This window comes from Gottschalkia acidurici 9a (genome assembly GCF_000299355.1).
Classification (GTDB): Bacteria; Bacillota; Clostridia; order Tissierellales; family Gottschalkiaceae; genus Gottschalkia; species Gottschalkia acidurici.
This window is the reverse complement of record NC_018664.1, coordinates 173,015-230,685: the sequence shown is the minus strand read 5'-3', so window position 1 is coordinate 230,685 and position 57,671 is coordinate 173,015. Positions and strand designations below refer to the sequence as shown.

At 31.7% G+C, this 57,671-nt stretch carries 55 protein-coding genes and 2 pseudogenes (2 of these 57 running past the window's edge); 2 read left to right on the top strand and 55 right to left on the bottom strand.

The annotated features are described in order from the left end of the window. A pseudogene (locus CURI_RS15995) lies at positions 1-109 on the bottom strand (IS200/IS605 family transposase); its annotated part reaches 21 nt to the left of the window's first position; the annotation flags it as partial. A gap of 232 nt (positions 110-341) precedes the next feature. Between CURI_RS15995 and CURI_RS01105 the strand changes: the two are divergent. Next, a complete protein-coding gene (locus CURI_RS01105) occupies positions 342-3,104 on the top strand; it encodes a phosphodiester glycosidase family protein (protein WP_014966439.1) in 2,763 nt (920 codons plus the stop codon). A 254-nt stretch (positions 3,105-3,358) separates the two neighbouring features. On the opposite strand, the gene CURI_RS01100 is transcribed toward CURI_RS01105, so the two are convergent. The 33 genes and pseudogenes from CURI_RS01100 to CURI_RS00940 form a co-directional block, all read right to left on the bottom strand. After that, positions 3,359-5,080, bottom strand: a complete 1,722-nt coding sequence (locus tag CURI_RS01100) for a phospho-sugar mutase (protein WP_014966438.1) — start codon at positions 5,078-5,080, stop codon at positions 3,359-3,361. Continuing rightward, a complete protein-coding gene (locus CURI_RS01095; protein ID WP_014966437.1) occupies positions 5,077-5,928 on the bottom strand; it encodes a sugar phosphate isomerase/epimerase family protein in 852 nt (283 codons plus the stop codon). The genes CURI_RS01100 and CURI_RS01095 overlap by 4 nt, the downstream gene beginning before the upstream one ends. A gap of 60 nt (positions 5,929-5,988) precedes the next feature. Further along, complete coding sequence (locus tag CURI_RS01090; protein ID WP_014966436.1) at positions 5,989-7,284, bottom strand: S-layer homology domain-containing protein; 1,296 nt, start codon at positions 7,282-7,284, stop codon at positions 5,989-5,991. 109 nt (positions 7,285-7,393) lie between these two features. After that, entirely contained in the window at positions 7,394-8,554 is a 1,161-nt protein-coding gene (locus CURI_RS01085; RefSeq protein ID WP_014966435.1) for a YibE/F family protein, read from the bottom strand. A gap of 71 nt (positions 8,555-8,625) precedes the next feature. Beyond that, on the bottom strand, positions 8,626-10,152 hold the full coding sequence (locus CURI_RS01080; protein ID WP_014966434.1) for an alkaline phosphatase: 1,527 nt from the start codon (positions 10,150-10,152) through the stop codon (positions 8,626-8,628). Positions 10,153-10,386: 234 nt separating this feature from the next. Beyond that, positions 10,387-10,815, bottom strand: a complete 429-nt coding sequence (gene fabZ, locus CURI_RS01075) for a 3-hydroxyacyl-ACP dehydratase FabZ (protein WP_014966433.1) — start codon at positions 10,813-10,815, stop codon at positions 10,387-10,389. A gap of 16 nt (positions 10,816-10,831) precedes the next feature. Continuing rightward, a complete protein-coding gene (locus CURI_RS01070; protein WP_014966432.1) occupies positions 10,832-11,191 on the bottom strand; it encodes a rod-binding protein in 360 nt (119 codons plus the stop codon). Between the two features lie 15 nt (positions 11,192-11,206). Next, complete coding sequence (gene flgG / locus CURI_RS01065; RefSeq protein ID WP_144275980.1) at positions 11,207-12,004, bottom strand: flagellar basal-body rod protein FlgG; 798 nt, start codon at positions 12,002-12,004, stop codon at positions 11,207-11,209. Between the two features lie 35 nt (positions 12,005-12,039). Continuing rightward, positions 12,040-13,122, bottom strand: coding sequence for a flagellar hook-basal body protein (locus CURI_RS01060; RefSeq protein ID WP_041701344.1), 1,083 nt, complete (start codon positions 13,120-13,122; stop codon positions 12,040-12,042). Positions 13,123-13,216: 94 nt separating this feature from the next. Then, complete coding sequence (gene mreB / locus CURI_RS01055; protein WP_014966429.1) at positions 13,217-14,215, bottom strand: rod shape-determining protein MreB; 999 nt, start codon at positions 14,213-14,215, stop codon at positions 13,217-13,219. Between the two features lie 218 nt (positions 14,216-14,433). Next, positions 14,434-14,691, bottom strand: coding sequence for a sporulation transcriptional regulator SpoIIID (gene spoIIID / locus CURI_RS01050; protein WP_014966428.1), 258 nt, complete (start codon positions 14,689-14,691; stop codon positions 14,434-14,436). A 313-nt stretch (positions 14,692-15,004) separates the two neighbouring features. Beyond that, the gene (locus tag CURI_RS14850; protein WP_014966427.1) at positions 15,005-15,679 is read right to left on the bottom strand and encodes a peptidoglycan DD-metalloendopeptidase family protein; all 675 of its coding nucleotides are present in this window, start codon (positions 15,677-15,679) and stop codon (positions 15,005-15,007) included. Between the two features lie 282 nt (positions 15,680-15,961). Further along, positions 15,962-16,966 (bottom strand): stage II sporulation protein D, encoded by a 1,005-nt coding sequence (gene spoIID / locus CURI_RS01040; protein ID WP_014966426.1) that lies wholly within the window; start codon positions 16,964-16,966, stop codon positions 15,962-15,964. Positions 16,967-17,111: 145 nt separating this feature from the next. Continuing rightward, entirely contained in the window at positions 17,112-18,365 is a 1,254-nt protein-coding gene (murA, locus tag CURI_RS01035; RefSeq protein ID WP_014966425.1) for a UDP-N-acetylglucosamine 1-carboxyvinyltransferase, read from the bottom strand. Positions 18,366-18,380: 15 nt separating this feature from the next. After that, positions 18,381-19,130: a YwmB family TATA-box binding protein gene (locus tag CURI_RS01030; RefSeq protein WP_014966424.1), complete on the bottom strand. Its 750-nt coding sequence runs from the start codon at positions 19,128-19,130 to the stop codon at positions 18,381-18,383. A 367-nt stretch (positions 19,131-19,497) separates the two neighbouring features. Next, positions 19,498-19,905, bottom strand: a complete 408-nt coding sequence (locus tag CURI_RS01025; protein WP_420805138.1) for a F0F1 ATP synthase subunit epsilon — start codon at positions 19,903-19,905, stop codon at positions 19,498-19,500. A gap of 25 nt (positions 19,906-19,930) precedes the next feature. After that, a complete protein-coding gene (gene atpD, locus CURI_RS01020) occupies positions 19,931-21,328 on the bottom strand; it encodes a F0F1 ATP synthase subunit beta (protein ID WP_041701342.1) in 1,398 nt (465 codons plus the stop codon). A 33-nt stretch (positions 21,329-21,361) separates the two neighbouring features. Further along, entirely contained in the window at positions 21,362-22,219 is an 858-nt protein-coding gene (gene atpG / locus CURI_RS01015) for an ATP synthase F1 subunit gamma (protein WP_014966421.1), read from the bottom strand. A 45-nt stretch (positions 22,220-22,264) separates the two neighbouring features. Then, positions 22,265-23,770, bottom strand: coding sequence for a F0F1 ATP synthase subunit alpha (atpA, locus tag CURI_RS01010; RefSeq protein ID WP_014966420.1), 1,506 nt, complete (start codon positions 23,768-23,770; stop codon positions 22,265-22,267). 13 nt (positions 23,771-23,783) lie between these two features. Further along, a pseudogene (locus CURI_RS01005) lies at positions 23,784-24,334 on the bottom strand (F0F1 ATP synthase subunit delta). After that, positions 24,322-24,828 (bottom strand): F0F1 ATP synthase subunit B, encoded by a 507-nt coding sequence (locus tag CURI_RS01000; RefSeq protein WP_041701339.1) that lies wholly within the window; start codon positions 24,826-24,828, stop codon positions 24,322-24,324. The pseudogene CURI_RS01005 and the gene CURI_RS01000 overlap by 13 nt, the downstream one beginning before the upstream one ends. A gap of 91 nt (positions 24,829-24,919) precedes the next feature. Then, positions 24,920-25,189, bottom strand: coding sequence for an ATP synthase F0 subunit C (gene atpE, locus CURI_RS00995; protein WP_014966417.1), 270 nt, complete (start codon positions 25,187-25,189; stop codon positions 24,920-24,922). An 83-nt stretch (positions 25,190-25,272) separates the two neighbouring features. Continuing rightward, positions 25,273-25,968 (bottom strand): F0F1 ATP synthase subunit A, encoded by a 696-nt coding sequence (gene atpB / locus CURI_RS00990; RefSeq protein ID WP_014966416.1) that lies wholly within the window; start codon positions 25,966-25,968, stop codon positions 25,273-25,275. A gap of 166 nt (positions 25,969-26,134) precedes the next feature. Beyond that, complete coding sequence (locus tag CURI_RS00985) at positions 26,135-26,518, bottom strand: ATP synthase subunit I (RefSeq protein WP_014966415.1); 384 nt, start codon at positions 26,516-26,518, stop codon at positions 26,135-26,137. 4 nt (positions 26,519-26,522) lie between these two features. After that, on the bottom strand, positions 26,523-26,756 hold the full coding sequence (locus tag CURI_RS00980) for an AtpZ/AtpI family protein (RefSeq protein WP_014966414.1): 234 nt from the start codon (positions 26,754-26,756) through the stop codon (positions 26,523-26,525). Positions 26,757-26,992: 236 nt separating this feature from the next. Next, positions 26,993-28,111, bottom strand: a complete 1,119-nt coding sequence (gene wecB, locus CURI_RS00975) for a non-hydrolyzing UDP-N-acetylglucosamine 2-epimerase (RefSeq protein WP_187287410.1) — start codon at positions 28,109-28,111, stop codon at positions 26,993-26,995. An 11-nt stretch (positions 28,112-28,122) separates the two neighbouring features. Next, complete coding sequence (locus CURI_RS00970) at positions 28,123-29,199, bottom strand: glycosyltransferase family 4 protein (protein ID WP_014966412.1); 1,077 nt, start codon at positions 29,197-29,199, stop codon at positions 28,123-28,125. A gap of 168 nt (positions 29,200-29,367) precedes the next feature. Next, positions 29,368-29,805: a deoxycytidylate deaminase gene (locus CURI_RS00965; protein ID WP_014966411.1), complete on the bottom strand. Its 438-nt coding sequence runs from the start codon at positions 29,803-29,805 to the stop codon at positions 29,368-29,370. 140 nt (positions 29,806-29,945) lie between these two features. Continuing rightward, a complete protein-coding gene (gene upp, locus CURI_RS00960) occupies positions 29,946-30,575 on the bottom strand; it encodes a uracil phosphoribosyltransferase (protein WP_041701337.1) in 630 nt (209 codons plus the stop codon). Between the two features lie 96 nt (positions 30,576-30,671). Continuing rightward, on the bottom strand, positions 30,672-31,121 hold the full coding sequence (gene rpiB, locus CURI_RS00955; RefSeq protein WP_014966409.1) for a ribose 5-phosphate isomerase B: 450 nt from the start codon (positions 31,119-31,121) through the stop codon (positions 30,672-30,674). After that, a complete protein-coding gene (locus CURI_RS00950) occupies positions 31,121-31,579 on the bottom strand; it encodes a low molecular weight protein arginine phosphatase (RefSeq protein WP_041701335.1) in 459 nt (152 codons plus the stop codon). Before CURI_RS00950 ends, rpiB begins: the two co-directional genes overlap by 1 nt. A 38-nt stretch (positions 31,580-31,617) precedes the next feature. Beyond that, positions 31,618-32,637 carry an L-threonylcarbamoyladenylate synthase gene (locus tag CURI_RS00945; RefSeq protein WP_228370468.1) on the bottom strand — a complete coding sequence of 340 codons (1,020 nt, stop codon included), beginning with the start codon at positions 32,635-32,637 and terminating at the stop codon, positions 31,618-31,620. Between the two features lie 114 nt (positions 32,638-32,751). Continuing rightward, complete coding sequence (locus CURI_RS00940) at positions 32,752-33,033, bottom strand: hypothetical protein (protein WP_014966406.1); 282 nt, start codon at positions 33,031-33,033, stop codon at positions 32,752-32,754. A 113-nt stretch (positions 33,034-33,146) separates the two neighbouring features. On the opposite strand from CURI_RS00940, the gene CURI_RS00935 reads away from it, so the two are divergent. Then, the gene (locus CURI_RS00935; RefSeq protein WP_014966405.1) at positions 33,147-33,893 is read left to right on the top strand and encodes a ZIP family metal transporter; all 747 of its coding nucleotides are present in this window, start codon (positions 33,147-33,149) and stop codon (positions 33,891-33,893) included. On the opposite strand, the gene prfA is transcribed toward CURI_RS00935, so the two are convergent. The 21 genes from prfA to CURI_RS00830 all read right to left on the bottom strand — a co-directional run. After that, positions 33,894-34,961, bottom strand: a complete 1,068-nt coding sequence (gene prfA / locus CURI_RS00930) for a peptide chain release factor 1 (protein WP_014966404.1) — start codon at positions 34,959-34,961, stop codon at positions 33,894-33,896. A 94-nt stretch (positions 34,962-35,055) separates the two neighbouring features. Further along, positions 35,056-35,571 (bottom strand): chromate transporter, encoded by a 516-nt coding sequence (locus tag CURI_RS00925; RefSeq protein WP_014966403.1) that lies wholly within the window; start codon positions 35,569-35,571, stop codon positions 35,056-35,058. After that, on the bottom strand, positions 35,568-36,128 hold the full coding sequence (locus CURI_RS00920; RefSeq protein ID WP_014966402.1) for a chromate transporter: 561 nt from the start codon (positions 36,126-36,128) through the stop codon (positions 35,568-35,570). The genes CURI_RS00925 and CURI_RS00920 overlap by 4 nt, the downstream gene beginning before the upstream one ends. Before the next feature lie 68 nt (positions 36,129-36,196). After that, complete coding sequence (gene prmC, locus CURI_RS15990; protein WP_014966401.1) at positions 36,197-37,090, bottom strand: peptide chain release factor N(5)-glutamine methyltransferase; 894 nt, start codon at positions 37,088-37,090, stop codon at positions 36,197-36,199. Further along, the gene (locus CURI_RS15985) at positions 37,084-38,043 is read right to left on the bottom strand and encodes a DUF1385 domain-containing protein (protein WP_014966400.1); all 960 of its coding nucleotides are present in this window, start codon (positions 38,041-38,043) and stop codon (positions 37,084-37,086) included. Before CURI_RS15985 ends, prmC begins: the two co-directional genes overlap by 7 nt. 51 nt (positions 38,044-38,094) lie before the next feature. Continuing rightward, complete coding sequence (rpmE, locus tag CURI_RS00905; protein ID WP_041701332.1) at positions 38,095-38,295, bottom strand: 50S ribosomal protein L31; 201 nt, start codon at positions 38,293-38,295, stop codon at positions 38,095-38,097. A 115-nt stretch (positions 38,296-38,410) separates the two neighbouring features. Next, positions 38,411-39,757, bottom strand: coding sequence for a transcription termination factor Rho (gene rho, locus CURI_RS00900; protein WP_014966398.1), 1,347 nt, complete (start codon positions 39,755-39,757; stop codon positions 38,411-38,413). A 160-nt stretch (positions 39,758-39,917) separates the two neighbouring features. Next, positions 39,918-40,889 carry a class II fructose-bisphosphatase gene (gene glpX / locus CURI_RS00895; RefSeq protein WP_014966397.1) on the bottom strand — a complete coding sequence of 324 codons (972 nt, stop codon included), beginning with the start codon at positions 40,887-40,889 and terminating at the stop codon, positions 39,918-39,920. A gap of 111 nt (positions 40,890-41,000) precedes the next feature. After that, positions 41,001-41,642 carry a fructose-6-phosphate aldolase gene (gene fsa / locus CURI_RS00890; RefSeq protein WP_014966396.1) on the bottom strand — a complete coding sequence of 214 codons (642 nt, stop codon included), beginning with the start codon at positions 41,640-41,642 and terminating at the stop codon, positions 41,001-41,003. A gap of 112 nt (positions 41,643-41,754) precedes the next feature. After that, a complete protein-coding gene (locus CURI_RS00885; protein ID WP_014966395.1) occupies positions 41,755-42,606 on the bottom strand; it encodes a class II fructose-1,6-bisphosphate aldolase in 852 nt (283 codons plus the stop codon). A gap of 25 nt (positions 42,607-42,631) precedes the next feature. Continuing rightward, positions 42,632-43,282 (bottom strand): hypothetical protein, encoded by a 651-nt coding sequence (locus tag CURI_RS00880; RefSeq protein ID WP_041701330.1) that lies wholly within the window; start codon positions 43,280-43,282, stop codon positions 42,632-42,634. A gap of 118 nt (positions 43,283-43,400) precedes the next feature. Then, positions 43,401-43,784, bottom strand: a complete 384-nt coding sequence (locus CURI_RS00875; protein ID WP_014966393.1) for a response regulator — start codon at positions 43,782-43,784, stop codon at positions 43,401-43,403. A 219-nt stretch (positions 43,785-44,003) separates the two neighbouring features. Continuing rightward, complete coding sequence (locus CURI_RS00870) at positions 44,004-45,869, bottom strand: S-layer homology domain-containing protein (protein ID WP_014966392.1); 1,866 nt, start codon at positions 45,867-45,869, stop codon at positions 44,004-44,006. A gap of 61 nt (positions 45,870-45,930) precedes the next feature. Then, the gene (locus CURI_RS00865; RefSeq protein WP_014966391.1) at positions 45,931-46,356 is read right to left on the bottom strand and encodes a copper amine oxidase N-terminal domain-containing protein; all 426 of its coding nucleotides are present in this window, start codon (positions 46,354-46,356) and stop codon (positions 45,931-45,933) included. A 688-nt stretch (positions 46,357-47,044) separates the two neighbouring features. Then, positions 47,045-47,647: a DUF6042 family protein gene (locus CURI_RS00860; protein WP_014966390.1), complete on the bottom strand. Its 603-nt coding sequence runs from the start codon at positions 47,645-47,647 to the stop codon at positions 47,045-47,047. Between the two features lie 203 nt (positions 47,648-47,850). Further along, positions 47,851-49,359 (bottom strand): DUF1846 domain-containing protein, encoded by a 1,509-nt coding sequence (locus tag CURI_RS00855; protein WP_014966389.1) that lies wholly within the window; start codon positions 49,357-49,359, stop codon positions 47,851-47,853. A 150-nt stretch (positions 49,360-49,509) separates the two neighbouring features. Further along, on the bottom strand, positions 49,510-50,322 hold the full coding sequence (locus CURI_RS00850) for a glycerophosphodiester phosphodiesterase family protein (RefSeq protein WP_014966388.1): 813 nt from the start codon (positions 50,320-50,322) through the stop codon (positions 49,510-49,512). A 565-nt stretch (positions 50,323-50,887) separates the two neighbouring features. Next, the gene (locus CURI_RS00845; protein WP_014966387.1) at positions 50,888-53,878 is read right to left on the bottom strand and encodes an S-layer homology domain-containing protein; all 2,991 of its coding nucleotides are present in this window, start codon (positions 53,876-53,878) and stop codon (positions 50,888-50,890) included. Between the two features lie 357 nt (positions 53,879-54,235). Continuing rightward, complete coding sequence (locus tag CURI_RS00840) at positions 54,236-55,342, bottom strand: S41 family peptidase (protein ID WP_014966386.1); 1,107 nt, start codon at positions 55,340-55,342, stop codon at positions 54,236-54,238. A 30-nt stretch (positions 55,343-55,372) separates the two neighbouring features. Then, positions 55,373-56,866: an S-layer homology domain-containing protein gene (locus CURI_RS00835; RefSeq protein WP_014966385.1), complete on the bottom strand. Its 1,494-nt coding sequence runs from the start codon at positions 56,864-56,866 to the stop codon at positions 55,373-55,375. Between the two features lie 24 nt (positions 56,867-56,890). Beyond that, positions 56,891-57,671 carry the 3' end of an S-layer homology domain-containing protein gene (locus CURI_RS00830; RefSeq protein ID WP_014966384.1) on the bottom strand. 1,904 nt of this gene lie beyond the right edge of the window, so only the last 781 of its 2,685 coding nucleotides appear in the window; the start codon falls outside the window, past its right edge; the stop codon is at positions 56,891-56,893.

The following is a 57,671-nucleotide window of genomic DNA, read 5'->3' as shown; positions in this document are numbered from 1 at the left end:
AATTTCTACACTTTGTACATCAAATACTTTCCTTCTATAATCTAGGACAGAATACAAAATGGCAGTTTATTAATGATACTGTTGTTTTAGCTCTTCTATAGTTTTTCATAATTAAACTATATAATTATATGTGTATGTTGTTAATTTATTTATAGATATTTTTAAAATCACCCATGTATTTAAAAGACTAAAAAAGGCTATTCATTTCATTAGTAAAGTGGTGAGCTTTCCGCCGACTTATTGTAATACACTTGTAAAGTAAACTAAACCTTTTTTGTTATATAATAGATATACGTTAATAATAAGAGATTTATATTCTAATCTATGAAAGGATGATTTCATTGAATAAATTTGTTAAGAAAGTAATGATAGGGCTTACTTCTATTACTATTACTTTTTCTAGTTTTAGTTCGGCACTAGCTATGCCCCTATTGTTACATGAGGATAAAACTAGTAAGAATCTATCTAGCGGTGTAGTACATGAGAGTATAAAGCAATTTCATGCTAATGGCTGGTGGAATATTAATGTACTTAGAGTAAATTTAAATGATCAATATACTAATATAGGAACTCTTTTTAGTAATAAAGGGATTTCTCAAAAAGATACTTTAACTAATATGATGAAAGATGATCCTAATGTTATAGGAGCTATAAATGGTGACTTTTTCTCTATGTCAAATCCAGGATTTCCTATAGGTCCTACTGTATCTAACGGTAAGATAATTTCTTCTCCAAAGTTTAATGAAGGTAAAGGAATGTCTCCTGTATTTACTGTTGACAATGCTAAGAATCCATCTATATCGTATTGGGATTGGAGTATCAATGTGGTAGCTGAAAATGGAAACACTCTACCTGTTATTACTATAAACAAAGATTCTGGTAGTCAACACCAAGCTATTGTATTTAATGATAGCTGGGGAGGTCTTTCTCATAATGGAAAAACAAGTGATGTAGTAGACTTAGTAGTTCAAAATGGTGTTGTAACAGAGGTGAGAGTTGGACAAGCTCCAATATATGTTCCTTATCAAGGTTATGTTGTGTCCGGAAAAGGTCCTGCTAAAGAGTTTCTTTTAAACAATTTTGCAGTTGGAAGTAAACTTACATTCCAAACTAGTGGTAATGTTAATTTTGATAATATAACTGCTGCTATAGGTGGTGGTAGCTGGCTTCTAAAAGATGGTGCTAAAACTGGCTTCGACATGAATGTAACAGGTAATCGTTCTAGAACTGCAGTTGGTATAACTCAAGATAGAAAACAACTTATAATGATGACTATAGATCAAGATGGAAGAAATAAAGTTTACAGTGGTGTGTCTCAAGAAGTAGTTGCTGATATAATGAAACACTTAGGTGCTTATGATGCTATCAACCTTGACGGTGGTGGATCTACTACTATGGCTGTAAGAGAGAGGGAAGATACAGGTGTTAAGCTTGTAAACATTCCTTCTGATGGAAATCAAAGAAGAATAACTAATGGTCTTGGAGTATTTGATAATGCCCCTATGGGTAATTTAAAATATCTAGAATTATCTACTGATGATACTAATATGTTTGCTAATACTTCTAGAAGCTTTTCTATAAAAGGATACGATGAGTTCTTTCATCCTATGAATGTAAATATAAATGATGTTAAGTTTACTGTTGAAGGTGTAGAAGGAACTTTTGAAGGAAACAAATTAATTGCAAGTTCTACTGGTATGGGTAAAGTTAAAGCTGAACTAAACGGAGCTACTGGTGAGATTCCAATAAATGTATTAAGTGGCGTGAAAGAAATCAAAACTGACTTTGATAAAATAGGTATAGGTACTTCTGCTAGCGTACCTTTAGGGGACATGTACGGTATAGATAATAAAGGCGTTAAGTCTAAGTTTAATCCTGGTGATATAAATTGGGAAGTTATAGGAAACGTTGGTAGCGTAAAAGATGGTGTTTTCTATGCTTCTGATAACTCTGCATCGGGTGCTATAGTAGCTAGATTAGGAGATGCTGTTAAAACTATCTTAGTTTCTGTAGGATTAGATAGTAGACCTATAAATGATCTTGAGTCTGTAGATGGAATAGGTGTTTCTTCTTATCCACAAAATTTAGTTACTGGTGGAGTAGAATTAAGTGGAGACAGCAAAGTTGGTAATGCTTCTATTAAGCTTAACTATGATTTTACTAAAACTGATCAAACTAGAGCATTTTATGCTTCACTAGGACAAGGAATTTCTTTAAGTAATGAAATCAGTGGACTAGGGCTATGGATAAATGGTAATGCTGACAACACTTGGGTTAGAGGTGATATAGTAGATTCTACTGGAAAGACTTTCAAAGTAGACTTTGCAAAGGAAGTAGACTGGAACGGTTGGAAGTGGACTAATGCTCAAATGCCAACTGGTATGAGTTATCCTGTAACTCTAAAAACAGTATATGTAGCTCAAACAGATCCTAATAATAAAGCTGCAAATAGTATAATGATAGACGGACTTTCTGGATTATACGCTAAGGATGTAAATGAAGAAGATAAATCTAAGCTTCCTACCTCTACTGTATTTGTAGATGAATATAACAAAAAAGCTGAAATGACAGAGGGTGGATATAAATTCTTAGCTTCTTTCGTATCTAATACTGATCCTTTTAGAAATATATTAGGTGATAATAAACATGCGTTTTTACTTGGAGGATTAAACCCAGCTATATCTAATGGATTAAATACTAGCATAGTGTCTTTAGATAATGGTTTTGAAGTTAAGAATGATAAGGACACTGCATTTATAAAAGTGAACAATGCTAACGGAGGTATAAGAGCTTCTAATTCTGAGCAATGGTTATGGCTAAAATCTGCATTAAGTAATGCTACCGAAAAAAATATAGTATTATTCTTACCTAGATCTATATATGGATTCAACGATAAGATGGAAGAAGAGTTATTCCATAATCTTATTAAAGAGTACAAATCTAAAGGTAAAAATATGTATATAGTATATGGTGGAAATAAAACCGCTATAGAGTTAAAAGATGGTGTAAAGTATTTTGAAATTAATCTTAACCAATCTGGAAATTATATTCAGTTTGCTGTAAATAACGGAGATATAACTTATGAAATACTACCTATAAAATAAGAAGTAGATACGAGGGGGATATCCCCCTCTGAATAATCTACTTCTATCTTTAATGTAGATATAAACATCATAGTAATAATTGTTAATATAATGGCTATAATTGAATAATAAACTTTACTTGTGTCCATTTTTATCCCCTTTCATATTTCATTTCTTTATATCCTTATTGTGCTCAAAAAATAAAATGCTAAACTCCAATATAACTTGAAATCTAGCATTTTTACATTTTATGAAACTTTATTATATAAAGCCATTTATATTAAGTTTTCCATCTTGTTATTTATTACTTCTCTTATAGCTTCTACCTTTAATTTTGACTCTTCCATACTTGTTCCCATAGCTGATATATATACCTTTAGTTTTGGTTCTGTCCCTGAAGGTCTTAGCGCATACCATGACTCATTATCAAATACATACTTCATTACGTTCTCTCTATGCAAATTAGTATCTTCTATTTTTCCTGTAGCAAGGGTTGTAACTGTTCCCTCTTTATAGTCACTTACTTGTAAAAGGTTGGAATCTTTTATCTTCTTACTATATTCATTCCTAAATGAATCCATGATCTTTTCTATTTTAGCTTTACCTTCTACTCCTTCTAATACTATTGAATATGAATCATCTGTAAAATATCCTACCTTCTTATATATCTCCTCGAGTGCCTCTAATAAAGTCTTTCCTTGTTTTTTATGGTATGCAGCCATTTCACATGCCAACATAGTTGAAAGCACACCATCTTTATCTCTAGCTTCTGTCCATGGTAGATATCCGAAGCTTTCTTCATATCCAAATTCATAAGTAAAGTTACCTTCTCTCTCAAAGTCCCTTATCTTTCCTGCTATGAATTTAAATCCTGTAAGGGTATCTATAGTCTCTAGTTCATAGTATTCAGCTACTTTCCTTCCTATTTCACTAGTAACTATAGTTTTTACTACTATTCCATTCTTAGACAATATACCTTTTTCTTTTTTCCCACTTAGTACATAATCCAGTAGTAGTGCACCTGTGTCATTTCCACTTATAAGGGTATAATCACCATCGTTATTTTTACTTACAATACCTATTCTATCACTATCCGGATCTGTTGCTACTAGAATATCTGCATCTACTTTTTTTCCAAGTTCTATAGACAATTCAAAAGACTTTGGATCTTCTGGGTTAGGATATGAAACTGTTGAAAAGTCAGGATCTGGTTTTGATTGTTCTTCTACTACATGTACGTTCTTAAATCCTACTTCTCTTAATACCCTTCTCACAGGTACATTACCTGCACCATGTAAAGGTGTATATACTATATTTATATCTTTATCTATATCTTCTCTTAGACTCTGTTTTTTAACTTTATCAATATATACATCGTCTATTTCACTTCCTATTATACTTAAAAGATTTTTTATTCTGGCTTCTTGTTCATCTATCATTTTTACATTTTCAATACTTCCAACTTGCTTCGCCTTTTCTACTACTATGTCTGCTTCTTTAGGTGGTAGTTGTGCACCATCGCTACCATATGCTTTATATCCATTATATTTAGGTGGATTATGGCTTGCAGTTATTACTATGCCTGTATCAGCTTTTAAGTGTCTTATAGCAAAAGAAAGTTCAGGAGTAGGTCTTAAACTTTCAAATAAATAAGTTTTTATATTGTTTCCACCTAGAACCAATGCAGATATCTTAGCAAATTCATCTGACTTATTTCTACAGTCGTAAGCTATAACTGCACTAAGTGGCTTCCCTTTAGAATTTTCTTTTAAGTAATCTGCAAGTCCTTGTGTCGCTCTTGCCACTGTATACCTATTCATTCTATTAGTTCCTGCTCCTACAATTCCCCTTAATCCTCCAGTTCCAAATTCTAAATCTTTATAAAATCTATCTTCTATTTCCGCCTGATCATTTTTAATAGTTTCTAACTCTTTTCTAGTTTCCTCGTCAATACTTTCATCTTTAATCCATTGATTGTACTTCTCTAAAAAACTCATAAAGCTTCCCCCTTGCATAACTTACTCTTACCTATTATTTCATTTACCCAATTTATACCCTCTTCAAAATATTTTTCACCTTTATATTCAAAGTTAGGCTCAAATATTATATATATGTCCTTATTATAATTTAATGCCAAATTTAAAGTTTCTTCAATATCTATCCATCCGTCTTCGCTCTTTTGACTTGGATGAACAGGTATATATCCGTATTCTTGCATACATTCTTTAGAAGTTACATTCCACAAATACATAACCTTCGTATATGGTAATAGTTTTTCTAGCTCCGTAAAATAGTCTAGACCATAAGTCTGACATACCATGTATAAATGTCCTATGTCTAAACATATTCCTAAATTATCGTAATCTTTAACCACTTCTACAAAGTCTTCTGGTTTATCGAATCTATTATTATAACTTGTATATTCTAAATAAATAGGCAATTCATATTGTCTACTTAACATATCTATTCTTTCTGCACTTTTGTTAGCAAAATGTCTAAGTTCATGATCAGTTATATTTTCATTCATGCTATTAGAAGTGAAATGTATTATTACATAGTCTGTAGGTAAAGATTGAGCCATCTTTAAATTTATTTCTAATATTTCAAATGTAGCTTCTCTTAGTCTGAAGTTGCTATTTAAGTAGTACGTAAGCGTAGGGTCTACTTGATGAAAAACAGGTGCATGATAACTCACTCTTATAGGATGATTTTTATTCATTCTAAGTAGTGAAGTTATATCACCTGCTCCTGAAAACTTATGACAAAGTTGTATTCTCTTATATTCATGTTTTTGAATGTACTCTACTCCAACTCCATGTATGCATATACCTAGCTGCGGATTCATTCATATCCCCCTTACAGTTTTAACAATTATTTAATATATATTATAGCATACGTCAGAGTATTAATTAAATAGTCTATATATTGCAGCTTTTGCTTCCCCTTTAGTCACTTTTCCCTTAGGATCAAACTCGTTTTCAGACTTACCTTCTAATATATCAAGTTTTATAAGTCTTGCTACATGTGGCTTAGCCCAGTCTTCTATATCTTCCTTATCCTTAAATACCTCTAGTGTCTTTTCTATATCTTGTTCGCTCATATTTATAATACTATCTTTATACTTAGTAACATTACTTAGAACAACTGCCATTTCACTTCTTGATACTTTAGATTCAGGTCTAAATGTATTATCACCATATCCATTTACAAGCCCTAGCTTCTTAGCCGTAGATATATAGTCCGCGTATTCATCTTCTTCACCTACATCTATAAACTCATCCTGATATTTTGTAAATTCTATACTACTATTTTTAAATATCTCTTCAAGCAATTCAGCCCTACTTATTTCTTGATTTAATTCACTATTAGCACCCTTTACAGCACTATCTTCTTGCTGTAGTACTATTGGCTTTATATCTATAAGTCCTATTACTCCACATATATCGCTATAGACTCTTTCTAAACCTTTATATCTTATTGTGTTCTCAAGTCCCTTTAATATTAAATTTACTCCTTCTTTATCTTTATTACTTAACTCTAATTTTGTACTTTTATTAATATTTTGTATAAGTTCATCTTTAATTTGTAATTTCAATTCCTTAAATTCTCTACTATATATGTCATAGAATCCTACTCCATATCCACTATGTATAGTTTCAACTATTATTTTTATTAGAACGTCTATTTTTTCCTCTTCATCTTCATAGTGGTTGTCTAGTGTATTTTTAAATTCATCAGGCATTATATCATATAGATTTTTTGCTAAAGTATCTATTTTATCATCATATTTTAAATAATCTAAAGATCCTTCTTTATCTACTAACACAGTTTTTATAATAGAATTTATTAAGTTCTCCTCATTATCTAAATCACTTAATTGAGGGATCTCACCATCTATGAATGCTATTATTTCACCAATCTTATCTAGAGTGAAACCTTTACTTTCTAAGTATGTTTTAACTTCAATATTACTCTCTAGCTCTTTTGAAATATTGTCTAGAAGCTCACTTTCACCATATATTTGATGGGCAACGTCTAGTCCTACTATAACTTCCTTATAGTATAAACTATTTATACCCTCTGCTAACTGATGAAAAAATTCTATTCTATATTCTTGTTTAGCCATAACCTCTATAGGTAATAGGATACTATTCATTACTATAGTTAAAGCTATAAATAAAGTAGATACTTTTTTATACATAAAACAACCTCCTTATAAGTACATTATAGTACAGATAAGAAGGTTCTTTTATTACAGTTTGAATACTATTCTATCCCTGTAATTGCAAACATAAGCTCATCTTTTAAAGTTAGTTTAACGAACTATATTTCTCCCATGATATTTCTTTGTCATATATAAATCCACAGATAAGAGATGTAAGAGGTGATACCAGTACTAACCCTATACAACCTACAAAAGTATGCAATATCTCTGCTGATATAGTCTTGGAATTTAGTATGTTCATCATTGGAGTTCCCTGAGCCATATATACCATCATAACTGTTATGTAACTACCCATGTAAGCAAGAAGCAATGTCGTAGTTTGACTCCCAACTACTGACTTACCAATATTAAGTCCAGACTTCACTAAATCTTTTTTAGATACATTTGGATTGTTTCTTACAATTTCTTCTAATGCAGATGATATATCTATAGCCAAGTCAAGTATAGCACCTGATGACGCTAAATATATTCCAGACTGAAATATAGCAGTTAGATTAAGATTCATAAATCCAGCATAAAGCAATGACTCTGACCACTGCATTACTGCACCATGTATTTTGAACAAATTGCCAAATGTTATGGCCAGTATACATGTAACCAAAGAACAGACTATAGAGCTTAGTATTGCAGCATATGCCTTTTTTGTAAATCCTGCTACCAATAGAAGTGTAGCGATAGTTAATATATTTCCAACAATTAATGCTATAAGTAGGGGGTTTAATCCCTTTAGCATTAATGGGATAAGTATTTTCCATATACTTAGCAACGCAAAAGCAAATGAAAGTAGAGTTCTAACACCCGTAAAGCCTGAAAATATAATAATTGTCAATGCAAACAGACCAATCAAAATTATTTCCTTATTTATACGATAGTGATCTATCATATTTCCAAGTATAATATTATCTTCTTCATCAAACTCTAACAAAACCCAAGCTTTATCTCCTACTTGAAAAATCTTATCAAATTCTAATTTACCTATTAATAAATTAGTTCCTTCAATTTGTTCTCCTTTATGAGTTCCTGTCTCTATTTCAATCAGACATATTTGACTACCTTGATTAATAATGCCTGTCTTATATATTCCTGAATTATCTGTAGAAATTACTTTTGCACGGACACCCTCAGAATTAAAATAAATTGCTTTTTCAAATCCAGTTGGTATAATACTTAGTATCGCTAGTATGATAATGAAACTAATAGTAAAGGCTACTTCTTTTCTATCTGCATTTTTAAGTATCTTAATCAAAATATTACTCCTTTCAAAAAATTAGGCTGGATATCTATCCAGCCTAATTTCATTATATTTACTTAAAACTATTATTTCTTAATCTTAGTAACCTGGATAAGCTTGTGAAATACATCTGTATTATCGTATGATCCACTGAAGACTTCCGCTCCTTGCCCATATGCGTATACTGGTACTGGAGTACCTGTATGAGAATATGATGTCCAACCAATACCTGCTTTGTTATTTAGTATATGAGTAAGTGTTACTGAAAGCGGATCATATCCACCATATAAAAGTTCTGTTTCTTCACTTTTGATACGCTCACTTTCAGACTTCATTGATTCAGCAAATCCATCTTTTAATTTTTTTAGCTCTAATTCGGATAGAACTAGTGCTGAATTTTTTTCACTTTTTGCTTCACCAGAGTTAGGCAAAACTAGACCAAAGTTTTCTGTAATAATTGGCATTACTTGTTCAAACGTCATATTAGGAGTTTTTTTCTTTAAACCTCCCATTAATTCATCAAAAGCTACATAAGACATCTTTTGATGATCAAGTATATTAAACGCTGTATCATAGCCAGTTGACGCATAGCCTATTGTCATACCGCCAGTCTCGTGATCTCCTGTTACAACTATTAATGTATCTTCTGGGTATTTTTTTGCAAAATCAAGAGCTACTTGAACTGCACTTTCAAGCGAAAGAACATCATGAATATTACTCTTTGCATCATTAGCATGACCTGACCAGTCAATCTTGCCTGATTCAGCCATTAAAAAGAATCCTTTTTCATTATCTAACACATCGATACCTTTCTTTACAAAATCAGCAAGAGTTAAGTCTCCTTTTTTATTGTCTATTGCATAAGGCATAGCACCACTATCTTGAAGTACTGGACTTACGGCATAAGTCTTTCCAGATTTATTATTAAGTGCCATTATATCTTCTTTTGTATCTACAATACTATAACCTTTATCCTTTAGAACTTCATAAGCATCTTTTTGGTCTTTATCTTTACCTGTTGGTTGACTTATTGAACCACCTGCAAAGTAGTCAAAACCTGAGTCTGCCATTTGCATCGCTATATCATAGTAGTTGCTTCTTGAAGCTACATGAGAATAGTATGCCGCTGGAGTTGCATGGTTTATTGTAACTGTTGATACTATACCTACTTTCATATCCTTTTGTTCCTTAAGTAATTCTGTTATAGCTTTAGGTTTTGTAGTCTTATCTGCTCCAAGACCTATAACACCACTATGTGTTTTTATTCCAGAAGAAAGAGAAGTAGCAGTTGAAGCAGAGTCTGGAGCAAAAGATGTTGAATCGTGAGTTGTAGCATATCCTGCTACTGGGAATTTAGAAAAGTTTAAATTTCTAGTATTAACCTCTCCATAAGTATTATTTCCTTCATATACCTGTGCTGAATTTACTTGAACATGACTCATGCCATCTCCAATAAACATAAATATGTATTTAGGAGCTTTTCCTGTACTAGCTGCATTTACAACATTTATTGATTGTGGAGCAACGCCTGATTCTTGGGTTTGTATAGCTCCTGCCATGATTGCTAGTAACATTATAGTACATAATGATGCTGATAAAATTTTCTTAAACATAGCTTAACCTCCTATTATTTATTTTCGTTTCAAAGTAATCATAAAACAATAGTATTAAATCTAGGTTAGACTAAAGTAAGCATATGGTTAAACTTATGTAAAATCCATAAAATACTGATTTTTATATTCTTATAGCTAATACCAGCTAGAGTATTTCATTTTATAATAAAACACCCCCTTATAAGTACATTATCGTACTTATAAGGGGGTGTTAAAAGATGTTGTGTTATCTGCTTATACCTCTGTAATTGCAAACATAAGCTCACCTTTACAAGCCAGTTCACCATCTACATAAGCTATAGCATCTGCTTTTCCTATTCCTCTTCTCATAGATGTTAACTCTACTTCTATTTTAAGCGTGTCTCCTGGTCTAACCTGTTTTTTAAATCTTACTTTATCTATACCTGCAAATACTGCAAGCTTCCCTCTATACTCTTCTAAAGACATAAGTACAACAGTTCCTACCTGCGCCATAGCCTCAACTATAAGTACTCCTGGCATAAGTGGATTTCCTGGGAAGTGACCTTGAAAGAAAGGTTCATTTGCTGTTACATTTTTCAGTCCTACTGCTCTTTTTCCCTCTTCAAGTTCTAATATCTTATCTACTAATAGGAACGGATATCTGTGTGGTATAAGTTTTTGAATTTGTATATTATCTAGCAAGCTTCCGCCTCCTTTTCTAATCCTTATTAATGCTACTGTGATTTAAGCTCATTTTCATCTGATCATAGAGCATCTTAGCAATTCCGATTCCACCATCATTAGATGTACTTATATTGCCCGCTATCTCTTGGTCAAACATATCTTCAAATATCTTTGTACCCTGACTTTTTGGTATTAATCCATCTTCTGATGCTGAGGAAGATCGTGCACTTTTCAACATCATATGAATAAATATAGCTTCAAAGTCTTGGCATGATTTCATTAAGGCTTTTTCATCTTTTGACATATCACTACTTTCACTTAACCTCTTTATATTATCCTCTTTATAAGTATCAGTAGGTATAAGTGCATTTGAGATTCCATCTATCATAGCCATCTACATCACCTCAAATTATCTTTTTAAGTTATTTGCAATTTGTAACATATCATCTGCTGTCGTTATGGCTTTTGAATTTATTTCATATGCTCTTTGAGCCGTTATCATCTTCACCATCTCATCTACTACTTGAACGTTTGATGATTCTAAGTATCCTTGTAGTATTTTACTTTCCATTTCTTCTGATGGTATGTCTACAGCTTCTCCCGAAACTTGTGTTTGCGAGTAAAGATTTTTACCTTCACTTAAAAGTCCTGATGGATTTATGAAGTCCACAAATTTTAGTCTTCCTATTTCTACTATCTCTCCATCTTCATCTTCAGCTGTTATGTATCCTAGTTCATCTATTTGTAACTCTTTAAGTCCTTCTTCTATTTCTATTATATCATCATCTTCACTTAATACATAGTATCCATCAGACGTAACTAAAAATCTTGATCCATCTTCTACACTTAATTTAAAGCTACCATCTCTAGTATACTTTATATTTTCATTTGGCATTTGAACTGAAAAGAATCCACTACCTTCAATAGCTACATCCAGATTATTTTGTGTATCTATTAGTCCTCCATTTTTGAAGTCTCTAGTTGTAGCAACTGTAGCTACTCCATGTCCAACTTGTAAGTTTACTGGTCTACCTACACCTTCATTTCTATTGCTTTTTTGCATATTTACATATAGTAAATCCTTAAACTCTGCTCTTTGACCCTTATATCCTGTTGTATTTACGTTTGAAAGGTTATTCGATATTACATCTACATTTAATTGTTGGGCTTTCATTCCTGTTGCAGAAGTCCATAGTGCACGCATCATTTTATTTTTCCTCCCTAAACTTTCTTAATATGCTCTTATACTCTTCCTAAATCATTCACCACTTTTCCTAGTAGTTCATCCTGAGTAGTTATGATTTTTTGACTTGATTCATAATTTCTAAAAGCTGTAATCATGTTTACCATCTCTTTTATTACGTTTACGTTAGAGCCTTCTATATATCCATTCACAACTTCACCAGTAAAAGGTGCTTCTTGTATCTGACTATTTTCTACTGCTGCATATAGATTATCGCCTTGCTTTCTTAGGTCTTCTTTGTTATTAACTTGAACTATATTTAACATATCTATGAGTTGTCCATTTGAGAATATGCTTCCATTTTCGTGTAGCTCTATTTCATTCCCTTGTAATTGTATTGGACCATCTTGACCTAAAACTATTTTTCCATCCTTAGTCATAAGTGTTCCTTCATTGTTTATTGTGAAAGAGCCATCTCTAGTATAATAAATTTGCCCATCTTGTGACTGTACTTTAAAAAATCCCTGTCCTTTTATAGCAAAGTCCAGATCGTTTCCTGTTTTTATGTAGCTTCCATCAGTAAAGTCTGTTATTACTTTGTCTAGTCTAACCCCTGCACTAGTAGTTCCTATAATCTGATGACTTGGTAAAAATAATATGTTATCTACTACTTGACCATTCGATATTATGTTTCCATTTGGAGATATCTGTATATCTTGTCCTTCTACTCTTATAGGCTTACCATTCCTACCCAATAAATAATTTTCATCATTAGTTCTTCTATTTCCGTCTATATCTGTATAGAAAGTTTTTAGATATCCATTTTGATCTATAGTAAATTCTATTTCTCTATTATGACTCATTCCTGCTGGTGTACTCAGTCTAAAATATCCTGAGTTTATAGAAAGTGAATACACTCCATCTTCACTTTCTTCTATCTTTACTCCTGTAAATGGTACGTGATTGTCAAGGTCATCTTTGTCTTTAATTTTAGCGAGTAAAACTTCTGGAAAAGATTCTATTATAGGCATGTCTCTTTTAAATCCAGTAGTGTTTGCATTAGCTAAATTATTAGATGTTATATCTGTAGTTTTCTGATTTGTTATCATTGATGTTGTCGCTATATACATGGAGTTATTCATAAAATTTACTCCTTTCTTTTTAATTTTCTCTGTTAGATATATCGGCTATAAAATTTTTTCTTTATATTCTTCTTCTAAATCTAAAATTAAAAATTTAAATATTTTCTAAAACATCAATTGATTCTAATGATCTTCCTGTTCCTGTCGCTACACATGATACTGGATCTTCTGCTATATTTACTTTTATTCCCGTTCTCTCTTTTATTAGCTTGTCTATCCCGTGAAGTAATGAACTTCCACCTGTCATCATAATCCCTTTTTCACCTATATCTGATGCTAATTCTGGTGGCGTTTTTTCTAGCACAGATTTTACTGCGTCTACTATAGCTTCTAGTGGCTCACTTAATGCTTCTAGCAGTTCTGAAGATGTAACTTGTACTATCTCTGGTAGTCCCGTTAATAGGTATCTTCCTCTTATATCCATAGAAACTTCTTTTTCTCTTTTATACGCCGTACCTATAACTACTTTTAGTTCTTCCGCACTTCTTTCTCCTATCATGAGATTGTGTTTTTTTCTTATATATCTAGTTATATACGTATCAAATGTATTACCGCCTACCTTTATAGAACTGTTTACTACTATTCCACCTAGTGATATTACCGCTACGTCTGTAGTTCCACCGCCTATATCTATTATCATTTTTCCTCTTGGTTCTGTTATATCTAAATCCGCTCCTATTGCTGCTGCTATAGGCTCTTCTATAAGATATGTTTTTCTTGCTCCTGCTTGATTACTCGCTTGTATTACCGCTCTTTTTTCAACTTCAGTTATTCCACTTGGAACACAAACTACAATTCTTGGTCTTAGAAAAAGATTATTTTTTCCTATGGCCTTTTCTATAAAATATTTAAGCATTCTTTGTGTCACTTCATAGTCAGATATAACACCATCTTTTAATGGTCTTATAGCTATTATATTTCCCGGAGTTCTTCCTAACATTCTTCTAGCATCTTCTCCTACTGCTAATAGCTTATTAGTATCTCTATCTATTGCAACTACAGAAGGTTCCTGTATTACTACCCCTTTTCCTTTTATATATACTAATACACTTGCTGTCCCTAAGTCTATACCTATATCACTTTTAAAAAACACTTTACTCAACTTCTCCCTTCAACCTATCATAATCTATTCGTATAAATATCTATCCCTATATATTTCTATTTTTTTTACTAAATCCTTTTATTTAAAGCAAAATTCTTATTTTTTTACCAAAGATTAAATATTTTTCTCCGTGTTCATATAATTGGTTTATAAAACAACAAAAGATATTATTTCTATATTTATATAGAAATAATATCTTTCCTTATCATTTATTGTTCACCAGTATTTTCATATTTTAGTTTAGTTGCTTCTCCGCCTCTTATATGTCTTTCTGCCTTGTTCATATCTAGTACCCATTTAACTTTCCCTGCCAGAAGAGGATTGATTTTAGGAAGGCGTTCTGTTACATCTTTATGTACAGTGCTTTTACTGACACCAAAAATGGTGGCTGTTTGTCTTACTGTGGATTTTTTCTTTATTATATATTTCGCAATCTCTAGTGCTCTTTCTTCTATATACTCTTTCAAAGTGTACCCCCCTTTTTACCATTTCCTTAAATAGAACACTTTCTTAATGTTTATGCATTTTGTTTATTGTATAGAACTGGTTTTATTATTTAAAAAGATAGTTAGATTAGCATACTCTCTGAACGATCGAGAATATTAAATAATCATTTAGTTAAGTATTTTGAATATTTACGCCTGTTTTTAACAGTTTTATTAAATATATTTCTTTATTTAATAAATTGTTTTGGATCTAAGTTTTTCCCATTTTTTATAACTTCAAAATGTACATGGGGATCTTCTAACTTTGAAAATCCTGCTCCTTTTCCTACCTTGCTTATAGCACTACCTTTTTTATACTTTGTCCTTTTTTAATCATGTCATCTGTTGCTAAATTTCCATATTTGGTTTCTAGTCCATTTCCATGGTCTATTGTTATAACTATTCCGAGTGCATCATCTTTTTTTATCTCTTTGATAGTACCATCCATGGCTGCTAAAACTGCTGTACCTTCACTAGCTTGTATATCAATTCCACTGTGGGTAGTCCATTGTTCTAGTGTTTTAGAATACACAAGCTTGTCTTTAGCAAAATCTATAGAAATATTACCTTTAACTGGATGATTCATTGCTATAGCTGATTGCTCTGTTATATCACTTGAAGCTGCCTGGGTTTGTGGCTGTGCTTGAGCTTGTGATTGTATGTTGTTTTGAGCTACTTTATTTTGTGCTTGATTAGATTGTTCTACTTCCTCTGTCTTTTGTTTTGCAACTTCTTGCTCAGTTTCTTCTTTTTGAACTTGTTCCTTTTCTATATCTGCTTTCTTTTCTATTGGAGCTTTTTCTAGGTTTAACTCTATTTCTTCTTTACTGTCACTTTCTTCATTGAATTTTTTTGCTATATCTAAATTGCTCTTTGAAACCCATACTCCTGATATTGCTACTATGCATATACATACGAATAGGACTACATAAAATGGATCTCTCATAATGATCTTTTTTAGTCTATCCACGTATACCACCTCCACTGTATTGTTATTATTATTATGGCCTGTTTAATTTTTTCCATACATATAAAAAAATCAATTTTTCATATTTTGTTATTATTTATATAGTGAAGGTTATTAGCACTTTATCGTGTTAATTATATTGAAATAATCGCCTTTAGTACTTGAGTATAAAATCAGTATATTCCTATAAAACTACATATATTATTAAGTTATAAATATACTTTTAGAGAATTTCTAAAACTGGTTTCATAATAAAAAATGACTCCTGATTAAATCAGAAGTCATCTAAAAGTTTTCTACAACTGTACCTGTATAATAATGAGTTAATATTTCTTTATAAGTTTTTCCTTCTTTAGCCATTCCATTAGCTCCCCATTGGCTCATTCCAACTCCATGTCCGTATCCTATAGTCTCTATATTTATATTATCTCCTGCTAGTTTTATTTTAAAGTTAGTAGAATTTAAGTTAAACATTTGTCTAAACTCTGAACCTTCTATAAATTGATTATCCACTACTACTTTTTTTATTCTTCCTGCATCAGTCTTCTCTCCTACTTTTATTTTATCTTTTAAATTATTCTTATCTATATTAGCACCAGGGTACTTTTGCTTTATAGTCTTTATAAATTCATCTACAGTCATACTTACACTATCTTTAAACTTCGGTGCATTTTCTTCTAGTGGACTATCTACTGATTTTAAATAAGGGTGTGATACTGCAAAAACCGCTTCCGAGCTTTCTGTTTTTCCCCCACTTGTTGAATGAAATAGTGGCTCACTCACTAAATTACCTTCATATGTCAGTATTTGTCCTTTAGTTCCTTCAATCACGTTCTGCAGTTTCTCCCAGTAGTCTGCTATCCATTGCTCTCCATGGGTCTGTATTAATTCTTCTTTTGACTTCCATGCCTGACAGTGTACATCTGTACATAATGGTGCATCTTTATGATCCGGATGTCCTTCTTTAAACTTTTCTGCTCTACTTAAAGCGTATGTTCTTGCTGCTACTGCTTGTGCTTTTAGCGCTTCTTCATGAAAAGCTGCTGGCATTTCAGATGCAACTACACCTAATATATATTCTTCCAAACCTATTTCTTCTGTCTTTTTAGTCTTTGTATTATATATTTTTATTTTCTTCGTATCTTTAAAGTTTATATCTTGTATTGTGCTTATATCAGCTTTTGACATATTACTTTCACCTTTTTCGCTTTTATATACTTGTACTAAAATTGAAGGTATTATAATAGTAGCAAATAGTATAAATAGTACGTATATTCCTATTTTTTTCATATATCCACCCCTTTCCTTTTTTCTCTAACAGTTTAGTTCTTTATAATTTATATGTTATATTAAGTGAATATATGATTTTTATAGACAAATAAAAAAAAGCTCTAAATTTTCCTATATCTAAACATAAGAAAATTTAGAGCTTTTTCTACTCAACTCTATATATATTTGCACCTAGACTTCTAAATTTATCTTCTATATCAGAGTATCCTCTATCTATATGATAGATGTCACTTATTTCTGTTTTTCCATCTGATATAAGTCCTGCCAGTATAAGAGCTGCTCCTGCTCTTAAGTCAGTGGCTTTTACAGGTGCTCCCTGTAGCTTATCTACACCTTGTATTATAGCGCTTCTTCCGTCTATCTTTATATTAGCTCCCATTCGCTTTAACTCATCTACATGCATAAATCTGTTTTCAAATACAGTTTCTATCATCATGCTAGTTCCTTTAGCTAACCCCATAAGTGTCATAAACTGAGACTGCATATCTGTAGGAAATCCCGGATATGGCAGTGTCTTAATGTCTATAGGCTTTAACTTCCCATTTCCTTTGACTCTTATGCTCTCTCCATTTTCCTCTACTTTTGCTCCTGCCTCTTTTAATTTAGCTATTATAGGTTTCATATGATCTGTAATTATATTTTCTACTGTAACGTCCCCATCTGTTAGTGCTGCTGCTACCATAAATGTTCCGGCTTCTATTCTATCTGGTATTACAGTATGTCTACATCCTTTTAAAGACTTAACTCCGTTTATTCTTATAGTGCTAGTTCCTGCTCCTTTTACACTACCACCCATTTTATTTATGATATTAGCTAAATCAACTATTTCTGGTTCCATAGCAGAGTTTTCTATTATAGTTTCTCCCTCTGCAAGCGATGCCGCCATCATTATATTTTCTGTCGCTCCGACACTTGGAAAGTCCAAGTAAATTCTATTTCCTATTAACTTTTCTGCTCTTGCTTCTACATATCCACTTCCAACTTCTATTTCAGCCCCAAGAGCTTTAAATCCTTTTAGATGAAGATCTATTGGTCTAGTACCTATAGCACATCCTCCTGGTAGCGAAATCTTAGCCTTACCCATTCTAGCTATTAATGGACCCATTACTAAGAAAGATGCTCTCATTTTGCTCATTAGCTCATATGGTGCTGTTATACTTTTTATATTTGAAGAGTTTATTTCAATCTTTTCTTTACCTATTTCTTTTACCTCTGCACCTAATATACTTAATACTTCACTTATTATTTTTACATCTTCTAACATAGGCACATCTTCTAGTACACAAGTCTCAGATGATAGCAATGAAGCTGCTAAAATTGGAAGTGCTGAATTCTTTGCTCCACTTATTCTTACACTTCCTTTTAAGGCTGGACTTTTTTCAACTATAATCTTTGGCACAATTGTTCCTCCCCTTTAATACCCTGTTGTAATTATAGGTGTCCCTATTAACATATATGTTTTATTTTCATATTCATTATATCTCATCGATACATTTAAATTCATTTTTTTATCTCCTGAAAATATATATCTATCTATATATTCTGAATATAGCGAAACACTAGTTATAGATGGGTCTATAAGAGACTCTACTGGCTTGCCTTTAGTTATGTTTACTATCTGTTCTATTTTTCCCATCTTATAGTCACTTTCTAATTTTCCCTCAAATGTTCCAACAATGCAACTGGTGATTTCTACGTTTGTATCATATTTTTTGAGTGTATGAGACAATTTACTAGTCATTTCATCTAATTCCTCATATTTATTGGTTTCATTAATGTCTAAAAAGATAGTCGTTTCTCCTTTTTGAGATTCTTCATCAAAAAACGAATATGCTACTATTGTTATGTTTCTTTCACTATCATCTTGTGCATATGTAGTTACTTGATTCATATTCGTTTCCTCTATCTCTTCACTATTTATTTTTATGAGACCAATTGATTTACTTATATCTTCAGTTGTTTGTCTTAGATCTTCTATATTTGTAAATTTATTTGATAGCACACCTCTATAGTTTATATTAAAACTCTGAAAATTGCTATCTGTTTTTTCAAAAGCCTTGATTAATATATCTTCGTTTGTTAATTTGTTTTTATCTGCTTTAACAGAACCCATCACTACTAATAATATTGCTAATGTTATGTACAGTATTCCTCTTTTTTTCATAATTGCACCTCCACATATGATAAAGACATTAATTTATGCCATTTCGATTATATCTGAAAAAATTTTAGCCTTACTTTGTTATAAAAGTAACTAGTTATATTTATATTTATGGGCTTGGACTATTTAATTATGCTTAAAACTTTCAATCTATTACATATAAAAAATAGATCTTTTAAATTATGTATATATTAAGTTATAAATAGAACAAGGAAAGATAGATTTGAAAGTAAGTCTGTAAAGGGGGAAAACATATTTACTTTCAAATTGCTCTTTCCTTATTCTAAGTATTAACCGTTATAAAGTTTATATACATATTTTTAAAAAATTATATAAAAAAAACTACCTATTCCATAGGTAGTTTTTATCTTTAATCTCCAAGTCTTATTCTATTTATAGCTCTCTTAAGAGCGAGTTCTGCTCTAAGAACATCTGTATCCTTATTCTTTTTGCTAATTCGTTCTTCAGCTCTCTTTTTAGCTTCTTCGGCTCTTCTTCTATCGATTTCTTCTGGCCATTCTGCACTTTCTGTCACTATAGTAGTTTTCTCCTTAGTAACTTCCATATACCCTCCAGCTATAGAAGCCTTTTTAGATGTTCCATCTTCATAGTTCATCTTTATTATTCCTATATCTAGAGGTGTTACTAAAGGAATATGATTTTTAAGTATAGCCATATCTCCATCTATAGTTCTAGCCACAAGCATCGATACATCTGCTTCTAGAAATTTTCTATCTGGAGTTACTATCTCTAGTTTAAACTGTGACAAATGTTGCACCTCCCTTTATACCTTTAAGGGTCTATTAGTTTGCCTTTTTAGCTTTTTCTATGGCCTCTTCTATAGTACCAACGAAAAGGAAAGCAGACTCAGGTAAATCATCATGTTTACCTTCTAATATCTCTTTAAATCCTCTTATAGTATCTTTAATAGATACATAAGCTCCTGTCATACCTGTAAATTGTTCAGCTACATGGAATGGTTGAGATAAGAAACGTTGAATTCTTCTTGCACGTGCAACCGTTATTTTATCTTCTTCTGATAACTCATCCATACCTAGTATAGCTATAATATCTTGTAATTCTTTGTATCTTTGAAGTATCTCTTGAACGTCATGAGCTATTTTATAGTGCTCTTCTCCAACTACTAGTGGATCTAATATTCTAGATGTTGAATCTAGAGGATCAACTGCTGGATATATACCAAGCTCAGCTATTTGACGTGATAAAACTGTTGTTGCATCTAAGTGAGAGAATGTTGTTGCTGGTGCCGGGTCAGTTAAGTCATCCGCTGGAACGTAAACTGCTTGAACAGAAGTTATAGATCCTTTCTTTGTAGATGTAATTCTCTCTTGAAGTTGACCCATCTCTGTAGCTAGTGTAGGTTGGTAACCAACGGCACTAGGCATACGTCCAAGAAGAGCCGAAACTTCAGAACCCGCTTGTGTAAATCTGAATATATTATCAATAAATAGTAACACGTCTTGTCCTTCTTGGTCTCTAAAGTGCTCTGCCATAGTAAGTCCAGTTAATGCAACCCTCATTCTTGCTCCAGGTGGCTCATTCATTTGACCAAATACTAGAGCTGTTCTATCAATAACTCCTGATTCTTTCATCTCATAATAAAGGTCATTACCTTCTCTGGTTCTCTCTCCAACACCAGAGAATACTGATAATCCACCGTGTTGTGTAGCTATGTTATTTATAAGCTCCTGAATAAGAACTGTTTTTCCAACTCCAGCTCCACCAAATAGTCCTATCTTACCACCTTTTGCATAAGGTGCTATAAGGTCTATAACTTTTATACCAGTTTCAAAGATTTCTGTAGCTACTTCTTGCTCTTCGAATGAAGGAGCCTGTCTATGAATAGGTGCCGACTTAGCATTCTTTACAGGACCTTGTTTATCTATAGTCTCTCCTAGAACATTAAATAATCTTCCTAGAGTTCCTTTACCAACTGGTACTGTAATAGCTGATCCTGTGTCTACTGCATCCATTCCTCTTACAAGTCCATCAGTTGAAGACATGGCGATACATCTAACAGTATCGTCTCCTATATGTTGCGCTACTTCAGCTACTAATTTTTCTCCCTTATTATCTATCTCGATGGCATTTAAAAGCTTTGGTAGATTTTCTTCACTAAATCTTATATCTAACACAGGTCCTATTATTTGTGATATTTTACCTATGTTTTTTTCAGCCATTTGCTTCACTCCTCTGCCTAAAAAATTGTACAACTATTTAAGAGCCTCTGCTCCACCTACTATTTCTGATATTTCCTGAGTTATAGCAGCCTGACGTGCTCTGTTATATTTTAATCCTAGTTCATCTATCATTTCCTCTGCATTATCTGTAGCAGACTCCATAGCTGTCATTCTGGCTCCTTGTTGACTTGCAGCAGATTCTACAAGTCCGCCATATATAGCACTTTGGATGTACTTAGGTATAAGATAATCTATAACCTCTTCTGGTGACGGCTCATACTGTACTTGTACCAAACTCTTCTCTTCTTGTACATTGTCTGTATCTATATCTGATGGAAGAAGTTTATTTACTGTAGGCTCCTGAGATATCACACTTATAAATTTTGTATAGATAAGTTTTACCTCATCCACTTCTCTTTTTCTATATAACTCTATAGCTATATTTGCAGCATTTCTTGCATGAATAAATTCTGGCTCTTCAGTCATACCAATATAAGACTCTATAACATTATAGCCTCTTTTAGTAAAGTAATCTTTTCCTTTAGAACCCATTACTATTACAACTGACTTTTCTTTATCTATTTCATGCTCAGATACTCTAAGAATATTACTGTTAAATCCTCCTGCTAGCCCTCTATCAGCTGTTACTACTATATACGCTGTTTTTTTAACTTCTCTATTTTCTAGAAAAGGATGTTTAAGCCCAGTAGTTGAAGATAGTATTCTTTTTACACTATTTACTATAGTTTCATAATAAGGTCTACTTTTTTCAACGTTTTCCTTAGCTTTTCTTAATTTCGCTGAGGAAACAAGGTGCATAGCTTTAGTGATCTTCATAGTACTTCCGATACTACGCATCCTTCTCTTTATGTCTTTCATTCCTTGAGCCACGGCTTGTATTCACCTCTTTCTTTAAGTGCTTGCCGATCTTTAGTTCTATGAGAAACTTTTCTTAAACTCTTCTAATGCTTTAACTAACTCTTTTTCTGTCTCTTCAGTAAGATCTTTAGTCTCAACTATAGATTTACCTACTTGAGGATAACTAGTTTCCATAAAACTTAAGAATTCAGATTCAAAAGCAGCCACTCTATTTACAGGTATATCAGTTAGATATTTCTTAGTAACTGCATATATTATCATAACTTGTTTCTCTACTGATAACGGTTTGTACTGTCCTTGTTTAAGGATTTCCATTATTCTTTCACCTTGGTCAAGTCTCTCTTTAGTTTCTTTATCAAGATCCGATCCAAACTGTGAGAATGCAGCTAACTCCGCATATTGTGCAAGTTCAAGTTTAAGTCCACCTGATACTTTTTTCATAGCTTTAATTTGTGCGGCTCCCCCAACACGTGATACCGAAAGTCCAGCATTAACTGCAGGTCTTTGTCCTGCGAAGAATAATTCCGACTCCAGGAATATCTGTCCATCTGTGATAGATATTACGTTTGTCGGGATATATGCTGATATATCTCCTTCAAGAGTTTCTATTATCGGTAGTGCAGTTATTGATCCTCCACCATTTTCTTTGTTTACCCTTGCAGCTCTTTCAAGCAGTCTTGAGTGTAAGTAGAATACATCTCCAGGGTATGCCTCACGTCCTGGTGGTCTACGAAGTAATAAAGACATTGCACGATAAGCAACCGCATGTTTCGATAAATCATCATATATTATAAGAACGTCTTTTCCGTTATACATAAATTCTTCTCCAATAGTAACTCCTGTGTAAGGTGCTATATATTGAAGTGGTGCAAGCTCACTTGCTGTAGCTGAAACTACTATACTGTAGTCCATAGCTCCTCTAGACTCTAGAGTGTTTACTATTTGAGCTACTGTTGATCTTTTTTGTCCGATAGCTACATATATACAAATTATATCTTGACCTTTTTGATTCAATATAGTATCTATAGCTAAAGCTGTTTTACCTGTTTGTCTATCTCCTATTATAAGCTCCCTTTGTCCTCTACCTATTGGGAACATAGAGTCAATAGACTTTATACCTGTTTGAAGAGGAACTGATACAGACTCTCTCGCTATAACTCCAGAAGCAGGTGCTTCTATTGGTCTAAACTTATCAGTATTTAGAGGCCCTTTACCATCTATTGGTTGCCCTAATGAGTTTACAACTCTACCTACAAGAGATTCACCAACTGGAACTTCAACTATTCTTTCAGTTCTCTTTACTGTATCTCCCTCTTTGATATTGTCATCTGAACCTAATAAAACGCAACCTACATTATCTTCCTCTAAGTTAAGAGCCATCCCATAAACGTCTCCTGGAAATTCTAATAGCTCACCAGCCATACAGTTCTCCAGTCCATGAACTCTGGCAATACCATCTCCAACTTGAATAACTGTCCCAACGTCTACAACGTCAAGCTTTTTTTCATATCTTTTAATCTGTTCTTTTATAATTGAACTGATTTCTTCAGGTCTTAGATTCATTAGTCTTTCACCCCTACTCTCTTGTCAATTTCATATTATTAAGGCTTCTATATATATCATCTAGTTTGCCTTTTATACTACCATCTATAATTTTATCTCCTACTTTTACAAGAACTCCTCCAACTATTGAACTGTCTATAGTGTTAGTAAGGACAACTTTTTTGTTCAATTGTTTTGAAAGTTTTTCTTGTAATTGAGCTATTTCTTCTTCACTCATGGTAATAGCTGTAGTAGCTATAGCTTCAACTATTCCCTGTTGCTTGTTTGAAAGCTCTTTATATTCTTTGCTTATAATTCCAAGATATTTTTCTCTTCTTTTATCTATAGCTATATAGCAAAGATTCAGTATTTCACCTGATACTTTTTCCTTAAACAATGCATTTATAATATCTTTTTTTCATTTTTAGAAAGCTTAGGGTGCTCAAAGGCAGACTTTAGCTTTTTTTCACTTTCAAAAACATCTGATACAAATTTTATTTCATTTTTAAATTCTTCTAGTTTATTTAACTCCAAACCAGCTTCGAAAAGAGCCTCAGCATATCTTTTACCTACTAATTTTTCCATTTTGATTCCCCTACCTCAGTGATAAACTTGTTTATCATGTTTTTGTGGGTATTTTCATCTAAATCTTTTTCTACTACTTTAGTAGCTGCAAGCATTGCTATTTCTACTACTTCTGATTTTAAGTCATTAAGAACTTTTTCTTTCTCTCTTTCCATATCAGTTCTAGCTTTTGCTAGTATATTGCTTGACTCATTCTTAGCTTCCAGAACAATTTCATCTTTGAGTTGGTCTCCTCTTTTCTTAGCTCCTTCTACTATATTTCTTGCCTCGTCTTTAGCTTCTTGAATTCTTGATTCATACTCTATTCTTAAGCTTGTAGCTTCTTCATTTTGTTTTTTAGCTTCTGCCATTTCTTCATAAACCTTTTCACTTCTAGCTGCTAGCATTCTCACTATTGGTGCATATAAGAAGTGTCTCAAAACTAAAAATAAAACTAGTGTAGATGAAATTTGCAGCACTAAATTGGGTATGTCTGGCATTAATTTTACTTCCAATATAGTTCGCCTCCTTCTTTCATATAAAGGGAAATATATTTAAGAGATGGATAGGTCAACCCACCTCTCTCTTATATCTCACTCATATATCTTATAATGCACCCATTAATGGTCTTACAAATAATAATATAATTGCTATAACTAGTCCGTAGATACCAGTTGACTCAGCAACCGCCTGACCAAGAATCATCGTTTTTATGATGTCCCCTTGAGCTTCTGGTTGTCTACCAACTGCTTCTGCCGCTCTACCTGCAGCACTTCCCTGTCCTATACCAGCTCCTATACCTGTTATAACAGCTAAGCCAGCTCCTATTGCTGAACATCCTAATACAAAAGCTTCACTTGAAATTCCTTGAATCATTTTTATTTCCTCCTTTAAGAGTTTTATTATTTTAATATTAAACAAAGTATCTTATATATTAAGAAATTAACTTTGCTATAAACTTATTTATCATCTGCTTCAGATGGTAAATTCTCACTTATTTTAACCATAGAGATCATAATGAATATAAATGTTTGTAGTAGTCCTCCCCATACGTCAAAGTAAGCATGTAAGGGTAATGATACAAATGGTACTATAAATGCTGTTATTGCTTTTAACCCATTGTATACTAGACTTAATATTATTCCACCTGCTAATATGTTTCCAAATAAACGGAAAGAAAGTGAAATTGGATCTGCAAATACACCTACTGCATTAAGTGGGAACATTACAGCTACAGGTTCGAAATATCCTTTAAGATATCCCCCTAGCTTATTAGTTTTCAACCCGTAATAGTGCACTAGTCCAAAAGTTATTATAGTAAGCCCTAGTGTAACATTATAGTCTGAGGTTGGCGACGAAAATCCTAGAAGTCCAAATAAATTAGCACATGCTAAGAAAATTGCCAATGTAAATATATATGGCTTCAATGCATCTCTAGTTTTACCTTTACCCATAGTCTGATCAACCAAGCCCTGAACTGCTGTTACAAGTATTTCTAATACATTTAATATTCCTTTAGGTTTTTCACCAGGATTAGTATTTTTAATTTTCTTGTTTATAATTATAGCGAATATGGACAAGGCTATAACTATAATCCATGAGTTCACAACTGTATCATTGATAGTGCTACCAAATATTTTAAGTTCAATCCCCATACGTAGTTTTACCTCCTTTCTTGCTGGTTTAAGTTTTAGATTAATATTGATGTTTGAAAATTAAAAAATTTATATTTTAAATTTATATTAAAATATCTTTAGTTGGGTAACGTTTTCTTGCGATTTGGACATACAAAATAATAACTACTCTATATATATTTTACATTTATTTTCGTTTTCCTCTTATTTCGTCAAGAAAAGTGTCTGCTAGAATAACTATTTTGACTATAAAAAAACCTAATATTACTGTTATTAAATTTATATAATCTGCTTTGGAGGCTACCAATATAACTATGCCGTATATAGTGAATCGTATAAAGTAGTTTCTTGTTACATGAGACTGTGCACCACCAAATGAAAGTGACATGGCTTTTTTTGTCGATATATACATAAGCCTAAAGTTCAAAAGATTTATAATAGAGCCAAATATAATTCCATATAAATATGGCTTAGGGTCTTTAAAAGTTATCAGTATTATTCCTGAAATAATGGCTACTAGTATTATACTTCGCTTTACAATTGTACTAAAGTAATTTTCACCTAAGCTCATATTTTCACTTCCTTTTTTCGTCAAAGTCTTTAGATACCAACTTATAAACACTTGTAAATGCTGATCCTACCCCTATAGTTATGAATATGACTAAAAAAATAAGATTAGTATTAAACTTTTTATCCAAATAATTGCCTAATAATATACATATTATGATTGGTGTTATCATAGATATTCCTATTTGTGAAACCAAGGCAATATTTTGAAGTGCTTTTTTATTTAACTTCAATTTTATCACTCCTATTTTTTTTGCAACACTATATAAGTAAAATTTAAAATCTTTACAAGCATACTTTTTCAAATAATATATGTTTAGTTCTTGGAAAATTTTCAATTCATGATACAAATACCTACAAAATTCTTGATCGTTTGTTTTCTATTGTAAAACAAAAACAAAAATAAGACAAGTATATCTGACCATGTATACACATACTGTATACATGATACAATTACTTGTCTTATTATTTCACCATTCTATTTTAAATTTTTTACTATTATTTCAACTATTCTATCCGAAGCCTTGCCATCTCCATAAGGATTAACTGCATTAGCCATTTTTTCATATTCATCTTTGTTGTTTACAAGTAAGTCTACTTCTCTAAATATGTCTTCTTTTTCCAGACCTAATAATTTTGCCGTACCAGATTCTATTCCCTCTGGTCTTTCTGTTTCCTTTCTAACTACTAATACAGGCTTGCCAAGAGTTGGTGCTTCTTCCTGTATACCTCCAGAATCTGTAACTATTAGATAAGTTTTAGCTTGAAGGTTTGCAAATGGTAAATAGTCTAATGGCTCTATTATATGTATCCTATCATGATTAGATAGAATTCCATTTGCTATTTCTCTTACTCTTGGGTTCAAGTGTATAGGAAATACAACTTCTACATCTTCATTTTTTTCTACTACTTCTTTCATAGCAGTAAATATATTCTCCATAGGTGTTCCTAAATTTTCTCTTCTATGAGAAGTTAATAATATTATCTTTTTATTTTTATAGTCTAAATTGTTCAGTAGATCATTTTCAAACTTATAGTCATCAGAAACCACTTGTAACAATGCATCTATTGATGTATTTCCTGTTATATATATCTTTTCTTCTTCATAACCCTCACTTAATAAATTTCTTTTACTAGTTTCTGTAGGAGCAAAGTGAAAATTCGTAACAACTCCTGTTAGCTTTCTATTTGCTTCTTCGGGAAAAGGAGAATAAAGATCTCCACTTCTAAGTCCTGCTTCAACATGACCTATCTTCACTCCATTATAGAATCCTGCTAGTGCACCAGAAAATACTGTAGTTGTATCTCCCTGAACTAGAAGTATATCTGGTTCAAATTCTTTTATTATACTTTCTAATCCTTCTAATGATCTAGTAGTTATCTCTGTAAGTGTTTGTCCACTTTGAAAAATATTTAAATCATAATCTGGTACTATATTGAATATCTCTAATACTTGATCTAGCATTTCTCTATGCTGACCTGTAACACAAGCCTTGTGAATTATATTTTCGTTTTCGTTTAATTTTTTTATTATAGGTGCCATTTTTATACCTTCAGGTCTTGTCCCAAATACAGTTAACACCTTTATTTTATTCATCTTCATATCTCCTATCTATCTTTATGTTTTCTTTTCGTTTGAGTTGCTCTTATTCCCAGTTTATTTCTTGTACTAGCTGCATTGTAAATTAAACTTGATACTAGTCCTAGAACTACTACTCCAATTCCAAAGCTTAAATTTGTAAATAGTATGGCAGATATTCCCAGTAATATACTTATGCTATATAGTACTAATACTGTTTGTTTTTGAGAAAATCCTTTATCTAAAAGTCTATGATGGAGATGCCCTCTATCTGCTTCCATTATAGGTTTTTTATTTGCTAATCTTCTAAGTATTGCAAATGATGTGTCAAATATTGGTATACCTAATATAAGTATTGGTATTACTACTGCTATAGTAGCAAAGCTTTTTAGATATCCTTCTATAGCTATGATAGAAAGCATAAATCCTAAAAACAGCGAACCAGTATCCCCCATAAATATCCTAGCTGGATTAAAATTATGTGGTAAAAATCCAAACGCAGATCCTGCTAATATTACTGCCATAAGTATTGGTAATACCATAATGCTAGGATCATCAAGCTTTGAAGCTACATTTAGTCCAACAAATAAAAATGATAAGGATGAAATTCCACTTACTCCAGCAGAAAGTCCATCCAGTCCATCTATAAGATTTAATGTGTTAGTTATTCCAACTATCCAAAATATAGTTATAGGTATGGCAAATCCTTTTAATGCTAAAAGTTCTTTACTAGAAGGATTTGTAATAAATTCTATTTTGACTCCTCCAAAGATAACTACTACTGCTGCTAATATTTGAAATAACAGTTTAACTTTAGCTGACATCGGTTTTATATCATCTATAATTCCAGTTACAGCTATTATCGTTCCACCTATTAGAATAGATATAGTAGTTTTATCTATTGGAGCTAAAATTATTATCGAAATGATAGTTGCTAAATATATTGCTAGACCTCCAAGTCTTGGTATAGGCTGTTTGTGAACTCTTCTCTCATCTTTTGGAACGTCTATAGCTCCTACTTTGTGAGCTAACTTTTTAGCAATTGGTGTAAATATATAAGCCAATACGAATGGTAAAATAAAGGCTATTAAGTAAGATATTGTCATATCAGCACTCTCCTCTTATCTAGAAGTACACACACTTCTACCTAGATACACATCTTAGAAAGATTTTACTATATATATATTCCTTAGTCAATGTATCTAGCATTATCTACAGTTCATATATTCGTATATTACTAAGTTTTAGCTATTTATTAAAATTTTATTACATATTTATATCTGTAGTAGTTCTATCCCTGCTTCCTTCAGCATTTCTAAAGACAGTCCGTCTGGATATCCATTCTCATAAACTACCTTTTCTATACCTGCATTTATTATCATTTTAGTACATAGTATGCATGGCTGCGTAGTGGAATAAAGAATAGAACCTTTTAGGCTAACTCCAAAATTTGCTGCATTTACGATTGCATTTTGTTCAGCATGTAATCCTCTACAAAGTTCATGTCTTTCTCCTGATGGTATTTTTAGTTTATCCCTTAAACATCCTACCTCATCACAATGTTTAATTCCCGTAGGAACTCCATTATATCCTGTTGATAATATTCTTTTTTCTTTTACTATTACTGCTCCTACTTGTCTTCTTGAGCATGTTGATCTCTTTTTGGCCACATTGGCTATTTCCATAAAGTATTCATCCCATGTAGGTCTCATATTAGCCTCCTATAAAATAGTCTCCAACAATCTCTTTTAATTCTATTATAGTTTATTTTAGTTGTCATTTTCAAGAAACAAAATAATTAAAAAGGCACTGTCAATATTAAACTTAATATATTGACAGTGCCTTTTACTTTTTACTTTGTTCCGAATAGTCTATCTCCTGCATCTCCAAGTCCCGGAAGTATATACCCATGATCATTTAATTTTTCATCTAAACATCCTAAGTATATATCTACATCTGGATGCTCTTTATGAATTGTAGCTACTCCCTCTGGGCATCCTAGTATACTTACTAATTTTATATTTTTAGCTCCTCTATTTTTCAGGAATGTAATAGCAGCCTTAGCTGATCCGCCAGTAGCAAGCATAGGATCTATAACTATAAGCTCTCTTTCTTCTACATCTGTTGGTAATTTGCAGTAGTACTCTACTGGCTCTAATGTTTCTGGATCTCTATATAATCCAATATGTCCTACCTTAGCTGTTGGTATTAAGTTTAGCATACCATCTACCATTCCAAGTCCAGCTCTTAATATAGGTATTATTCCTAATTTTTTACCTGATATAACTTCTGACTCTGTAGTTGTAAGTGGAGTTTCTATTTCTACTTTTTTAAGAGGTAGCTCTCTAGTAACTTCGTAGGCCATTAGCATTGCTACTTCTTTTATAAGCTCTCTAAATTCTTTTGCTCCTGTACTTTTGTCTTTAATATAAGTTATTTTGTGTTTTATTAATGGATGATCCATAACTATGAGTTTTTCCATATAAAAATCTCCTCTCAAGTATATAAAATTTTTAAAATTGAACTTTATGTATCTTTCAATTTCAAAAATTTTATATATAGTTTTTTGTTGTAATTTTTACTTCATATAGTCTTTTTCTATATCACTAATTTTCTCTATTCTTGTTTGATGTCTGCCACCTTCAAAGTCTGTTTTTATCCATGTATCAACTATTTCTAATGCTAGTCCTTCCCCTGTCACTCTTTGTCCAAGGGCTAGTACGTTTGAATCATTATGCTCTCTAGTCATCTTAGCTGAGAATGTATCGCCACATAAAGCACATCTTACTCCTTTTACTTTGTTAGCTGCTATAGATATTCCTATACCTGTCCCGCAGCAAACTATACCTTTATCACACTCTCCACTTACAACCGCTTCTCCTACTTTTCTTCCAAACTCCGGATAGTCTACAGAATCTTCTGAGTTAGTTCCATAGTCTATGCATTCTATGCCTTTTTCTTCTAAGTGTTTTTTTATCTTTTCTTTTAACTGATAACCACCATGATCGCTACCTAATCCTATTTTCATTAGCGCTCCTCCTCTATTAACTTTTGAGTTAGTCTTTGTAAAGCTATTTTTATATCTTTTAAGCTCTCTTCGTATATTTCTATCGATCCTCCAAATGGATCTGCTATATCTCCATCTAGTCCTACAAATTCCTTGAGTGTAAATACTTTACTATTTATACCAGGACTTGCTTGTAATATAGCTTGCTTATGTCCATTAGTCATCGTAAGTATTATATCAGACTCTTCTATCATTTCCATAGTTATTTGTTTAGATCTATGATTTGAAATATCTACTAATTTATTCTTCATAGCTATTATAGCGTTCTCAGATGCACTTTGATTATTCATAGCATATATTCCTGCTGACGATACAGATATTTCATTATCTTTTCCCAAACTTTTAAGCATATCTTTAAATAGTCCTTCAGCCATACTACTACGACAAGTGTTCCCTGTACATACAAATAGAACCTTCAAAAAAATACCTCCCTATCTTTCAAAACCTACACTATATATTATACGTAAGTTATATCTCCACCAGCTGCTTTTTTCATTCTGTTCATAATAGCTTTTCCTATTCCACTTTCTTCTACACCTTCTGCTATTATTATGTCTACATTTAGTTTATCAAATTGTCTAAGTATATGGAATAGATTTGTAGCTATTGTTTGTGGATTTTTTTTGTCACCCATTACTATAGTATTTTCACAGCTGTATCTGTCTTTGCTTTCACTAGTAATCATTATGCCTACTTTATAACCTTCTTTTACATATTCATTACTTAATTTTTGTATCTCATTATATACATTTTCTGAATTTCCACTAAATATTTTCATCATTGCTTTTGGTGAATAATGTCTATATTTTTGTCCTGGTGATCTTGGAGTGATATCCTGATTATTGTTTTCTAGTGCTGGATCATATTCTACTTTTGGAAAAATCAAAAGTAAATCTTCCAACGTAATACCACCTGGTCTTAGTATCACTGGTATTTCTGTAGATATGTCTAGAACTGTTGATTCTAGTCCTACTCCTGTATTTCCTCCATCTACTAATACATCTATCTTTCCTTCTAAATCTTCCATAACATGTGATGGATTTGTAGGACTTGGTTTTCCAGATGTATTTGCACTTGGTGCTGCTATTGGTAAGTTGGACTGTTTTATTAGTTCTAATGCTATTTTATTATCTGGCATTCTTATAGCTACTGTATCTAGACCACCAGAAGTCTTTAGTGGTACTAATTGACTTTTTTTAAATAAAAGTGTTAAAGATCCAGGCCAAAACTTTTCCATTAAGATTTTTGCTCTCTCAGGTATTTCTTCTACTAAATCATCTAATTGATTTACATCACATATATGAACTATAAGTGGATTATCACTTGGTCTGCCCTTTGCCTTAAATATTTTTGATACTGCATTTTCATCTAATGCATTTGCTCCTAACCCATATACTGTTTCTGTAGGAAATGCAACTAGGCCACCTTCTTTTATTACCTGAGAAGCTTCTTTCATCTTTTCTCTTTCAGTATTTATATTTTTTATCTTTATTAGTTTTGTAGACTTTTTTCATATTTTTCCCTTCCTAATTTATTAATTAGTATTTTTCACAAAAAAATAAGGGGCTATCCCCTTAAAAGAAGTTAAGTTCTATTTAGTTAATTTTAATGTTGCTATATCCGACCAATTCTTTGCTGTTATAATTTCTACTTTTGATATATCAGACCTAATTCCCCCAATTTCTCCTTCAATATGAGCTAAATTCACGTTAGTTTTATCTTGTTCTGCTTTTACAACATCCGTTTTGTGTTCTAAGATTCTTAATAATTGAGTGTGTTCTTCTTGAGTGGCTTTAATACTGGATATATCTTCTTTCAACCTAGATAAATCCTTTTGCATGTCTTTTAATATTCTTAATATTTCATTTTCCATGCATATCACCTCTCCAACTTAATTTAACGTTATTATACCACATATTCTATATAGTAATCCATTTTTTAAATAATATTTTCTCTACTATATTCATATCTTTTACTAAGGTGGTGATGTTCTTGAATGATACTTTAGTTATTTCACTAATTGGATGCCTAGTTGGTGTTTTAGGAGCTGGACTAGGTGCTATCTTAGCAGTTAAGTTTATACGACCTAGTGATAGAGTCATGGGTCTTGTGTTAGGTATAACTAGTGGAGTTATGTTAGCTGTAGTAACTTTCGATCTTTTACCTGAGTCTTTTGAAATTGGAGGACTATGGATTGAAATATTTGGAGTATCCCTTGGTATGCTGATAATGTTCCTTGTTGAAAATCTTATGCATGAAGGCAACTCTAATTCTTTTAATAAAAGCAAAAATAAATTTACCAGGGCTGGTATACTTTTAGGTATAGGTATAGGACTACACAACTTTCCAGAAGGTTTAGCTATAGGTTCTAGTTTCATAGTTAACCCTAAGTTCGGCTTAACTATGGCTATTATTATAGCCCTACATGATCTACCAGAGGGTATGGCTGTAGCCATTCCTTTAAAAATTGGTGGTATGTCTGATCTAAGAATATTTCTACTAAGTATTCTTACAGGTATTCCTACTGGAATTGGTGCTCTTTTAGGTGCTATTTTAGGTAACATCTCTAGTAATCTTATAGCTCTTTGCTTAGCATTTGCTGGTGGTGCTATGCTTTACATAACTTGTGGTGAGCTTATTCCAAATGCTAAAGGTCTATATAAAGGAAGATTTTCCACAATTGGAATAGGTGTAGGATTTTTATTAGGAATGTTTATAAGTGGAGTAATATAATTACTCCACTTGTTGTAGTTTTTCTGCTTGTGCTGTAGTTATCAATGAGTCTAACATTTCGTTTATATCACCATCTAAAAATGCGTCTAGCTTATATACTGTTAAGTTGACTCTATGGTCTGTTATTCTTCCTTGTGGGAAGTTATAAGTTCTTATTTTTGCACTTCTATCTCCAGTACCAACTTGAGACTTTCTTTCTTGAGCTATTTCAGCATTTTGCTCCTCTATCATTTTATCATAAAGTCTAGCCTTAAGAATTTTAAATGCTTTTTCTTTATTTTTTAGCTGCGATTTCTCATCTTGACAAGATACAACTATACCTGTAGGTGTGTGTGTAAGTCTAACTGCCGAGTCAGTAGTATTAACACTTTGCCCACCATTACCAGATGAACGGAAAACATCTACCCTTACATCATTTTGGTTTATTACTATATCTACGTCATCTGCTTCTGGAAGTACTGCTACAGTAGCTGTTGAAGTATGAATTCTACCACTTGATTCTGTTGCTGGAACTCTTTGTACTCTGTGTACTCCACTTTCATATTTAAGTCTACTATATGCTCCCTTACCTTTTATTAGGAAAGATGCTTCTTTAACTCCTCCTACACCTTGATCGTGTAAGCTCATCATTTCAGTTTTCCAACCTTGTCTTTCTGCGTATCTAGTATACATTCTAAGTAAGTCTCCTGCAAAGATACCACCTTCATCTCCACCAGCACCTGCACGAATTTCTACTATAACGTTTTTGTCATCATTAGGATCCTTTGGTATTAGTAATACTTTTAATTCTTCAGATATTACCTCTATTTTTTCTTCTAGTTCATCTACTTCTAATTTCACTAACTCTCTAAAGTCTTCATCTAGTTTATCTTTTAACATTTCTTTATTTTCTTCTAATTGTTCTAAACAAGCTTTATATTCTTTGTATTTTAGTACTACATCTTCTATATCTGAATGTTCTTTAACGTATTTTTGCCACTCTGAAATATTGCTAATGATTTCTGGATCAGCTATCTTTTCATTTAGTTCTTGATATCTTTTTTCTATAAATTCCAATTTGTCTAACAAATTTTTCACCTCTCATATAATTATATGAAAATTTTTCAATCTCATTTACAGTTTCTTTTTGAATTCATTCAACCATATATTTTAGCATATTTATTTAATAAAGTAAAACACCTAATACACCAGATAAAACAATAATTAATATTGTATTTACTTTCCTAAATGCCATCAAGTAAAATATCAAAATAGCTATAAGTACACTTTTAAAGTCAATAAATACTCCTTTTCCTATATCTACTGCTGCCGATGCTATAAGTCCAAGTATTATGGGTCTTAACCCCTTGAATATTCTTTCTACAGTTTTAGACTTTTTAAACTTTTCAAAGAATAGAGATATAAGTAGTACTATGATAAACGAAGGCATAACTACTGCAGTTGTAGCTACTATAGATCCTAAAACCCCTTTTAGCTGATATCCTACAAACGTAGCTGTATTTATAGACACTGGACCTGGTGTTATCTGAGCTATTGCTAGAATATCTAAAAAATCATGAGGAGTTAACCAATTATGTACTTCTATAACTTCTTTCTGCATGAATGGAAGCATTGCATATCCTCCACCAAAGCTAAACATTCCTACTTTGAAAAAAGCCCAAAATAATTTAAAAATCATTCCCCTTCACCTTCTTTATCTTCTCCAGCATCTTTATACTTATAGTAAAATGCAGAAAATGTTCCTCCTATTAGTATTACAATTACAGGATTCACATCTAAAAAGACTATTATAATAAAGCTTACTATAGCCATTATAGTTGTTTCTTTTTTTAATTTTAATGATTTACCTAAAAAGTATACAGCTGATGCAATCATTGCCACTACTGCTGGTCTTATACCTAAAAATATTTTTTTTATTACCTCTATATCTTTGAATTTATAAAAAAACATAGCTATAGCTAAGATAGATATAAGAGATGGGAGAACTGTTCCAAGTGTACATACTATTGCTCCTAGAAATCCATTTAACTTATATCCAATAAATATAGATATATTTATCGCTACTGCACCTGGTGAAGTTTGTGATATGGCAATTGCATCTAGAAATTCATCTGTCGTAAGCCAACCATTTTCATCTACAACCTCTCTTTGTATAAGAGGAAGCATTGCATATCCCCCACCAATAGTGAAAAATCCTATCTTAAAAAAAGCTATAAAAAGCTTAAATAAATTCATATTTACAACTCCCTGCTTTAAAACTAAAGGTTTTACTTATCTTAGACTTAGTGCAAATCTAAAGTAGTCTAACTTTGTTCATCGTGAAACCCTAATACAACTCTATCTAATCCTGATAAGTCTTTAATTATTTTTATATCTTCAAATTTACCATTTTTTTTCAATAGATTTTTTACTGCTTCTCCTTGGTCATATCCTATCTCAAATGCTATCATACCCTTTGATGATAAATATATATCAGAACTTTTTATTATATCTCTATAGAAGTCTAATCCATCCTCTCCACCATCTAGTGCCAGCCTAGGCTCATAATCTGAAACTTCTGTTTGAAGATCATCTATAACATTTGATGGGATATATGGTGGATTAGATACTAATATATCAACTCTATTTTTTAACTCTTCTTTTTGTAAAGGTTCCAGTAAGTTTCCTTTCAAAAATTTCACTCTATTATTTAGTGAAAGATTTATACTATTTTTCGTTGCTACTTCTATAGGTATATCACTAATATCTACAGAATAAACAAAAGAATTCTTTATGTAGTGAGCTAAACTTAATGTTATAGCTCCACTTCCAGTACCTATATCTACTATATTCAAGTTTTCTTTATCTTTAAAATACCCATTTTTCACTATATCTATTATACTTTCTACCAAAATTTCTGTATCTGCTCTAGGTACTAGAACCCCTTCTTTTACGAAGAAGTCTAATCCCATAAATTCCTGCTTTCCTATAATATACTGAAGAGGATATCTTTTTTTTCTTTTTTCTATTAATTCAAGAAATCTTTCCATATCTTTATTATCTACAATATCATCTTTATGAGTATAAAGATACATTCTTTCAACATCTAGTACAAATCCTAAAAGTATTTGTGAATCAAGAAGAGGATTTAAATAATCCCCTTCCCCTAAATTTTCTATTCCTTTTTTTAAAAGTGTATTTATAGTATATTCTACCATTTGTCCGCTTCCTTATCTTCTACTAATACTCCTTTGAGTGCTGCTATAGCTACTTCAATCTGAGAAGCATCTGGTTCTTTTGTTGTGGCGAATTTTTGAATTAGAAGTCCTGGATAAGAAACGATATAGGCGAATTTCCCATTGCTTTTACCTATAATTCTATTTATTTCATAAGATATACCTGCTATTACTGGTAATAGCACTATTCTTGATATAAATCTTTGAAGCGGACTTGGCCATCCAAAAAATGAGAAAACTAATATGCTTATTATCATTACTGTAAACAGGAAGCTAGTTCCACATCTTGGATGAAGGATTGGATACTTCATTACATTTTCTACTGTAAGTTCTTCTTCATTTTCATAACAATGTATAGTTTTATGCTCTGCCCCATGATACTCAAATACTCTTTTAACATCTTCTAATCTAGATACAGATAATACATATATTAAGAATATTGCTACTCTTATCAATCCTTCTAGAAGATTTAGCAATATAGGTGTTTGTACTTTATTTTTAAGAAAATTTGTTACAAATGTAGGTGCTAACATGAAAAGTCCTATAGATATTAATATAGATACAAAAACTGTGATATATATAGATATGTCTTCTGCTTTATCTTTAAATACTTTTTCTATAAATTTGTCAAACTTAGTAGGTTCACTTTCACCTGTATCCTCAAAAAATTCCGCTGAATACATAAGTGATTTAGTACCTAAAACCATTGCTTCTATAAGACCTACCACACCTCTTATAATTGGAAGCTTAAAGAATTTATTTCTAGTGGTTAAATTTTCTATTGGATCTACTTTTAATTCTATTTCTCCATCTGGCTTTCTAACTGCTATTCCTATATCTTTAGGTCCTCTCATCATAACTCCTTCTATAAGAGCCTGACCACCTATTTTAGTTATATGTTTGGGTTTTCTATCTAAGTCCTTTATACTTGACAAGATTTCACCTCCGAACTATTAAAAAAAGACTAGAAGCTTAAAGCATCTAGCCTATTTAACACCATATTTTTTATTGAATTTCTCTACACGTCCACCAGCGTCAACAAATTTTTGACGTCCTGTGAAGAATGGGTGGCATTCTGAGCAAACTTCAACTTTAATTTCTTCTTTTACTGAACCTGATTCAAATGTACTTCCACATGCACAGCTAACTTTAGCTTTTTTGTAATCTGGATGTATTCCTTGTTTCACAACATTCACCTCTCTCTTTAAGTGTATAAAACTATATATTTAATTTTGATTTAGTTTTCAACTAATTTAGTATATCATATGAATTTCCTAAATTCAAGAATATATATAATTTATTTTACTCTTCATTCATTTTGGATAGAATGTCTATAAATTCCATATTATTTCGTGTTTTATAAAGTTTATCGATCACATTTTCTGTTACTTCTGCTACTGGTGAATTTGAAAGAGCCCTTCTTATAGACCATGTTACTTCCAACTCATCTTTATTTAGAAGTAGATCTTCTTTTCTAGTTCCTGATTTATGGATATCTATAGCAGGGAATATTCTTTTCTCTGAAAGTTTTCTATCTAGATGTATTTCCATATTTCCTGTCCCTTTAAACTCTTCAAATATAACATCATCCATCCTACTTCCAGTTTCTATAAGGGCAGTAGCAAGTATAGTAAGACTTCCACCATTTTCTATATTTCTAGCTGCACCAAAAAATCTCTTAGGCTTATGTAATGCCCCTGGATCTAGTCCCCCTGAAAGCGTTCTTCCAGTAGGTGGTATAGTTAAGTTATAAGCTCTTGCTAATCTAGTTATACTATCTAAAAGAATTACTACATCTTTACCATGCTCCACTAGTCTTTTAGCTCTTTCTAAAACTATTTCCGCAACTTTCGCATGGTGTCTTGGAAGCTCATCAAAAGTTGAATATACCACATCACCTTTCACAGATCTTTGCATATCTGTTACTTCCTCTGGTCTTTCATCTATTAAAAGAAATATTATTTCAATATCAGGATGATTTTCAGCTATACTATTAGCTATATTTTTTAGAAGTATAGTCTTTCCAGCTTTAGGAGGTGCTACTATCATACCTCTTTGTCCCTTTCCTAATGGAGCTATAAGGTCTATTACTCTCATAGATAGGTTTTCTTTATTAGTCTCTAAAGTTATTCTTTCTTCTGGATATATTGGGGTAAGAGTGTCAAAATCAGGTCTTCTGGTTGCAGTTTCTGGATCTTCTCCGTTTACCTTTTTTACATACAGTAGTGCTTTATATTTTTCTCCAGCTTTAGGTGGTCTAGTTATTCCGAATATTTTGTCTCCTGTTCTTAAGTTAAATCTTCTTATTTGAGACGGAGATACATATATATCTTCACTTCCAGATAAATAATTTTCACACCTTAAGAACCCATAACCACCTTCTATAAGTTCTAGTATTCCCTCTGCTGTGTTTATATCATCTGAACATTCCATTTCTTCTGTTAATTTTTGAGGAATTTTGTATGTAATTTCATCCTCTACCTTTACTTCTTTCTCTTCTTCACTTTGAATTTCTTCTTTATCTTTATTCATTAAAATTAAATCTATTAATTCACTTTTTCTATATTTAGTATGGCTTTTTATACCAATAGATTTAGCTATCTCTCTTAAGTCATCTAATTTTTTACTACTTAGTTCGTTTCGATTCAATCGAGTTTGCACCTCCGAATTTTGTGGAATTATATAAGATTAGCATGTCAGGACAGGACTTTTCTATAACTATATTTTATATTACCACTTAGAATTATTATAGTCAACGTATATAGAATATGTAAGGGGCAGTAATATTTTACTACCCCGATTAGTTATATTAATATGCGTATTCAGGTTTTTGATCTAATCTGTGAACCGCTTCTACAAATCTAACTGTACCAGTCTCAGCTCTTGTAACCATAGAATGAGTCTTAGCTTTATTGTTCTCAAAGTATACTACACCTTTTAGTAAGTCTCCATCCGATATTCCAGTTGCTGCAAAGAATACTTCATTTCCTTTTACTAAGTCTTCCATAGTTAATACTTCATTAACATCGCTAATTCCCATGTCTTTGCATCTTTGACGTTCTTCATCATTATATGGTACTAATTTACCTTGGAACTCCCCGCCCATGCATTTAAGTGCTGCTGCTGCTATAACTCCTTCTGGTGCTCCTCCTATTCCTAGCATAATATCTACTCCTGAATCATCAAAACACGTAGCTATAGCTGTAGCCACGTCACCATCATTAAAAAGCTTTATTCTTGCTCCTGCTTTTCTTATCCTATCTATAGTTTCTTGATGTCTTTCTCTATCTAATATAGTTACAGTAAGTTCTGATATATCCTTTTTAAGAGCTTTTGAAACTGCTTTTAAATTTTCTTCTACTGGTGCATTTATATCTATACATCCTTTTGCCTTTGGTCCTACTGCTATTTTATCCATATACATATCTGGTGCGTGAAGTAAGCATCCCTTAGGTGCTATCGCCACTACTGCTATAGCATTTGAAAGTCCTTTTGCAACTGCAGTAGTTCCATCTACAGGATCTACTGCTATATCTACTTTTATTCCATTCTCACTACCTTTTCCTATCTGCTCTCCTATATAAAGCATAGGAGCCTCATCCATTTCACCTTCACCTATTACTACTGTTCCATCTATGTTTAATGTATCAAACATTTTTCTCATTCCGTCTACTGCTGCTTGATCTGCTGCAATTTTATCTCCTCTTCCTAAATACTTTGCAGAAGCTAATGCAGCTGCCTCAGTTACTCTGACCATATTTAAAGCTAAATTTCTATCCATACTATTTAAGCATTCCTTTCTTCTTTATGTCTTTAGTTAATAATAATATTTAAAATATTCAAGACTTAAGTATCTCTTCTTAAAAAGATATCTGAAAGGTAAACTTTTAAGTTACTTAGCACCTTCCCAGTCTTTTAAGAATTTTTCTATCCCTATGTCAGTCATTGGATGTTTTAGCATATCCTTAAATACTTTATATGGTATTGTAGATATATGTGCACCTGCTTTTGCTGAGTCCAAAACATGCATAGGGTGTCTTATACTTGCCGATATTACTTCTGTTTCTAATCCATGTATATCAAATATTGTTATTATATCCTCTATTATATTAATTCCTTCATTTCCTATGTCATCCATTCTTCCTACGAATGGACTTACATAGCTTGCTCCAGCTTTAGCTGCTAAAAGAGCTTGGTTAGCCGAAAACACTAATGTAACATTAGTCTTTATACTTTTACTTGATAATACCTTTACAGCTTTTAATCCCTCATCCGTCATCGGAACTTTTATAACCACGTTTTTGTGGATTTTTGAAAGTTCCAGAGCTTCTTGTACCATCTCTTCTGACTTAAGACTTATTACTTCTGCACTTATAGGCCCATCAACTATAGATGTTATTTCTTTTATAACTTCTACAAAGTCTCTTCCTTCTTTTACTATTAAGGATGGATTTGTGGTTACCCCGTTTATTACTCCCCAGTCATTTATCTCTTTTATTTCTTCTATATTAGCAGTATCTATAAATAGTTTCATTATAATCCCCCTTTAGCTTTCCTCTCAGGAAATTCAACTCCCGCGAGTATATTATTACTCAGAAATAACTAATTATTATAATTTTATAAAACCATTAGAAATAATTTCCCAATTATGCTCTATTTACTGATCCGAATACTTCCATTTTTTCCATTACAGCTTTTTTCATTTCTTCTTTAGCAGGCCCTAGTATTTTTCTTGGGTCATATTCGTTAGGATTTTTAGATATAAGTTCGCTTACTCCCTTAGCAAATGCCATTCTAACGTCTGTATCTATATTTATTTTACTTACACCTAAACTTATAGCCTTTTTAAGACTTTCATATGGTACTCCTGATGAACCATGAAGTACTATTGGTGTACTTATTCTTTCTCTTATATCTTTAAGTCTATCAAAATCTAACTTTGGTTCTCCTTTATATGGTCCATGTGCTGTTCCTATAGCTATTGCTAAGAAGTCTACATCTGTTTCTTCTACAAACCTTTGTGCTTCTTCTGGATTTGTATATAGAGCGTCTTTCTCATCTACAGTTATATCGTCTTCTGTTCCACCAATTTTACCAAGCTCTGCCTCAACTGAAACTCCTACAGCTCTTGCTACTTCTATAACTTTTTTAGTTATAGCTATGTTTTCTTCTAGTACATATTTAGATCCATCTATCATAACTGAAGTAAATCCATATCTTATACACTTCATTATTTGTGTAAAATCTGTACCATGATCTAAGTGAATAGCCACTGGAACACTTGCATTTTTTGCAGCTAATTGTCCAAGTGCAGCTATGTATTCTACTCCTGCATATTTTAATCCACCTTGACTAGCTTGTAATATAACTGGTGACTTAGTTTCCTCAGCTGCTTCTATTATGGCTTGCACTATCTCCATATTATTTACGTTAAAAGCACCTACTGCATATCCATTTTTTTCAGCATCTAATAATAATTCTTTACCTGTTACTAACATTCTATCACTCCTTGTGTTTTTTCATCTATTTATTGTTGTCGGAATTTTTTATAGCATCTATAAATTCAAATTCATACTTATGCATATTGATTTTATTTTTACAATAAAAATTATTTAAGTCTTCTTGACTTTCAGCATAAATTACCTTTGTGCTATGGCATCTAGTGCATCTTAATTCTATTCTATCAAAGTATACCTCTATAATGATATCCTCATTTCCGCAATCACAGTTTACCCTTCCATTTTCTCTTAACCACTGTAATCTTTCAAGACTTTGTTTCATTATATAGTGATCCGTGAAGAAATACTGAAATTTTTCGTCATTCAACGCTTCTAATGTATTCTTTTCAGCATCTTTTATATATCTGCTTATATCCTTAGTGTTTCCTATAATAGCTATCCCCATGCCATTTTCCATACAAAGTATTTCTGTTCCCTTGATAAAATTTTTAACTTTATATTTATAAAAATGTTCTTCGCCACAGTCAACACAATTTATTCTTAAGTATATATTTTTTAAATTCCTAGAATTTATTATAGCATTTAAGGAGCCACATGAACATGATAGTTTTACTTTTTCATCTCTATTCAAATTAAATAAATTTAATTGTTCAACATTTATCCTACCGCATTTATGACATGTTACAGCGACTTTAATATTACTATCGATTATCACTTCCTCTGGCACCTCCCCTTATAACTAAAGTATTCTTCATAAATGATATAATTCCTTCCCATAATAAAAAATAACACTATCAGGCTTACGGTCTAGGGTAAGTCTGATAGTGTCATTATTAATTATAAAATGTGCTATAATTACATCTTTCTACTATATTCCTCAACTTTTTCTTCATAGATAATATATCAAATGGCTTATGCAGTATATATTCTGGTTCAAATGACTTAATTTCACTCAACATGTCGTCTTCTGTATATCCAGTAATCATAACTACTTTAGTACTACTATCTACTTCTCTTATGTGATTTAGAACTTCTGTCCCCTTCATGTCTTCTAAACACATATCTAACATTACCACATCTGGTCTAAAATCCTTAAATGCTTGTATCGCTTCTTTGCCTGTCCCCACAGTTTTTACGTTGTAGTCTTCTTTTAAGATTTCTTTCAGTAGCATTCTTATCCCCATTTGATCATCTACACATATAACCCTACTTTTCATAGGATTACCCCCCTTTGCCTACTGTTTTGGTTACTTCCCCAAGTAACTTTTTTCCCCTACACTAATACTTATTCTCTATTCGGGAAATTATTCCTCTTATTTTTGATAATTTTTTAAATTTTTGTAGGAGTCATGGGAAATAAATAGTTATCACTTAAAAGCAATAAAAAAGCAGGTATTATATAAATTTATATAATACCTGCTTTACTAATATATATTCTATTTTTTATAAGATAGTACTATAGCTGTGGCAGCATTTAATATTCTTCCATCGTGGTTACCCACTACAGTCACAGTGTCTCCTTCTTTTAAGCTACTAAATCTCACTGTATTTCCTTTGCTATCTATTATATTCGCATCATACAGTGAAACTTGTACTTCTTTCTTATTACCGCTATCTATAGATAGAACAGTAACTACTTCAGCATTTTTATTAATATATTCTATAATACCTGTAACGCTATCATTAACACTTACTTCACTAGCTTTAACAGATACTACCTCTTCCCCTTCTATTTCTAGTTCTACATATTGTCCTAATTTAATGTCTGATGTGCTTTTTCTTTCACCATCTATAGATACTCTTGCTCCTTTAGAAATATAATAACTACTTTCATCATCATCATTATTAGATATAGTTATCTGTACACCACTAGATGTATACTTCATTCCTGTTATAGTTCCTTTATCATCTTTATCTACAGATTCAGCATATATTTCTGTTATTTCATCATCTTCAACTGTTATTTCTACCTCGTCGCCTCTTCTTAAATCATCTATACTTGCTGTTTTCCTATTTCTTTTTATAGTAGCTTTATTTTTTACCGGGTATTTATAAGTCTCCTTATCATCACCCTTTATTGTTAAAATAGTTTCCTTTTTGTATTCTATTTCCTTTATAACACCTTCTATTTCTTTGTTCTTACTGTCTACATCGATGTCAGTTATCTTAGTATTCACTACTGTTATTTCCACTGAGTCACCTTTGCTTATATTTTTTAGATATCCCGTTTTACCATCTATTTTTATCTTTGCATTTGAATCTACTTTAAATGTTTTTCTCTCAGTTTTATCACTATTTTTACTTATTTTATATTCTACAGTCATAGTATTATCTGATGTACTTACACCATAAACTGTGCCCTCATAATCCTCAGTTATACTATCAGTCTTCATACTAACTACCTTTTTATCTTGTGTAACTTCAAGAGTTACTTCCATGTCTTTTGCAAAATCATTTATGCTTGTAGTTTTATTATCTATATAAAATTTAGTATTGGTGTTTATAGTGTACCCTACTAGATTATAGTTAGTATCTCTTATAGTTAAGTACATCTCATTACTATTCGTAGCATTGTTTATAATGCTATATATAGTTCCTTTTACCTGTGTAGTTACTCCTGGCGTTGTAGTATTTCCTTTTCTATAATCGTTCGCTACAGAAAGAACTTTTGCCATTTCTGATCTAGTTAGACTATTATTAGGATTAAAATTACCGTTAGAATCTCCATTTATAATTTTCTTTTCTGACATTATGCTTATGTACGGCATATCGTCTTTTTTTATCTTCTCTGAATCTTTGAAAGGTAGATTAAAGGTTGTCTTACTTTTAGCCTCGTTTTCCAGTCCTAAAACTCTTGTAAGGTATTTACACACTTCTGATCTAATAGCCTTTGGCTGAGATCCATCTTTATTGAAAAGTGTACTTAGTTCACTTTCTTGTATAATTCCTCTTGAAAGTGCAGAAGCTATTTCCGCTTTAGCCCATTCTGGCACAAATGCTTTAGTTAGCGCACTTTCATATTTAATCTTAGCCTGATTTACTTCGCCTTGATCCGGTTTAACTAATCTAGTTAAAAGTATAATTACTTGCGATCTTGATATACTTTCTTCTGGTTTAAATATGTTGTTCTCGTATCCTGTAAATAATCCTTCTTTACTAACACTATCTATATATTGTTTTGCCCAGTGATTACTAGGAACATCTTTAAAACCATTTGCAGTATTAGCAAATACACTGCATGTGCTCATAGTTATCATAGTAGCTAGTCCTAAAGATATAAATTTTTTTCCTCTTATCTTCATAATGTGTATATTACCACTTAAATAAATCTATGGTGGTAATTCCTCCTCTCTTAACTATTTATTAGTTATCGTTATCGTCATCTGTATCATCATCATTATCAGAGTCATCGTCTATATCATTTATGTCGTCTTTATCATCTACATCATCACTATTATCTTCATCATCTATTTCTACTGTTTGACTCTCATCGTCCCATTCAACTTTTAGTCCTAAATTTTCACTTATAAATCTTAGAGGTACATAAGTACGATTACTAAAAGTATTTGCATTAACATCTAGTTTTACTTCTTTTCCATTCACTAGTGCTATGTCACTACCTATTTTTAATATTATTTCATTTCCGTCTTTATTTATTTTCACTTCTTTAGTTTCTTCATTCCATTCTAAGTTTGCACCAAATCCTTCTGTGATAGCTCTCACTGGAATTAGAGTTCTTCCTTCTTTTATTACTGGAGGTGTGTCAAACTTTATATCCTTGTTTTTCACTGCTATATTCTCAACTGGAAGAACTTTTATATCTTTATGAATTTGTTTTAATTCATTAACTATACTTTCTATTTTTTGTAGCTCTTCCTGGCTATATTGACCTCTTCTTATTTCTTTTAACTCTTTTTTAAGTTCTTTAATTTTACTCTTTATTTCCCAAAAATCTTTCTCATTTTCCTTGCCTTCGGCTTTTTCTTTTTCTTTAAGCTCTTTTTCTTTCTCTTTCAGTAACTTTTCTTTTTCTTTACGTTCTTGTTTCTCTTGATCTTCTTTTTCTTTACGCTCTACTTTCTCCTGCTTTTCTTTTCTTTGCGTTCTACTTTCTCTTGATCTTCTTTTTCTTTACGCTCTTCTTTTTCTTGTTTTTCTTTCTCTTTACGTTCTTCCTTTTCCTTTTTCTCTTTCTCTTTTGCTACTTTCTCACTTTCTTTGCGTTCTTCTTTTTCTTTTTTCTCTTTCTCTTTATATTCTTTATCTTTATCTTTTGATTTATTATCATTATAAGTTATTATATTGGTGTCGCTTTGGGCTAAACCTATACTTGTACCAGATATTATTAAAGTTGAAACTAGGATTGTAGAAATAATTTTTTTGTTTTTTCATAAAAGTTACCCCCATTTAGTAGTTTATATTCATAAGTGTCATTAAAGCATAAATCTCTTTTGATTAAAAACTTCTTCATCTAACGTTATATATACTTTATCGTCTTTTTTAATTTTTTTATATCTTTATTCCCTGTAACTTTTATAGAACCTTCTTCACTTAATAGATAGTTCATGACTTCTTTTACCTCTGTTAGCTTCACCTTAGTAGTCTTTGTTATATGATCTACAGAGCAAGTTAATTTACCATTATTATTTAGTATTAATGTAAATAGCATGTTTAAAGCTTGTTCATGCTTTATCTCAAATTTTATATTATCTAGTGTTTTTAACTCTTCTTCATCTATGTTTAGTACTTCTTGTGGCCTTTTTATAGGATATACATGTACATATATATCTTCACCATCTTCATCCTTAGACATTTCTATAAGGTTATACTTCAACAGCAAGTCTATATCTTCCTGTCTATTTTCTGGATACTTAAATCCTAGCTTATTTAATATGTCTTTCTTCTCTTGAATGACTCTTGGTATATTATTTTCTATTTCTATTTGTGCGTCTAAGATAGCTCTTTTTTTGTTTAAATAAGCTATTAAAGCATATACCTTATAAGTAGTTTCTGGTAGATACCTTGTCCAAAGATACTCAGATATTTCCCCTGGTACTTTTATATTATTTTCCTCACTCATTTCATTCTCTCCTATCTTCAACTACACATTTTACCTATATCCAATACTAGGTGTCATAAACATAATTTGCTCTATTTATAGCTTATAATAGTTAATTTTCATTGTCAATGAAAGTAAAGAACTTGTAATAATTTTTAAACATATTGAAAACAAAAAATAGGAAGCTACATAGCTCCCTATTTTTAGATAAAATATTAACAAAATTATTCATTATAAAAAAGATTATCTGTCGGATATTCTGGATCACAAGTTACATCTATACCTAATTTCCTAAAAGTTTGATCGTTGCTCAGGCTTAATATGGTAGTTGAATGAGCTTGACAACCATCGAGCTCAGATAACTTCTCCATTGCTACTTGAGCCGTTGGATTTGTTGCCGCGCAAATACTTAAAGCTATTAATATTTCCTCACAGTTTAAAGCTGCACTTACACTTCCTAGAGTCTTCATCTTTAAGTCTCTAATAGGCTTAAGTATAACTGGTGATATTAAGTGAATATTGTCAGATATATTCGCAAGATACTTTATAGCATTTAATATAACTGCCGATGTAGAGTCCATTATTTCAGAACTTCTACCTGTTAATATTTTTCCATCTTCAAGTTCTATACTTACTACTGGACAAATTTCGTTTTTCCCACAATCATCTTTTAGCTTAGTAGAATATTCTCTTGCAGGAATTACAACCGATCTATCATTTTCTTTTAAGTCTAACTCTTCCATAATTAACTTTACTCTCTGGAAAGTGTCTTTGTCTACATAACCCTTCTTGTATTCACAACTTGTTTTAAAGTACCTTCTTATTATTTCCTGATTAGATGCCTCTTTAATAACTTTATCATCAGTTATACCGAATCCTACTCTGTTTACGCCCATATCTGTAGGAGACTTATATGCTGCTTCTTCCCCTGTTATCTTCTCTATTATTCTTTTCAACACGGGAAATGTTTCTATATCACGATTATAATTTGTAGCTAATACGTTATAGGCATCATAATGAAATGAATCTATCATGTTTACGTCTTTAAGATCAGCTGTTGCTGCTTCATAGGCTATGTTTAATGGATGTTTTAAAGGAATATTCCAAACTGGAAATGTTTCAAACTTTGAATATCCTGAAGATTTCCCATTGCTATATTCATGATACATTTGATTAAGACACGTTGCTAATTTCCCGCTCCCTGGTCCCGGCGCTGTAACTACTACTATAGACTTCGTAGTTTCTATATAAGGGTTTTGTCCGTATCCTTCCTCACTTACTACTGTATCTATATCTGTTGGATAACCTTTTGTTGCTCTATGCTTATAAACTTTTATACCCCTACGCTCAAGTTTATTGATGAATACAGTAGCTGAAGGCTGATCATCATATCTTGTTATAACAACACTGTTAACTAGTAAGTTATATGCTCTTAAATCGTCTATGAGTCTTAGTACATCCATATCATAAGTAATCCCATAGTCCCCTCTTATCTTATTTCTTTCTATATCTCCTGCATATACACATATAACTATTTCAACTTTTTCTCGTAGTTTGCATAGTAGCTTAATTTTAGCATTTTCATCGAATCCAGGTAAAACCCTCTTTGCATGAAAATCGCCTATAAGTTTTCCTCCAAATTCTAAATAAAGCTTATCGTACTTATTAACTCTTTCTAAAATGTATTGAGATTGTTCTTCAAGGTACTTCCTGTCATCAAATCCTATCTTCATTGCTATTCCTCTCTTCTTAAAATGTTTTTACCGTTGTTTTATCCCATTTTAAAACTCCCACCTGTAGAAGTGAGAGTTATATTTTATTAATCACATTTTTATATTATCTCATATATTGACTTATAAGTGAATGACTTTTATATTATTATATCAATTTAATTTAAATCTATTAGCATGAAAAATATCAGTATAAATACCTGTCACTCCATTTTTACTTAATTCCTCAAAAATATAGAAGTCATTTACTGTATGAGCGTATGTATTTACATTTATATGTTTCAATTTCATTGGTAAATCAGAATACCCTCTTTCAATAGGCATAGTCACAGCAAAAACAGTATTTCCCTTAACAAATTCTAATACTTCATCATCATTAATATTCTCTTTATATAAAGTTAATATAATGTCTTTATATCCCATATCTTTTACCGGGAAATATTCGCCTTGAGAATATACTTGAGGTATTATTTGATCTTGTATATTTTTATAGTCTTGAGATATAAGCTTTAAAAACTCTATATTATCCTTCTTCATATCTGTAATTATAGATACATCCTTTTTAGTTTCAAGCCACTTAGCTAAATCATCTAAATCCATTAAAGTTAAATCTTGAAAAACCTTTGAATTTTTAAACTCATACAGGCTATAAACTTTTGATTCAGACATAAGCATTCTCTTAGCCATAGAGTCCCAATCATGTATTGCTACAACCTTACCATCAGATGTCCATTCAAAGTCTATCTCTATTAAGTTAAATCCGTTCTTGTAGCTTTCTTCTAAAGCTTCAAGAGAATTAGTATATTTAAAACCATATATAGAGCCACCAGCATGAGCTACTAATGGATTGATGGGTTGTATTTTATCAGATTTACTTTGAGCAAATACTCTTTTATCTGAAACAGAAAATATTGTTATAAATAAAATTATAAATAAAAGCATATACTTCGACTTAATAAAAAGCATCTTTCTCAATTTATCTTCCTCCTAGTTATAATTTTACTGTAATTATTTAGAAAAGCTTAATTCTATAGGATAAGTTTTCAATAATCTTATTATAATATAGAAAGGTCATGTAGTCTATAATGCAGAAATACCTCAAATGTAAAAATACATTTGAGGTATTTATCTTAATTTTAAGATTTTCCATTTATCTAGTATTTAAATAAACAGCATTCCAATAGGAGCTACTATAATTGAAAGTCCATATAGTAATGATATTTCGAAAAACTTCCAAATTATCATTATAGATAAAGGTAGTATTATAAAGTTATCACCTATCATTAATCCTATAAAGGAATCCCAAACAAATACTGAAAAATAAAATAAAAAACCGCTTATAATTGCAAGTAGTATTTATACTAAGACTTCTTTGACTTCGATATATTCATAACGCAGTCATAGCAAAACTTATTTGGTGAATCCTTAAGTTATCATATTAATTATAGTTGGGCGCTTTTCCTTATGATATAACAAAACCCCTAAGGATTAAATCCTTGGGGGTTTGCCTGTATCAATGACTATTATTTAATTACATTGTTCCATCTGCTATTTCAGCTTCATATGTTTCTATTGCTGATCTTAAAGCATTTATTGCAGCTGTAACTTCTTCATTTGTTGTTGCCGATTCTAAAGCTTCTTCAGCTTTCAATATTGCAGCATCTAGTGCTTCTTTAACGTCTTGAGTAACCCACTTTTTTCCTACCTCAATATCAGTACCATCAGCACTTATTTCAACATCAGCTTTAGCTTCTTTAGCGTTAGCTATCTCAGCTTCTAAATTCGTTGTATCTATTGGATCTGGAGTTTCAGGTTCTGTTGTTGTTGGGTTTTTTTCCTCAACCGATACAATAACTCCATTACGTACTGAGAATTTAACTTCTTTTCCTGATAATGCTTGTAAATCTGTAAGTTCTTGCGATCCACCATATTCATAGTCTCTATCATTTATTGTTACATAAATTAGACTACCTTTTTTGTATGCAAATTGTAACACATCAGTTTTAGTGTTACCACCGCTATTTCCTTTTCCATTAAGAATTACTACTTGAACGTGTGTATCTGATCCTGGCTCAAAGTATAATATTACTTCTTCACCTATAACATTTCTAGCCGCTATGTCTTTACGCTCAGTAGATCTATCATCATAGTATTTACCTACGATTGTATACTCATTATTATTTGTATCTACTAGTTTACTGTTAGTTGCACTCTTAACTGTTACTGGTGCAGACTTCTCTACATCGTTTCCTATTAATATCCTCTTAACTTCTTTGTCCTTATCTCCAACTCTAAGAACCACTACCTCATTAACTTCGTCTCTTAACTCTGATAATGTATAGTCTTTGAAAGCATCTTTTTTACCTTCATATATATCTGGTTTATTACCATTTACTTCTATTTCAAATTCATATCTTTCTTTACCTTTTCTTTCTTGAACATCTCTTAATATTCCAACTACAGCGTTAGTATCTCCATCGTTATCAGTCTCTTCTGCGAAGATAGCTACTGCTCTTCCTTGGTCATCTGCATATACCCATCCTTTTTGTATCTCAGTAAAGTATTTATCTGCTTGATCCCAAGTAAATGTTTCGTAGTTTTTAACTTCATTTTCTCCATCTCTCCAGAATATTTGAGTTTTACTTTGTAGCTTATATCCTGCTGCATAGTCGCTTTTTAATCTTACTTTATTATCACCAGTTATTTCTTTTGGTAATCTTGTTTCTGATGTTTTTTCTACTTTTGTTGGCTTATTGTTTGCATCAAGTGATAATTTAATTATGTTTTTCTCTACAATTGTGTCTTTCCACTCAGCTTCTGATTTTAGGAAATCTTCACTTGTATCCTTAATATCTTTTGCTTTTATATCAAATTCTAATACTTTTCCTTCAGAATTCAATACGTCTAATTTATAGTAGTCTTCTCCACGATTTTTAAATGATTCACTACTAGTTTCTTTTACCATTGCGTAGTTACCTGATACTTCTTCAGCTTTACCATCAATAAATACTACTTTATCATCAAATGAGAAGTAAACTGTTATTTTTCCGTTGTCTCTCATTTCGTCCATTACGTCTGCATCTACTTCTTCTAAGCTATCTCCAGAAAGATACTTAATTGTACCGTAATCATTATCATATTGATATATTTCTCCATCAAATCTAAATCCATCTTTGTAAACTCTTTCAACTTCACCTTGTTTAGTATTTGTAACAACTACTGCATATTCCTCTTTTGAGTTGTATAATAATACGTCTTTTTTACTTAAGTCATCTGATAATATTTGCTTACCATCTTTTATGATAGTATAGTCATCTATATCATCTAAACTTTCATCATCATAACCTTTAAGAACGTCTTTTTCAACTTTATCTACTACTATTGGTCCGTCTAGTGAATATGCATCTATCCACGAAACATTATTGTAATCATTTAATATAATTTTAGCAAAGTTATATTCTTTTTCATCTAATTCTAATTCACTTGCGTCAATTTTTTCTCCATCAATCTTGATTACTGCGTCATCAGCAACATCGTATTTTTTATCTTCTGTTAGAAGTTTGATTTCTGCATCTCTACTTTTAGTTGCTTCTTTAGTTACTTCGAAACCATCGAACTTAACTTGGAAGTCATTTTCAACTTTAACATCAATTAGCTCATCGTTTTTGTCATTGTACCATACTGTAACTCTTAATCCTTCTAATCCTGCAAAGTTAAAGTTTTTCTCAACTTTAAGTGTTTTTCCTTTGTTATAATCTGAACTGTTTCTATCTTCTACTTTTACTACTACTTTGTTTTTATCTTTATCTGCTTCTGTTATAGTTGCTTTTTCTAGTCTTTTAAGTCCTAGATCATCAAATAAGTATTGTTTTACAGTACCTTCTGTTCCTGATACAACCCATTTAGCTTGATCTCCATATCCAGTTTGGATCATTTTTTCAATGTCTAATGCGTTGTCAAGTAATTGTGCAACTAATCCTCTTGTTGCTGGTGTTCCTTGTGTTCCACTTTTAACATCTTTTAATAATCCTGTTTCTGATGCTACTGATAAGTGTCCATATGGATATCCACCTTGAGTTTTAGCTTTTTCTTCATATCCTAATGCTCTTACTACTAATGTAACTGCTTGTTCATAAGTGATTTGAGATTCTGGAGCAAATATTCCATTTCCCATACCATTTACTAAACCAAGTTTTGATGCTTGGTTAACATATCCTGATGCCCAGTGATTAGCTGTAACATCTGTGAAAGGAGTATCTCCTTTAGAGTTTTGAGAAGCTGCTTCAAGTCCTCTCGCTCTAGCTACTGCTGCAGAGAATTCTGCTCTTGTTATTGTGTTTTCTGGTTTGAATGACCCATCTGGGTATCCTGTTAATATTGATAATTTGTTCAGTCTTGTAACTGCATCTTCATAGTCAGTTCCAACTACATCGCTTGAAACTTTCGTATCTGCAAATGCAAAACTGAAGCTTCCTAATACTAATGTTAAAACTAGTACTAGTGATAGAATCTTCTTGTTCATTTTGTATAAACCCCCTTAGTTTATGTTTTTAATTTTTTAGGATATAAAATCAGGAAAATAAACTATTTCCTGAATCTATTCCCTATTATAACATCTGTTACCATGCCCGTCAACTTTGAAATTTTTCTGTAATAGAATCGTAATATTTAAGTTGATGAGTACTTACAGATGTTTCTTTACTCAATGGTATTATACTATACAAAAAGTATTTGTAACATTACAGTTATGTTACACTTTTAACGTATATACCTTTTAAGCCTGTAAAGCTATTTTAACTTTAGGCTTTATAATATATATTTAGACAAAAAGAGAAGATCTCCTTCCTTATTTAGAAAAAAATCTTCTTTTTTTAATTTTTTATTTATTATTTTTAAGTACCTCTACAGCTTTTTTTAACATAATGTCGTCTTCTGCTAATATATCTGGTTCTATACCTACTTTATTTACTTTATTACGATTAGGTGTAAAGTATTCTGCTATTGTTAATTTTACTGCTCCACCATCTTTAAGTGTTGCTATATCTTGAACTGATCCTTTTCCATATGTCTTTTCACCTATTACTTTTCCTGCTCCACTTTCTTTTACAGCTCCTGCAAATATCTCAGATGCACTTGCACTATTTTTATTCGCCATTACTGACACCTTATATTTTGGCGATTCATTAAATGATTTATAAGTAACTTCTTCTCCTGTCGAATACTTCACATGAACTATTGGGCCTTTTGGTACTATTAGTCTAAGTATATTTATTACCTCTGTAAGTGATCCTCCAGGATTGTCTCTTACATCAAATACTACATTATATATACCTTTGCTTTCAAACTCTCCTAATGCTTTCGACACTTCTTCAAATGAGTGTTGATTAAACTCTTCTATCTTTATATATCCTATATTGTCGTCTAGTACTTCAGACTTGATTGGATTATATATCACTTTTGCTCTAGTTATGTCAAAGTTTAATGTATCTTTTTCACCTTCTCTTACTACTCCTATTTTTACCTTACTTCCTTCTTCTCCTTTTATAAGAGCTACTATATTATCAATTGGAAGTCCATTTATGCTTTGACCATCTACAGATACTATTATGTCTTCTGACTTTAGTCCTGCTTTTTCTGATGATGAATTTTTTATTACATCTATTACTTTTACATATCCACTGTGTTCCATTACTCTTACACCTATACCAGCTTCTTGCATTTCTCCTGTTAATTGTTCTTCAAGCTTTTTATATTCTTCTGCTGTATAGTAGTTACTGTATGGATCTAGGTGATAGAAGAGGCCTTTTATTGCCCCTTCTGTTAATTGCTCGTCTGTTATTTCATAAAGATAATTGTCTTTTACAAATTGAGCCATTGCATCCACATATCCTAAGTCTAATGCTGGTTCCGCTTTTATAACGCTAGTGCTAAACATTATAGCCCCACTAAGCGCTAACGCTGATAATCTCTTACTAAATTTATTCATATATGTTCCCCTTCCTTTACTTTTTAGGGTCTAGTTTATTATGTGTTCTCTATAGTTTACCTTTAAGTCTTGCTGTAAATAGTTTATAAGTCTGTTTATGAATGTTGCTGCTTCTGCTTTAGTCATAACTTCGTTTGGATATATATACCCTTCTGGTGTTCCTTTCGATATACCTACCTGGTCTGCCACATATACTGACCTTTTAGCCCAAACTGGTATACTTCCATCGTCTCTAAATCTAGTTTGGAAATATCCATTTGGTGCTAGTCTTTCTAGTCCAAGAGATCTTATTACTATAGTTATAGCTTCTGCTCTTGTTAGACTTCCATCCGGTGAAAATCTATTTTCGCCTATTCCATTCATTATTTCTTTTTCTGTTATTACCTTTATATAGTCATAATCGGGATATACTTTTGTAACGTCTGAGAAAAGGTCTACTTTTTCTTCCTTTTTTCTTCTACTAGTTCTTGACGAGCTATCCTCTTCTTGAATTAAGTCCATAGACTTTGCTATCCATTTTGCAAACTCAGATCTTTTTATGCTTAGGTTTGGTCCAAAATATGTTTTATCATCTAAAACTTCCAGTCCACCTAATTTCTTTATATCCCACTCTGCCCAATGTCCTTTTATGTCTTTATATTGTGGTATAAACAGTTTTTTCTGAGTAGGCACTGTATCGTATCTTTCTGTACCATGTCCTATATTTTTTTGTTCTTTTATTTTTCCATTCCTATCTATTATAGGTAGACTATATGAATACTTCATTATAGTTTGGTCTTGCTCTGTCAGTGTATATACTCCATCAAAACTAGACTGATTTGGAATATTTGAAAAGTACGTCATATCTTTGGTTCTATTGAAAGACACATCTATGTCAGAGTTACCATACCAAGTCATAGTTTTATCATCTTCTGTTTTTCGACTATAATTTATGTCTTGGTGTATCTTTTGTGTTTCTGTTCCTCCCCAAAAATGATCATACCCATAAGTAGTTCCTGATATACTTACTTCTATTTCTCCTTCATCTCTATTTATAGCATACGTTTTAGTTCCTTCCCAGTTACCTTGGTAAAATGTTACTACTGGTTGATTATCGTCTACTGTAGAATTATGAAGTTGATAGTCTGTTAAAGTATATGTCGTTCTTTCACCTTCACTTTGGTCTGTTATCGTTTCTGTATATTTTGTTATATTATTTACTTCTACTATCTGCTTTTGATTATTTGAAAAGTTTATTTCCCTATCAAATTCTAAGTTTCTCTTTAGTTGTACAGTCTTATCTTTATTTGCAAGCGTATATTTATAAGTTACTTTTTTATCGCTATACTTAGGTTCTATAGTTCCTTCTAACATTACTGGTTTGCCTGTGATTAACAGTAGCTCTTTATATTCTTTTGTTTTTTTTGAATCCCTTTCATTTTTGTGTATTCCCCCTTCAAATCCTGCATTTCCAAATTCGGCAAATGCACTTAGTGGAGATATAAGAAGTATGGTTGTCATTAGTGCTGCTATGAACTTTTTCAATTTATCACTCCTTTGTGACAATAGTTATCTGCATATTACTATATACCCTCTATCGTTTCTTCTCATTATATATATACTCTCTGTTCCTCTTATTTCATTTAAGCTTACTGGCTTACCATCTTTTATAAACATGGCTTCACTAATATCTAGCTCTATTTCTGCACTATTTACATTCCATTTTTCTCTAAACTCACTCCAGTCTCTTACATTTTTAAGAGTCATTATTTCTTTTTCTCTATCTATACTTTTTATATCTGATATTGATATTGTTTGGTGCTCTGTATTAGAGTTTATGATGTTTATTGCTAGTGCCATGTCTCCTTTAGCTATTACATACACATCTTCGTCATAGTAGCTATCTTTTCCTTTGTCTTTTAAGAATCTGCTATCTGTAAATTCTTTTACAGATACTCTTTCTATCTCTTTTCCTCTACTATCTATTATCTTCGTATCTTCACTTAATTTAATATCTCTATTCCTTCTATTATCCTTTTCTAATCCATCTATTATAGTAGGTCTATAAAGTTCTAGACCATATTGTTCTATCTCTTCTATTTCACCTCTATATACTACCATTCCTGTGCTTTCATGTTTCGTTCCTTCTATTGATATGAACGATGCTGTATCATTAGATAGTCCATGAGATACTAAGAATACATCGTCATCCTCTCTTAGATTATATGGTTGAACTAGTCTTCCATCCTTTACTATTATTGTACTATCATCATAGTACACGCTATTATAGTCTACAGTTATTTTTCTATCTCCAAATGTTACTCCTTGTACTGCGTTCTGATAATTTTTT

Bases quoted from the DNA above. Each gene is read 5' to 3' on its own strand.
- CURI_RS01100 (WP_014966438.1), bottom strand. From the start codon at position 5,080: ATGAGTTTTTTAGAGAAGTACAATCAATGGATTAAAGATGAAAGTATT.
- CURI_RS01095 (WP_014966437.1), bottom strand. From the start codon at position 5,928: ATGAATCCGCAGCTAGGTATATGCATACATGGAGTTGGAGTAGAGTAC.
- CURI_RS01090 (WP_014966436.1), bottom strand. From the start codon at position 7,284: ATGTATAAAAAAGTATCTACTTTATTTATAGCTTTAACTATAGTAATG.
- CURI_RS01080 (WP_014966434.1), bottom strand. From the start codon at position 10,152: ATGTTTAAGAAAATTTTATCAGCATCATTATGTACTATAATGTTACTA.
- CURI_RS01070 (WP_014966432.1), bottom strand. From the start codon at position 11,191: ATGGCTATGATAGATGGAATCTCAAATGCACTTATACCTACTGATACT.
- flgG (WP_144275980.1), bottom strand. From the start codon at position 12,004: ATGATGCGTGCACTATGGACTTCTGCAACAGGAATGAAAGCCCAACAA.
- CURI_RS01060 (WP_041701344.1), bottom strand. From the start codon at position 13,122: ATGAATAACTCCATGTATATAGCGACAACATCAATGATAACAAATCAG.
- spoIID (WP_014966426.1), bottom strand. From the start codon at position 16,966: ATGAAAAAAATAGGAATATACGTACTATTTATACTATTTGCTACTATT.
- CURI_RS01030 (WP_014966424.1), bottom strand. From the start codon at position 19,130: ATGAAAAAAAGAGGAATACTGTACATAACATTAGCAATATTATTAGTA.
- atpD (WP_041701342.1), bottom strand. From the start codon at position 21,328: ATGGCTGAAAAAAACATAGGTAAAATATCACAAATAATAGGACCTGTG.
- atpA (WP_014966420.1), bottom strand. From the start codon at position 23,770: ATGAATCTAAGACCTGAAGAAATCAGTTCAATTATAAAAGAACAGATT.
- atpE (WP_014966417.1), bottom strand. From the start codon at position 25,189: ATGATTCAAGGAATTTCAAGTGAAGCTTTTGTATTAGGATGTTCAGCA.
- atpB (WP_014966416.1), bottom strand. From the start codon at position 25,968: ATGGGGATTGAACTTAAAATATTTGGTAGCACTATCAATGATACAGTT.
- CURI_RS00985 (WP_014966415.1), bottom strand. From the start codon at position 26,518: ATGAGCTTAGGTGAAAATTACTTTAGTACAATTGTAAAGCGAAGTATA.
- wecB (WP_187287410.1), bottom strand. From the start codon at position 28,111: ATGAATAAAATAAAGGTGTTAACTGTATTTGGGACAAGACCTGAAGGT.
- CURI_RS00970 (WP_014966412.1), bottom strand. From the start codon at position 29,199: ATGACAATATCTTACTTAATAGCCTTTATTTTACCATTCGTATTGGCT.
- CURI_RS00965 (WP_014966411.1), bottom strand. From the start codon at position 29,805: ATGAGACCTACATGGGATGAATACTTTATGGAAATAGCCAATGTGGCC.
- upp (WP_041701337.1), bottom strand. From the start codon at position 30,575: ATGGAAAAACTCATAGTTATGGATCATCCATTAATAAAACACAAAATA.
- rpiB (WP_014966409.1), bottom strand. From the start codon at position 31,121: ATGAAAATAGGATTAGGTAGCGATCATGGTGGTTATCAGTTAAAAGAA.
- CURI_RS00940 (WP_014966406.1), bottom strand. From the start codon at position 33,033: ATGGAAAATGAAATATTAAGAATATTAAAAGACATGCAAAAGGATTTA.
- CURI_RS00935 (WP_014966405.1), top strand. From the start codon at position 33,147: ATGTTCTTGAATGATACTTTAGTTATTTCACTAATTGGATGCCTAGTT.
- CURI_RS00925 (WP_014966403.1), bottom strand. From the start codon at position 35,571: ATGATTTTTAAATTATTTTGGGCTTTTTTCAAAGTAGGAATGTTTAGC.
- CURI_RS00920 (WP_014966402.1), bottom strand. From the start codon at position 36,128: ATGAATTTATTTAAGCTTTTTATAGCTTTTTTTAAGATAGGATTTTTC.
- prmC (WP_014966401.1), bottom strand. From the start codon at position 37,090: ATGGTAGAATATACTATAAATACACTTTTAAAAAAAGGAATAGAAAAT.
- glpX (WP_014966397.1), bottom strand. From the start codon at position 40,889: ATGGATAGAAATTTAGCTTTAAATATGGTCAGAGTAACTGAGGCAGCT.
- fsa (WP_014966396.1), bottom strand. From the start codon at position 41,642: ATGAAACTATTTATAGATACTGCTAATATAGAAGAAATAAAAGAGATA.
- CURI_RS00885 (WP_014966395.1), bottom strand. From the start codon at position 42,606: ATGTTAGTAACAGGTAAAGAATTATTATTAGATGCTGAAAAAAATGGA.
- CURI_RS00875 (WP_014966393.1), bottom strand. From the start codon at position 43,784: ATGAAAAGTAGGGTTATATGTGTAGATGATCAAATGGGGATAAGAATG.
- CURI_RS00870 (WP_014966392.1), bottom strand. From the start codon at position 45,869: ATGAAGATAAGAGGAAAAAAATTTATATCTTTAGGACTAGCTACTATG.
- CURI_RS00860 (WP_014966390.1), bottom strand. From the start codon at position 47,647: ATGAGTGAGGAAAATAATATAAAAGTACCAGGGGAAATATCTGAGTAT.
- CURI_RS00855 (WP_014966389.1), bottom strand. From the start codon at position 49,359: ATGAAGATAGGATTTGATGACAGGAAGTACCTTGAAGAACAATCTCAA.
- CURI_RS00850 (WP_014966388.1), bottom strand. From the start codon at position 50,322: ATGCTTTTTATTAAGTCGAAGTATATGCTTTTATTTATAATTTTATTT.
- CURI_RS00845 (WP_014966387.1), bottom strand. From the start codon at position 53,878: ATGAACAAGAAGATTCTATCACTAGTACTAGTTTTAACATTAGTATTA.
- CURI_RS00840 (WP_014966386.1), bottom strand. From the start codon at position 55,342: ATGAATAAATTTAGTAAGAGATTATCAGCGTTAGCGCTTAGTGGGGCT.